This is a genomic window from Streptomyces sp. NPDC107654, from assembly GCF_055639035.1.
Window position 1 is genome coordinate 109619 of the sequence record NZ_JBVKBI010000018.1, and the last position, 46162, is coordinate 155780.

Annotated in this window: 35 protein-coding genes and 1 tRNA gene; 13 read left to right on the forward strand and 23 right to left on the reverse strand. The window is 72.2% G+C overall.

The features are described from left to right. The first annotated feature begins 132 nt into the window (after positions 1–132). Both ACZ7N4_RS27780 and ACZ7N4_RS27785 read left to right on the forward strand, forming a co-directional pair. Positions 133–813 carry a hypothetical protein gene (locus tag ACZ7N4_RS27780; RefSeq protein ID WP_471362854.1) on the forward strand — a complete coding sequence of 227 codons (681 nt, stop codon included), beginning with the start codon at positions 133–135 and terminating at the stop codon, positions 811–813. Further along, a complete protein-coding gene (locus tag ACZ7N4_RS27785; protein ID WP_471362857.1) occupies positions 810–2123 on the forward strand; it encodes a tyrosine-type recombinase/integrase in 1314 nt (437 codons plus the stop codon). Before ACZ7N4_RS27780 ends, ACZ7N4_RS27785 begins: the two co-directional genes overlap by 4 nt. Positions 2124–2204: 81 nt before the next feature. Here the strand turns inward: ACZ7N4_RS27785 and ACZ7N4_RS27790 are convergent. From ACZ7N4_RS27790 to bldG, 11 genes are all read right to left on the reverse strand, one after another. Further along, positions 2205–2281, reverse strand: a tRNA-Thr gene (locus tag ACZ7N4_RS27790). Between the two features lie 108 nt (positions 2282–2389). Beyond that, positions 2390–4045, reverse strand: coding sequence for an alpha/beta hydrolase (locus tag ACZ7N4_RS27795; RefSeq protein ID WP_471362859.1), 1656 nt, complete (start codon positions 4043–4045; stop codon positions 2390–2392). 166 nt (positions 4046–4211) lie between these two features. Then, the gene (locus ACZ7N4_RS27800) at positions 4212–5417 is read right to left on the reverse strand and encodes a DNA polymerase III subunit delta' (RefSeq protein ID WP_471362861.1); all 1206 of its coding nucleotides are present in this window, start codon (positions 5415–5417) and stop codon (positions 4212–4214) included. A gap of 350 nt (positions 5418–5767) precedes the next feature. Next, positions 5768–9088, reverse strand: a complete 3321-nt coding sequence (gene tmk, locus ACZ7N4_RS27805; protein ID WP_471362864.1) for a dTMP kinase — start codon at positions 9086–9088, stop codon at positions 5768–5770. A gap of 345 nt (positions 9089–9433) precedes the next feature. Next, a complete protein-coding gene (gene topA, locus ACZ7N4_RS27810; protein ID WP_471362867.1) occupies positions 9434–12271 on the reverse strand; it encodes a type I DNA topoisomerase in 2838 nt (945 codons plus the stop codon). 257 nt (positions 12272–12528) lie between these two features. After that, on the reverse strand, positions 12529–12726 hold the full coding sequence (locus tag ACZ7N4_RS27815) for a hypothetical protein (RefSeq protein WP_471362869.1): 198 nt from the start codon (positions 12724–12726) through the stop codon (positions 12529–12531). Between the two features lie 487 nt (positions 12727–13213). Continuing rightward, positions 13214–14734 carry a DUF7059 domain-containing protein gene (locus tag ACZ7N4_RS27820; RefSeq protein ID WP_471362872.1) on the reverse strand — a complete coding sequence of 507 codons (1521 nt, stop codon included), beginning with the start codon at positions 14732–14734 and terminating at the stop codon, positions 13214–13216. 61 nt (positions 14735–14795) lie between these two features. Continuing rightward, a complete protein-coding gene (locus ACZ7N4_RS27825; RefSeq protein WP_471362874.1) occupies positions 14796–15401 on the reverse strand; it encodes a small secreted protein in 606 nt (201 codons plus the stop codon). Between the two features lie 247 nt (positions 15402–15648). Continuing rightward, a complete protein-coding gene (locus tag ACZ7N4_RS27830) occupies positions 15649–18054 on the reverse strand; it encodes a sodium-translocating pyrophosphatase (protein ID WP_471362877.1) in 2406 nt (801 codons plus the stop codon). Positions 18055–18339: 285 nt separating this feature from the next. Beyond that, the gene (locus ACZ7N4_RS27835) at positions 18340–18768 is read right to left on the reverse strand and encodes an ATP-binding protein (RefSeq protein ID WP_471362879.1); all 429 of its coding nucleotides are present in this window, start codon (positions 18766–18768) and stop codon (positions 18340–18342) included. 181 nt (positions 18769–18949) lie between these two features. Continuing rightward, a complete protein-coding gene (bldG, locus tag ACZ7N4_RS27840) occupies positions 18950–19291 on the reverse strand; it encodes an anti-sigma factor antagonist BldG (protein WP_014674042.1) in 342 nt (113 codons plus the stop codon). A 79-nt stretch (positions 19292–19370) separates the two neighbouring features. Here bldG and ACZ7N4_RS27845 point away from each other — a divergent pair, with 79 nt between their 5' ends. Further along, positions 19371–21866: a DEAD/DEAH box helicase gene (locus ACZ7N4_RS27845; protein ID WP_471362882.1), complete on the forward strand. Its 2496-nt coding sequence runs from the start codon at positions 19371–19373 to the stop codon at positions 21864–21866. 141 nt (positions 21867–22007) lie between these two features. Here ACZ7N4_RS27845 and ACZ7N4_RS27850 read toward each other — a convergent pair whose 3' ends face one another. The 7 genes from ACZ7N4_RS27850 to ssd all read right to left on the reverse strand — a co-directional run bounded on the left by ACZ7N4_RS27850 (position 22008) and on the right by ssd (position 27426). Continuing rightward, entirely contained in the window at positions 22008–22481 is a 474-nt protein-coding gene (locus ACZ7N4_RS27850; protein ID WP_471362885.1) for an Rv3654c family TadE-like protein, read from the reverse strand. Then, complete coding sequence (locus ACZ7N4_RS27855; RefSeq protein ID WP_471362887.1) at positions 22456–22878, reverse strand: TadE family type IV pilus minor pilin; 423 nt, start codon at positions 22876–22878, stop codon at positions 22456–22458. The genes ACZ7N4_RS27850 and ACZ7N4_RS27855 overlap by 26 nt, the downstream gene beginning before the upstream one ends. Further along, on the reverse strand, positions 22865–23065 hold the full coding sequence (locus tag ACZ7N4_RS27860) for a DUF4244 domain-containing protein (protein ID WP_471362890.1): 201 nt from the start codon (positions 23063–23065) through the stop codon (positions 22865–22867). The genes ACZ7N4_RS27855 and ACZ7N4_RS27860 overlap by 14 nt, the downstream gene beginning before the upstream one ends. Positions 23066–23154: 89 nt before the next feature. Continuing rightward, positions 23155–23937 carry a type II secretion system F family protein gene (locus tag ACZ7N4_RS27865; RefSeq protein ID WP_471362892.1) on the reverse strand — a complete coding sequence of 261 codons (783 nt, stop codon included), beginning with the start codon at positions 23935–23937 and terminating at the stop codon, positions 23155–23157. Positions 23938–24070: 133 nt separating this feature from the next. Then, positions 24071–24916, reverse strand: coding sequence for a type II secretion system F family protein (locus ACZ7N4_RS27870; protein WP_471362940.1), 846 nt, complete (start codon positions 24914–24916; stop codon positions 24071–24073). A gap of 216 nt (positions 24917–25132) precedes the next feature. Continuing rightward, positions 25133–26323 (reverse strand): TadA family conjugal transfer-associated ATPase, encoded by a 1191-nt coding sequence (locus tag ACZ7N4_RS27875; RefSeq protein WP_471362895.1) that lies wholly within the window; start codon positions 26321–26323, stop codon positions 25133–25135. Next, complete coding sequence (gene ssd, locus ACZ7N4_RS27880) at positions 26320–27426, reverse strand: septum site-determining protein Ssd (protein WP_471362898.1); 1107 nt, start codon at positions 27424–27426, stop codon at positions 26320–26322. Before ssd ends, ACZ7N4_RS27875 begins: the two co-directional genes overlap by 4 nt. A 591-nt stretch (positions 27427–28017) precedes the next feature. On the opposite strand from ssd, the gene ACZ7N4_RS27885 reads away from it, so the two are divergent. Continuing rightward, complete coding sequence (locus tag ACZ7N4_RS27885; RefSeq protein ID WP_471362900.1) at positions 28018–28848, forward strand: HAD family hydrolase; 831 nt, start codon at positions 28018–28020, stop codon at positions 28846–28848. A gap of 355 nt (positions 28849–29203) precedes the next feature. On the opposite strand, the gene ACZ7N4_RS27890 is transcribed toward ACZ7N4_RS27885, so the two are convergent. After that, positions 29204–30028, reverse strand: coding sequence for a Fic family protein (locus tag ACZ7N4_RS27890; RefSeq protein ID WP_471362903.1), 825 nt, complete (start codon positions 30026–30028; stop codon positions 29204–29206). Between the two features lie 100 nt (positions 30029–30128). Here ACZ7N4_RS27890 and ACZ7N4_RS27895 point away from each other — a divergent pair, with 100 nt between their 5' ends. After that, positions 30129–31109, forward strand: a complete 981-nt coding sequence (locus tag ACZ7N4_RS27895) for an ATP-binding protein (protein ID WP_471362905.1) — start codon at positions 30129–30131, stop codon at positions 31107–31109. Between the two features lie 125 nt (positions 31110–31234). On the opposite strand, the gene ACZ7N4_RS27900 is transcribed toward ACZ7N4_RS27895, so the two are convergent. Then, positions 31235–32503, reverse strand: coding sequence for a polysaccharide deacetylase family protein (locus ACZ7N4_RS27900; RefSeq protein WP_471362908.1), 1269 nt, complete (start codon positions 32501–32503; stop codon positions 31235–31237). A 339-nt stretch (positions 32504–32842) separates the two neighbouring features. On the opposite strand from ACZ7N4_RS27900, the gene ACZ7N4_RS27905 reads away from it, so the two are divergent. The 6 genes from ACZ7N4_RS27905 to ACZ7N4_RS27930 all read left to right on the forward strand — a co-directional run bounded on the left by ACZ7N4_RS27905 (position 32843) and on the right by ACZ7N4_RS27930 (position 40933). Continuing rightward, positions 32843–35326, forward strand: a complete 2484-nt coding sequence (locus ACZ7N4_RS27905; protein ID WP_471362910.1) for a SulP family inorganic anion transporter — start codon at positions 32843–32845, stop codon at positions 35324–35326. Between the two features lie 92 nt (positions 35327–35418). Further along, the gene (acs, locus tag ACZ7N4_RS27910; RefSeq protein WP_471362912.1) at positions 35419–37374 is read left to right on the forward strand and encodes an acetate--CoA ligase; all 1956 of its coding nucleotides are present in this window, start codon (positions 35419–35421) and stop codon (positions 37372–37374) included. A 305-nt stretch (positions 37375–37679) separates the two neighbouring features. Continuing rightward, positions 37680–39128 (forward strand): Na+/H+ antiporter NhaA, encoded by a 1449-nt coding sequence (gene nhaA / locus ACZ7N4_RS27915; protein WP_471362915.1) that lies wholly within the window; start codon positions 37680–37682, stop codon positions 39126–39128. A gap of 78 nt (positions 39129–39206) precedes the next feature. After that, on the forward strand, positions 39207–39695 hold the full coding sequence (locus ACZ7N4_RS27920; RefSeq protein WP_471362917.1) for a phage holin family protein: 489 nt from the start codon (positions 39207–39209) through the stop codon (positions 39693–39695). Then, entirely contained in the window at positions 39692–40615 is a 924-nt protein-coding gene (locus ACZ7N4_RS27925; RefSeq protein ID WP_471362920.1) for an alpha/beta fold hydrolase, read from the forward strand. Before ACZ7N4_RS27920 ends, ACZ7N4_RS27925 begins: the two co-directional genes overlap by 4 nt. A 138-nt stretch (positions 40616–40753) precedes the next feature. Continuing rightward, positions 40754–40933 (forward strand): hypothetical protein, encoded by a 180-nt coding sequence (locus tag ACZ7N4_RS27930; protein ID WP_471362922.1) that lies wholly within the window; start codon positions 40754–40756, stop codon positions 40931–40933. Positions 40934–40949: 16 nt separating this feature from the next. Here the strand turns inward: ACZ7N4_RS27930 and ACZ7N4_RS27935 are convergent, their stop codons facing one another. The 3 genes from ACZ7N4_RS27935 to nth all read right to left on the reverse strand — a co-directional run bounded on the left by ACZ7N4_RS27935 (position 40950) and on the right by nth (position 44014). Then, the gene (locus ACZ7N4_RS27935) at positions 40950–42149 is read right to left on the reverse strand and encodes a MarP family serine protease (RefSeq protein WP_471362943.1); all 1200 of its coding nucleotides are present in this window, start codon (positions 42147–42149) and stop codon (positions 40950–40952) included. A gap of 13 nt (positions 42150–42162) precedes the next feature. Next, the gene (locus ACZ7N4_RS27940) at positions 42163–42858 is read right to left on the reverse strand and encodes an NUDIX hydrolase (RefSeq protein WP_471362925.1); all 696 of its coding nucleotides are present in this window, start codon (positions 42856–42858) and stop codon (positions 42163–42165) included. Positions 42859–42979: 121 nt separating this feature from the next. After that, on the reverse strand, positions 42980–44014 hold the full coding sequence (gene nth, locus ACZ7N4_RS27945; protein ID WP_471362945.1) for an endonuclease III: 1035 nt from the start codon (positions 44012–44014) through the stop codon (positions 42980–42982). Positions 44015–44418: 404 nt separating this feature from the next. On the opposite strand from nth, the gene ACZ7N4_RS27950 reads away from it, so the two are divergent. Both ACZ7N4_RS27950 and ACZ7N4_RS27955 read left to right on the forward strand, forming a co-directional pair. Further along, the gene (locus ACZ7N4_RS27950) at positions 44419–45093 is read left to right on the forward strand and encodes a Crp/Fnr family transcriptional regulator (protein ID WP_014674022.1); all 675 of its coding nucleotides are present in this window, start codon (positions 44419–44421) and stop codon (positions 45091–45093) included. Between the two features lie 165 nt (positions 45094–45258). Next, positions 45259–46125: a nucleotidyltransferase domain-containing protein gene (locus tag ACZ7N4_RS27955; protein WP_471362928.1), complete on the forward strand. Its 867-nt coding sequence runs from the start codon at positions 45259–45261 to the stop codon at positions 46123–46125. Positions 46126–46162 lie beyond the last annotated feature (37 nt).

Consider the following 46162-nt stretch of genomic DNA (forward strand, 5'->3'; position numbering starts at 1 on the left):
GGCGCGTACCTGTCGCCGCTTGCTCATTTCGAGCCTAAGGGGTCGCTGACGGTCGCGCAAGTACATGGAGACACTTACTCACGCGCGTGGCTCCACTTGCTCACGAAGTGGCGCGCTGCCATGCTCGGGGGCATGGGTCTCGCGATTGATCAGTGGAACGTGGACGTGCGTCCATGGGGCTGGCTACGCCTTCGGGAGCAGTCAGGGGGCGGCCCCTCGGTGTTCCTGCACTACCAACTGGCCGGCCCGGAGAGGCAAGAGCGCCCCGAGCTGCAGTCAGTCGTCATGCGCAGCGGCGACGAGGAAGCCCTGAGCGGCCGCATCTGGCGGCGCATCCCGCTGTCCCAGATCGAGGAAGCGTTGACCTCGTGGCTGGTGCAGATGCCGTTCAACGCCCCCAACGAGAACGTGGCCCTGAACGCCATGCAGGCCCGCGAGTCGTTCATGGAAGGCTCGGACCTCTCGGACATCCAAGCGCCGTCGCTGGACGTGCTGGACGACTACTTCGAGGCCACCGAGGACATCGCCACGATGTTCTTCAAGCCCATCCCGAGCGGCTCGCTCATCAGCGACGGGACCGAAGGACTGCCGTCCGGCAAGATTCCGCAGATCAAACCGCCGACAGGGCGGCTGACTGACGACTTCCTCGGCGACGTCGCAGACGCATACCGCTGGTTCACCGACGCCAAGAAGGCGCCAGCCCCGGCGATCTCAGAGATGTCCGGGGTGCCCGTTCGCACAGTGCACCGATGGATCTACGAAGCGCGGAAGCGGGGCATCCTGCCGCCCGCACGCGCGGGGAGGGCGGGATGAGCGGACGTCGCAGCAACGGAGAGAGCAGCGTCTACTTCTCCGAGTCCGACGGGAAGTGGCACGGCTGGGTCACGGTCGGGGTCAAGCCGAACGGAGCCCCGGACCGCCGGCACCGTATGGGCACAGATGAGGCCGTCGTGCGCGCCAAGGTGCGCCAGCTGGAGCGCGAGCGCGACGCGGGCAAGACGAAGAAGGCCGGCCGACCGCCGACCATCGAGCAATGGCTCACCACCTGGATGGACACGGCCTGCGCGCGCAAGGTGGCCGACGGGACGATGAGCCCGCGGACCCTGGACGACTACCGGTCTAAGTGCAGGCTGTACCTGTTCCCTGGCATCGGGAAGCACCGCGTCGACAAGCTCGCAGCCGAGCACCTGGACGCCCTGTACCTAAGCCTGATCAAGCAGGGACTGGCGTCCGGCACCGTGCTCAAGACGCACCGGATTCTCGCCCGAGCGCTGAAGGTGGCCATGCAGCGGGACATCGTGGCGCGGAACGTCGCCACCCTCGTCGAGCCCCCGCAGGCCGCCGAGGAGGAGATCGAGCCCTTCACCCAGGCGGAAGCGCGTGCGCTGCTCGCCGAGGCCGCCGAGCGCCGCAACGGCGCCCGCTGGTCGGTGGCGCTCGCCCTGGGGCTGAGGCAGGGCGAGGCGCTCGGGCTGCGCTGGAAGTACATCGACCTGGAAAACGGCGTCGCCAAGGTCTGGTGGCAGCTGCAGCGCCTCACCTGGCAGCACGGCTGCGACGACCCGCACGCCTGCGGCGCTGGCCACCACCGCAAGGCATGCCGGAAGAACTGCACCGCCCACAAGAACTACAAGCGCGGCTGCCCAAAGCCCTGCCCGAAGGGCTGCACCGACCATGCGAAGGCCTGCCCGCAGCGCACGGGCGGCGGCCTGGTGTTCCGGGAGCCCAAGGGGAAGAACAAGCGCTTGGCGCCCATCCCGCCGCCGCTCATCCCGCTGCTGAAGGCGCACCGCAAGGACCAGCTGCGCGAGCGCCTGGCGGCCGGCGAGCTGTGGGAGGAGCACGACCTGGTGTTCTGTCAGCCCAACGGCAAGCCGATCGACCCGCGCATGGACTGGGAGGAGTTCAAAGACATCCTCACCGCTGCAGGCCTGCGGGACGCGCGGGTGCACGACAACCGCCACACGGCTGGCACCCTGCTGATCGAGGCGGGCGTCTCGCCCCGCGTCGTGATGGAGATCCTCGGGCACAGCTCCATGCGGATGATGACCCGCTACACGCACGTCGCCTCGGTCCTCGCGAACGATGCGGCGAAGCGGATGGGGACCGCGCTATGGGGGTGAACAAGCGTTCTATCGCAACTAGCACTGCAACTAGGCCGAAAGCAGACCAGCGGCTTCCCGAAGGAAACCGCTGGTCAGAGGTGGAGCCGCTTTCGGGATTCGAACCCGAGACCTACGCATTACGAGTGCGTTGCTCTGGCCATCTGAGCTAAAGCGGCGCGCTGCCTGCACCATGGTGCGATCGGCAACGTCGGTAAGTCTACACAGTTTCCGGGGGTGCTCAGAACCGGCCCCGGAGCAGGGGGCTCCGGGGCCGGGGGGACGGGTTATGAGCAGCGCTTTCCGGGGGGTGGCGGGGTGCCGTGGAGGAGGTAGGTGTCGATCGCGGTGTCGATGCAGGCGCTGCCCCGGCCGTATGCCGTGTGGCCGTCGCCGTCGTAGGTCAGGAGGCGGCCGGAGGAGAGCTGGGCGGCCAGGGAGCGGGCCCAGCGGTACGGTGTCGCGGGGTCGCGGACCGTGCCGACCACCACGATCGGTGCCGCGCCCTTCGCCTCGATGCGGTGCGGTTCACCCGTCGCCCGCACCGGCCAGTACGCGCAGGTCAGCGTGGCCCAGGCCAGGCCAGGGCCGAAGACCGGGGACGCCTTCTCGAACTCGGGGAGGGCCTTTTGGACGTTCTCGGGGCCGGTGAAGGCCGGCGGCAGGTCCAGGCAGTTCACGGCGGCGTTGGCCATCATCAGATTGCTGTAGCGGCCGTCCCCGTCCCGTTCGTAGTAGCTGTCGGAGAGGGCCAGCAGACCGGCGCCGTCGTTCTCGTTCATCGCCGAGGCCAGCGCCTCGCGCAGCTGCTCCCACGATGCCTCGTCGTACATCGACGCGATCACCCCGGTCGTGGCCAGCGCCTCCCCCAGCTCGCGGCCGTCCGGGTCGCCCGCCGGGACGGGGTGGGCGTCCAGCTTGTGGAAGAACGCCTCCAGATGTGCGCCGACCTGCGCGGGCGTCGTCCCCCTCCCGCCGAGCGGGCAGTCGGAGTGCCGCACGCAGTCCTTCGCGAAGGCCCGGAACGCCGTCTCGAAGCCCGCCGTCTGGTCCAGGTTCAGCCTGCGTGCGTCCAGGGACGGATCCATCGCCCCGTCCAGCACCATCCGGCCGACCCGCCCGGGGAACAGTCCGGCGTACGTCGCCCCGAGGAACGTGCCGTACGACGCCCCGACGTAGTTCAGCTTCCGGTCGCCGAGCACCGCCCGCAGGAGGTCCATGTCGCGTGCCGCCTCGACGGTGGAGACGTGCCGCAACAGCCGCGCCGAGCGGGCCCCGCAGCTCTCCGCGAACTTCCGGTCGGCCGCGACCAGCGCGTCCCGCTCCTTCTGGTCGTCGGGGGTCTGGTCCGTCTCCGTGTACGCGTCCATCTGCCGTCCGCTGAGGCATTCGACGGGCTCGCTGCGGGCGACGCCCCTGGGGTCCATCGCCACCATGTCGTAGCGTGCGCGGACCTCCTGCGGGTAGCCGACGCCGGCGTACTGCTGGAGGTACTGGACCGCCGAACCGCCCGGGCCGCCCGGGTTGACCAGCAGTGAGCCGAGCGGCTCGCCCTTGCCGGTGGCCTTCTTGCGGGCCACGGCGAGCCGGATGTCCCCCGCGTCGGGCTTGTCGTAGTCCAGTGGGGCCTTCATCGTCGCGCACTGGAATCCGGGGGCACCGCAGTCCCGCCACCGCAGCCGCTGGGCGTAGTACGACGTCAGCACCGACGGCGTCGAACGCGGCAGCGCGGCGAGCGCCGCCTCCACGGTCCCGCCCGCCGATGCGGTCGATGCCCCGGGGGAACACGCCGACACCAGCAGGGCGGCGGCCGCGAGGAAGCCGGTCGTCAGGCGGATCGCCGGCCGGGGCAGGGCAGGGATGCCGGTGGCGGTGCCGGCGCCGGTTCGGGTGCGGGTGCTGCGGTGCCGACGGGGCGGGCGGGGGGTTGGCCTGGTCTGCATCGCACGAGCGTAACGCTGAGCGATGCGGCGAGTGCGGTGCGTGGTGTTTATGGCTCTTACGGAGGATGCGGGAGGGTGCGGTGCCTGCGTCGCCCGTACGAGGGAAGGGGCTGACGCGCGGCGGAAGGGGCGGGGCGGTGACGCGCGGCGATGGGGGCAGGCCGCCTCACCCCGCTCGCAGGGCCATCGTCATCGCCTCCACCGCCAGCAGCGGCGCCACATTCCGGTCCAGGGCCTCGCGGCACGCGGCGATCGACTCGATGCGGCGCAGCGTGGACTCCGGGGGGCTGGCACGGGCCAGCCTCTCCAGGGCGTCCTCGGCGTCGGCGTTCGCGATCGCGACGCGCGTGCCGAGTTGCAGGGCGAGGACGTCGCGGTAGAAGGCCGTGAGGTCGCCGAGAGCGATGTCCAGGCTGTCGCGCTGCGTACGGGTCCTCCGGCGCTTCTGCATGTCCTCCAGGTCTTTCATCACCCCCGCCGTGCCGCGTGGCATCCGGCCGCCCTGGGCCGCGCCGAGCGCCGCCTTCAGCTCCTCGGTCTCCTTGCCGTCCATCTCCTCGGCGAGCTGCTTGGCATCCTCGGCAGCCGCGTCGACCAGTTCCTGGGCGGCCCTGAGGCAGGCACCGACCTCGTCCAGCCGCAGCGGCAGCTTCAGCACGGCGGCACGGCGCTCGCGGGCCGCCGGGTCGGTGGCCAGGCGGCGCGCCCGGTCGACGTGGCCCTGGGTGGCGCGGGCGACCGAGGCGGCGACCTCTGGCTCGATGCCGTCACGCCGTACGAGCATGTCGGCGACCGCCTCGACGGACGGGGTGCGCAGGTTCAGGTGACGGCAGCGGGAGCGGATGGTCGGCAGGACGTCCTCGATGGAGGGGGCGCACAGCAGCCAGACCGTACGGGGAGCGGGCTCCTCCACCGCCTTGAGAACGGCGTTGGCCGACTTCTCGTTCAGCCGCTCGGCGTCCTCGACCAGGATGATCTGCCAGCGGCCGTTCGCCGGGGCGGTGAACGACTTACGCACCGTGTCCCGCATGTCCTTGACCAGGATCTCGGCGCCGACCGCGGCGACCGTCGTGACGTCCGCGTGGGTGCCGAGCAACGCGGTGTGGCAGGCGTCGCAGAAGCCGCAGCCGGGGGTGCCGCCGAGGGCACGGTCGGGGCTCACGCACTGCAGGGCGGCGGCGAAGGCCCGCGCCGCCTGGTTCCGGCCCGCGCCGGGCGGGCCCGTGAACAGCCACGCGTGCGTCATCTTCGACGCCTCGGGCGGCGGTTCGTCCGCGGCAGCGGCCGTCACGAGGGCGTCGGCGTCCCGCGCGGCGGCGTCGAGCACCGCGCTCACCTTCTCCTGCCCGACGAGGTCGTCCCACACGCTCACGGGTCACGCCGCCCTTCCGTCACACTCCGCCTCACGGAATCCATTGTGAGGGTGGGCACTGACAACGGGGGGCCGTCGTGGGGGGTGAGGGGGCCGGAGGTGACGAAGCCGACGCTGGGGGCGCGGGCACGCGCCCGGGCACCGCAGGCAACGGCGGGCCGCCGGTCGTCGCCGGTGCCCTGGAGCACCGGCTCGCCGGACTCCCGGAGCACCGGACTCCCGGAGCACCGGCGCGCGGCAAATCCCTACGCGCCGGCCCGCACCGGTGCCCGCAAGCACCGGTGCCCGTCTTCGTCAGCGCCCGGAACACCCGGCCGCTCCCGCCCCCTCCTCCGGAAGGCGCGCGCCGGTCAGCCTCGGCGGCCCCGGCCGCGGCCGTTGCGGCCCTGTTCCTCGCCGTCGGGCTGGTCGCCGTACTGCCCCTCGTCGTACGAGCCCAGCAGCTCGTCGGCCAGTGTGGGCAGGTCGTCCAGGGGGGTTTCCTCGGCCCAGTCGGAGCGCGGTCGGCTGCGCGGGGTGCCGTCGGCGTCGATCCGGGGCATCTCACGCGTGCGGGGCTCGGAACCGTCGGGGCCCGGGGCGGGCCGCTCGTCGCGGAAGAAGCCGGGCGGTACCCGGTCCACCGGGATGTCGCTCCGTACGGGCGGCAGGACGGCGGTCTCGTCGGCCGCGCCCGGGGCCACCGAGGGCAGCTCGGCCGTCTCGTCGGCGGACACCCGCGGCAGCACGGCCGTCTCGTCCACCGCGCCCGCCGGTACCGGCGGTACCTGCGGCAGTACGGCGGTCTCGTCGGCCGCCCCGGAAGGTGCCGGGGGCTGCGGCAGCTCGGCGGTTACCTCGGATTCGGCAGGACCGTCGCGCTCCTCGCGCACCGGCCGCAGCACCGTCGTGTCGTCGTCCGTGCCCCGCGTGTCCGTGCCGCGCGCGGCCGCCTCCGGCGACACCACCGGTGTGGGGGCCGTCGCCGCGTCGGGGACCACGCCCGGTGCCCCGGACAGCGGAGCGCTGGGCCTGCGGGCCGCGGCGTCGGCGGCCGCAGCGGCCGCGGCGGCCTGCCGACGGGCCTCCTCCGCGCGCAGCAGCGCCTCCTCGGCCTTGCGCTGCGCCTCCAGACGCCGGGCCTCCTCCTCGGCGCGCAACCGCGCCTGGCGGGCCTCCTCCTCGGCGCGCAGCCGGGCCTCCTCCTCGGCCTGCTTGCGGCGTCGCTCCTCCTCGGCCCTGCGGCGTGCCTCCTCCTCGGCGCGTGCCTTCTCCTCGGCGAGCAGCCGCTGCCGCTCCTCCTCCGCGCGCCGACGCGCTTCCTCGGCCCGCTGCCGGGCCTCCTCCGCCTGCCGTTCGGCCTCGCGCCGCTGCGCCTCCTCCAGCTCGCGGCGCTTGCGCTCCTCCTCCTCGGCGCGCAGCTTGGCGAGCTGCTCCTGCCGCTCGCGCTCCAGGCGCTCCTCCTCGGCCTTGCGGGCGGCCTCTTCCTCGGCCTTGCGGCGGGCCTCCTCCTCGGCCTTGCGGCGGGCTTCCTCCTGGGCCTTGATCTCGGCCTCGGAGAGCGGCAGCACGGTGTCCAGGCGGTGCCGGATCACGGTGGTGACGGCCTCGGGCTCCTGCCCGGCGTCCACGACCAGGTAGCGGCCCGGGTCGGAGGCGGCGAGCGTGAGGAAACCGGCCCGCACGCGCGCGTGGAACTCGGCCGGCTCCGACTCCAGCCGGTCCGGCGCCTCGGTGAACCGCTCGCGGGCGGTCTCCGGGGGGACGTCCAGCAGGACGGTGAGGTGGGGGACGAGCCCGTTGGTGGCCCAGCGGTTGATGCGGGCGATCTCGGTCGGGGACAGGTCGCGGCCGGCGCCCTGGTAGGCGACGGAGGAGTCGATGTACCGGTCGGAGATCACCACGGCGCCGCGCTCCAGGGCGGGGCGTACGACCGTGTCGACGTGCTCGGCGCGGTCGGCGGCGTACAGCAGCGCCTCCGCGCGGTGCGACAGACCCGCCGAGGAGACGTCCAGCAGGATCGAGCGGAGCCGCTTGCCCACCGGGGTGGCGCCGGGCTCGCGGGTGAGCACGACCTCGTGGCCCTTGCCGCGGATCCACTCGGCGAGGGCCTCGGCCTGCGTGGACTTGCCGGCGCCGTCGCCGCCCTCCAGGGCGATGAAGAAGCCGGTGGCCGCCGGGGCGGTGACCGGGTCGTCGCCGCCGAGCAGGGCGTCCTTGAGGTCCTGGCGCAGCGGTACGCCGGAACGGTCGTCGACCTTGGCGAGCACCAGCGCGGCCACCGGCAGCAGCAGCGCGCCGACCAGCATGAGGGTGAAGGCGGCACCGCCGTGCGCGAAGACGAACCGGCCGTTCTCCAGCCGGTGCGGGCCGATCAGCGCGGCGACCAGGGGCGCGATCAGGGCGCCGAGCGCTATGAAGACGCGGACCACCGCGTGCAGGTGCTCGGTGGTGCGCGCCCGGCGGTAGTCCTCGGTCTCCTGGTCGAGCAGGGTGTGCCCGGTGTTGGCGGCCACGCCCGCGGCGGCACCGGCCAGCGTGACGATCAGCAGGACCGTGGTGACGTCCGGGACCAGCCCGGCTGCCAGCAGCGCGATGCCGGTGACGGCGATCGCCAGGGCCAGGAGGCGGCGGCGGGAGAGCGAGGGCAGCAGCGCGGGGGCGGTACGGACGCCGACGGCGACACCGCCGGTCAGGCCCAGCACCAGCAGGCCGTAGAGCACCGGGCCGCCGCCGAGGTCCTTGGCGTGCAGCACGCACACCGAGACGGCCGCGGCGATCGCGCCGGCGACTCCGGCGCAGGCCGGGACGAGCAGCGGGATGGCGCCCGTACGACCCTTGTCGACGCCGGTTCCGGTACGCGGCCGGCGCAGGCCCTCCAGCGGGGACCGCGCGCGCGGGGTGCGCGTGTCGGGCAGCTCCAGGTAGGTCAGCACGGACAGCGAGGCGGCGAACAGGCCCGCCGCCACATACGACCCGAGGGCCGCCTGGTGCTGGTCGAACCAGGCCATGCCCGTGCCCAGCAGGTTGTTCAGCAGGGCGGCGACGACCAGTGCGGCGGCTGCCAGCGGCACCGCCAGGAAGGTCGTCCGCAGCGACAGGCGGCGCAGCGCGTCCAGGTGGTCCGGCAGCGGTCGTACCGTCGCGCCCTCCGGAGGCGGCCCCGGCAGCAGGGCGGGGGCGGCACTCTCCCGGCACACGGTCCACAGCCGCTCGGCGACGCCGGTGACGAAGGCGGTGACCAGCAGGACGGCGAGCGCGTTGTGCTGCGTCCAGTCGATCCACAGGGGCGCGACGATCAGCAGGGCGGCTCGCACGCCGTCGGCGCCGACCATGGTCCAGCGGCGGTCGAGGGGGCCCTCCTGGGCGGTGAGCGAGGTCAGCGGGCCGAGGAGGACGGCGCCGAAGAGCAACGCGGCGAGGACGCGGGCCGCGAAGACGGTCGCCACTGCGAACGCCACGCCCCGGTATCCACCGCCGAACGCCCCCTCCGCTATGGCCGCCTGGAGGACCAGGAGGACCAGCACGAGGAGGGACAGGGTGTCACCGACACCGCTCACCAGCTGCGCGCTCCACAGGCGCCTCAACTGCGGTCGGCGCAGCAGGGAACGGACGGCGCGCTCGCGGGAGTCCGCGACCAGGGCGTCGTCCGGTGCTGTGGTGTGGGCCGTTGGCTGCTCGGCTCGCGTCATGCGTTCAGCCTATCCGCAGCCACTGACACCACACCTCGCGTGTCCGGCCGTCCGCCCGCCCCGGCGCCGGGCGACGCCGCCGGCGCGTTCGTTCGGCGGCCCCGGGAAGACACCCACCGAGCTTGAGAGGAGACCGACGGGCTGGTGGCAGGCCGGCAGCCCGTCGGCGGCGCAACGGGTTCGGTGGGAGGACCGGCGGCTCAGCGGGAACGCCTCAGCGACTCGGTGACGAAGTCCGCGGCCCGGTGAGGAGTTGCATCGGGCCCGCCCTCGGTCCCCCGCGCCGGCCTCGCCGTCAGTCCCCGCGCCGGGGCCCCGTGTCAGGCCCCCGCGCGGGTTCCTCCGTCAGTCCTCCGCGCCGGAAGCCGCCGTCTTGGAAGCCGTCGCCTTCTTCGCGGTGGTCTTCTTCGCCGTCGTCTTCTTCGCGGCAGCGGTCGTCGTCTTCTTCGCTGCCGTCTTCTTGGCGGCCGTCTTCTTCGCCGGGGCGGTCTTCTTCGCCGCCGCCTTCTTCGCGGTCTTCTTGGCCGGAGCCTTCGCTCGCTTCTCGGCGAGCAGCTCGTAGCCACGCTCCGGAGTGATCGTTTCGACACTGTCGTCGGAGCGGAGGGTCGCGTTCGTCTCGCCGTCGGTGACGTACGGGCCGAAGCGGCCGTCCTTGACCACGACCGGCTTGCCGGAGACCGGGTCCTCGCCCAGCTCCTTCAGCGGCGGCTTGGCGGCGGCCCGGCCACGCTGCTTCGGCTGGGCGTAGATCGCCTGTGCCTCCTCCAGCGTGATCGTGAAGAGCTGGTCCTCGGACTGCAGCGAGCGCGAGTCCGTGCCCTTCTTCAGATAGGGGCCGTACCGGCCGTTCTGCGCGGTGATCTCCACGCCGTCGGCGTCGGTGCCGACCACCCGCGGCAGCGACATCAGCTTCAGCGCGTCGTCGAGCGTCACCGTGTCGAGTGACATCGACTTGAAGAGCGATGCCGTCCGCGGCTTGACCGCGTTCTTGCCGGTCTTCGGGGTGCCCTCGGGGAGGATCTCGGTGACGTACGGGCCGTAGCGGCCGTCCTTGGCGACGATCGTGTGGCCGGTGGCCGGGTCGGCGCCCAGCTCGAAGTCGCCGCTGGGCTTGGCCAGCAGCTCCTCGGCCAGCTCGACGGTCAGCTCGTCCGGCGCCAGATCGGCCGGGATGTCGGCGCGCTGGTGCTGCTCGGTGTCCTTCTCGCCGCGCTCGATGTACGGGCCGTAGCGGCCGACCCGCAGCACGATGTCGTTTCCGACCGGGAACGAGGACACCTCGCGCGCGTCGATCGCGCCCAGGTCGGTCACCAGCTCCTTGAGACCGCCGAGGTGGTCTCCGTCGCCGTTGCCCGCCTCGGCCGCGCTGCCGACGCCGTCGTGGCCCTCGCCGAAGTAGAACCGCTTCAGCCACGGCACGGCCTGGGCCTCGCCCGCGGCGATGCGGTCGAGGTCGTCCTCCATCTTGGCGGTGAAGTCGTAGTCGACGAGCCGCCCGAAGTGCTTCTCCAGGAGGTTGACCACGGCGAAGGACAGGAAGGACGGCACGAGGGCCGTGCCCTTCTTGAAGACGTAGCCGCGGTCCAGGATCGTGCCGATGATCGACGCGTACGTCGACGGGCGGCCGATCTCGCGCTCTTCCAGCTCCTTGACCAGGCTGGCCTCGGTGTAACGGGCCGGTGGCTTGGTGGCGTGGCCGTCGACCGTGATCTCCTCGGCGGACAGCGCGTCGCCCTCGGTGACCTGGGGCAGCCGGCGCTCACGGTCGTCCAGTTCGGCGTTCGGGTCGTCGGCACCCTCGACGTAGGCCTTGAGGAAGCCGTGGAAGGTGATCGTCTTGCCGGAGGCGCTGAACTCGACGTCGCGGCCGTCGGCGGCCGCACCGCCGATCTTCACCGTCACGCTGTTGCCGGTCGCGTCCTTCATCTGGGAGGCGACGGTCCGCTTCCAGATCAGTTCGTACAGCTTGAACTGGTCGCCGGTCAGGCCGGTCTCCGCGGGGGTGCGGAAACGATCGCCCGAGGGGCGGATCGCCTCGTGGGCCTCCTGCGCGTTCTTGACCTTGGCGGCGTAGGTGCGCGGCTGCGGCGGCAGGTAGTCGGCGCCGTACAGCTGCGTGACCTGGGCGCGGGCCGCGGAGACCGCGGTGTCGCTCAGGGTCGTGGAGTCCGTACGCATGTACGTGATGTAGCCGTTCTCGTACAGCTTCTGGGCGATCTGCATCGTCGCCTTCGCGCCGAAACCGAGCTTGCGGCTGGCCTCCTGCTGCAGCGTCGTCGTACGGAACGGGGCGTACGGCGAGCGGCGGTACGGCTTGGACTCGACGGACCGCACGGAGAAGCGGGTGTTCTCCAGGGCGGCGGCGAGAGCGCGGGCGGTCGCCTCGTCGAGGTGGAAGGTGTTCGCGCTCTTGAGTTGTCCGAGGGAGTCGAAGTCGCGGCCCTGCGCGACCCGCCTGCCGTCGACGGTCTGCAGGCGGGCGACCAGCGACGACGGGTCCGACGGGTCTCCCGCGCGGCCGGTCGCGAAGGTGCCCGTCAGGTCCCAGTACTCAGCAGAACGAAACGCCATGCGCTCGCGTTCCCGCTCCACCACGAGTCGTGTGGCGACGGACTGCACGCGGCCGGCCGACAGCCGGGGCATGACCTTCTTCCACAGCACCGGGGAGACCTCGTAGCCGTAGAGGCGGTCGAGGATGCGGCGGGTCTCCTGGGCGTCGACCAGCTTCTGGTTGAGCTGGCGCGGGTTGGCGACGGCCGCGCGGATCGCGTCCTTGGTGATCTCGTGGAACACCATGCGCTTGACCGGGATCTTCGGCTTGAGGACCTCCTGGAGGTGCCAGGCGATCGCCTCGCCCTCCCGGTCCTCATCGGTGGCGAGGAAGAGCTCGTCGGACTCCTTCAGGAGATCCTTGAGCTTCTTGACCTGGGCCTTCTTATCGGCGTTGACCACATAGATCGGCTGGAAGTCATGGTCGACGTCCACACCGAGGCGACGGACTTCACCGGTGTACTTCTCGGGCACCTCCGCGGCGCCGTTGGGAAGGTCGCGGATGTGCCCGACGCTCGCCTCGACGATGTAGCCGGGGCCGAGGTAGCCCTTGATCGTCTTCGCCTTGGCAGGCGACTCGACGATGACGAGTCGGCGACCGCCCTGTGCGGTCTCGCTGGTCGGGGACAACTTGGCTCTTCTCTCCGGTCGACGCTGGGGCCTCCCCAGGCCTTGGTCCCGGGGTCGCGGCGTACTGCTGGCTCGTGTGACGCTGCGGAGTGTGACGCTACATCCCGCCCCCGTGTCAAACGGGAAAAGCCCACAACGGCCACTCGAACGGTAACCCGACTACCGCCATTCCTGCCGCCCGGACTGCCCGGCCAACCCCGCGCCCCTGTCCGGAGCGTGACGCTCCCCTTACCGCGCGGACATGGCGCCCGCCGGTCTCAGAGCCGGGTCAGGCAGTACACGGCGAGGGCCAGTGCCAGGGTTCCGGCCGTGCTCGCGGAGACGGCCGATGCGACACGACTCACACCGAGGGCGACCGGTTCCCGGCGCCGCAGGCGGGTGCCCGTCCAGGCCAGCAGACCGGCCCCGAACAGGGCGAACACCACTCCCGCGAAGATCGCCGGACCACTCTCCATCGCTCGCCCACCCCTCTCCTGCCGCCGGCCGTGCCCAGCGCCGGGAGGGTGGCACGCGCGGGAGACGGGCAGGCGACTTCGGGGTGAACGGACGGCCGACATCGATTCGAACGTTCGGTCGAACGGGGGCGTGCGAGGCACGGCGCACATATTTTTCCGGCCGTTTTACGAAAGGGGCCCGGTGCCGGGCGCGGCCGGCACCGTCTCCGGTCCCGTGCCCCCGGCATACGACGACGCCCGACGCCCCCCTCAGAAGATGGGCGCAGCACGCCTACGACGGCACGGGCACCCTGGGTACGGCACGGGAGCAGCACTCCGGGTACGACATGAGGAGCGGCACCTCCTGGGTGCGCCTCCGGAGCAGCACCCCGGGTCCGACACGACAGCAGCGCCGGGCCCCTGGGGCTGCGCCGGACCCCGCAGGGCCGCCCCCGGTCCCCCGCAGGCGCACGCCGGTCCCCGCGGTGCTCCCGCCCGCGCGTCCCGCTCAGCGCACCGGCTCAAGGAAGCCCTGCTCCACCAGCAGCCGGATCTGCGCGGGCGTGCGGTCGCGGAGCAGCACCGGGTCCTCGCCGACGATCTGCGCGATGGCGTCCAGGATGCGGCCCGCGCTCAGCGTGCCGTCGCACACGCCGGCGAACCCGGCCCCGACCGTGTCCACCTTCGTCGCCCGGCGCATCCCTCGGTGCTGGCGCAGCACCACATGCTCCGGGTCCTCGGCGCCGGGCAGCCCGACCTGCTCCTGGACCACCTCTGCGGCGAGCTTGAAGTGGCTGTCCAGCAGCGCCGCGTCGTCGTGCGTCCGCAGGTAGTCGAGCCGGTCGAAGTGCGCCCGGATCTGCTCCCCGAGCGGCTGCTCCACCGGGTGCGGCCACTCCTCCACGGTGACCGCGGGTTCGGCGGACCCGGTCCTGCGCAGGGTGATCCAGCCGAAGCCGACCGCCTTGACCTTGCGCGCCTCGAACTCGTCGAGCCAGGCGTCGTACCGCGCCTGGTACTCCGCCGGGTCCCCGCGGTGGTCGCCGGCGTCCCTCAGCCACAGCTCGACGTACTGTGTGACGTCCTGCACCTCGCGCTGCACGATCCAGGCATCGCACCCGCGCGGCACCCATGACCTGAGTCTGTCCTGCCAGTCCTCCCCTGCCACGTGCTGCCAGTTCGCGAGGAACTGCGCGAACCCGCCCTCGTTCAGCCGTTCCCCCGCTTCCTGAACGAGCGAGCGGCACAGATCGTCCCCGCCCATGCCCCCGTCCCGGTACGTCAGCCGGGCGCGCGGGGAGATCACGAACGGCGGGTTGGAGACGATCAGGTCGAAGGTCTCGTCGTCCCGGACCGGTGCGAACAGCGAGCCCTCGCGCAGGTCGGCGGCGGGTGCGCCGGAGAGCGCCAGCGTGAGCGCCGTGATGTGCAGCGCGCGCGGGTTGAGGTCGGTCGCCGTCACGCGCGTGGCGTGCTGGGCGGCGTGCAGGGCCTGGATGCCGGAGCCGGTGCCGAGGTCGAGGGCGGAGGCGACGGGCGTACGGACGGTGATGCCGGCGAGGGTCGTCGAGGCGCCGCCGACGCCCAGCACGACACCCTCCGCCCGCTGCCCGATGCCACCGGCCCCGCCGACGGCGCAGCCGAGGTCGGAGACGATGAACCAGTCCTCGCCGCCGGGGCCGCCGTACGGCCGTACGTCCACGGTGGCGGCCACCTCGTCGCCGCCCACGCGCGCGAGCCAGCCTGCCTCCACGGCCTCCTCGACCGGCAGTACGGCCGCCACGCGCGCGTGCGGCACCGGCTGCTGGAGCAGGAACAGCCGTACGAGCGTCTCCAGCGGCGTGTCGCCGCGGGTCACCCGGAGCGCGGGCACGGTCTCGCTGCGGGCCAGCGCCGCGTAAGCGGCGGCGCCGAGCAGGTCGAGCAGCCCGTCGGCGGTGAAGGAGGCGGCGAGCAGCGCGTCCCTCAGACGCGCGGCGATGTCGGGCCGGTCGGAAGCGGGCAGGGGAGCGAGTCCGGAGTCAGTCACGCCCCCATTGTGGCCCGGGGCGGCTGCCCGGGGCCGACCGTGCGCGCGGTGTCCGCCGGCGTCAGCCCGCGGTCGCCGGTGCCGGCGCGGACGCGGAGGCGGCGACCTTGCAGCTGGGCTGCTTGGCCATGGCCTTCTTGACGTCCTCCTGCTCCAGCCGCTTCAGCGCCTGCGTACCGCTGTCGCTCTGCTTGCCGATCTCCTTCGACTGGGCGGCGACCTCCTTGAGGCCACGGGCGAACTTCCCCTGGTCCTTGGTGTCGAGCCCGTCGACCTTCTTCTTCAGGTCGGCGTACGACGTGGCCAGACCGGCGAGGTTCTTGGCCGCGTCCTTCTGCAGTTTGGCGCCGCCGTCGACGCCGGGGGGCGCGCCGGCGGTGTCGAGGGCGTCCGCGAGCGCCTTGTAGCCGTCGGCCATGTCCTGGAAGGCGCCGGCGTACGTCTTCTGCGCGTTCTTGGGCGGGAGGTTGCTGTCCGTGGCGATGGCCGCTATCTGGGCGTTGGCCGAGCGGATCTTCGCGTTGGGACCGGGCACGGCGTCGCACACCGTCTTGGCCCAGGACACCAGCTTGGGGTCGGGCCCCTTCTCACCGCTGCTGCCGCATCCCGACACCGCCATCACCAGTACCGCACCGCCGGACAGTGCGGCCGCGAGCTTCTTGTTCACCGGATTGGTCCCTTCCATGGCTCTCGGCCCCCGGAATCTACACGGCGAACGCACCCACTCCCCCTGCCATGGGAGTCGTAAGTCGGCTTTTGTGACTATTCGCACCACGGGAGAGAAGGCTCACGACCGGTCCGCGACACCGGTCCGCGGCACCGGTCCGCGCCGGGACGGGCACACACGCGGCGGGCGGGCGGCGCGTCAGCACGCGCCACCCGCCCGCCCGTTGGCCAGGCCTTCTCGATCTCGGCTACGAAACCACCGCGGCACCCGCTGACTTGGCGACCCGCTCGGCGCTCTCGTCGTCGCCGACGGCGATCCCGCGCCGCTTGGAGACGTACACGGCCACGACGATCACCAGGAGCGCGAGGACCGCGATCCCGATCCGCACGCCGAGGTTCTTGTCGTCGCCGTAGGAGAATCTGATCACCGCCGGTGCGATGAGCAGCGAGACCAGGTTCATGACCTTCAGCAGCGGGTTGATCGCGGGTCCGGCGGTGTCCTTGAAGGGGTCGCCGACCGTGTCGCCGATCACCGTGGCCGCGTGGGCCTCACTGCCCTTGCCGCCGTGGTGACCGTCCTCGACCAGCTTCTTGGCGTTGTCCCAGGCGCCGCCGGAGTTGGCGAGGAACACCGCCATCAGCGTGCCCGCGCCGATCGCCCCGGCGAGGTAGGAGCCGAGCGCGCCGACGCCGAGGGTGAACCCGATGAAGATCGGCGCCATGACGGCGAGCAGACCGGGCGTGGCCAGCTCCCGCAGGGCGTCCCGGGTGCAGATGTCGACGACCTTTCCGTATTCGGGCTTCTCGGTGTAGTCCATGATCCCGGGGTGCTCGCGGAACTGCCGCCGTACCTCGAACACCACCGAACCCGCCGACCGCGACACCGCGTTGATGGCCAGTCCGGAGAAGAGGAAGACGACCGCGGCGCCCGCGACCAGGCCGACGAGGTTGTTGGGCTGCGAGATGTCCATCGACAGGCTGAGCGGCGAGCCCGGCCCGGTCAGCTTCGCGCCGACGTCGTGCACGTTGGTGGTGATCGCGTCACGGTACGACCCGAACAGCGCCGACGCGGCGAGGACGGCGGTGGCGATGGCGATGCCCTTGGTGATGGCCTTGGTGGTGTTGCCGACCGCGTCCAGGTTGGTGAGCACCTGCGCGCCCGCGCCCTGGACGTCGCCGGACATCTCGGCGATGCCCTGGGCGTTGTCCGAGACCGGCCCGAAGGTGTCCATGGCGACGATCACCCCGACCGTGGTGAGCAGCCCGGTGCCGGCCAGAGCGACCGCGAACAACGCCAGCATGATCGACGTGCCGCCGAGCAGGAACGCCCCGTACACGCCGAGCCCGATCAGCAGGGCGGTGTACACGGCCGACTCCAGACCCACCGAGATCCCGGAGAGGACGACGGTGGCGGGGCCGGTGAGGGAGGTCTTGCCGATGTCCCGCACGGGGCGGCGGTTGGTCTCGGTGAAGTAGCCGGTCAGCTGCTGGATGACGGCGGCGAGCAGGATGCCGATGGCCACCGCGACCAGCGCGAGGAGGCGCGGGTCGCCGTCCTTGCCCTTGATCGCCGCGTCGGTGACGCCGTCGAGGTCGGCGTACTTCGACGGCAGGTAGACGAAGACCGCGATCGCGACCAGCGCCAGGGAGATCACCGCGGAGATGAAGAAGCCGCGGTTGATCGCGCTCATGCCACTGCGGTCGGCGCGGCGCGGGGCGACCGCGAAGATGCCGATCATCGCCGTGATCACGCCGATGGCGGGCACCAGCAGCGGGAAGGCCAGCCCGGAGTCGCCGAACGCGGCCTTGCCGAGGATCAGCGCGGCCACCAGGGTCACGGCGTACGACTCGAAGAGGTCGGCCGCCATGCCCGCGCAGTCGCCGACGTTGTCGCCCACGTTGTCGGCGATGGTCGCGGCATTGCGCGGGTCGTCCTCCGGAATGCCCTGTTCGACCTTGCCGACCAGGTCGGCGCCGACGTCGGCGGCCTTGGTGAAGATGCCGCCGCCCACGCGCATGAACATCGCGATCAGGGCGGCGCCGAGGCCGAAGCCCTCCAGCACCTTCGGTGCGTCCGCGGCGTACACGAGCACCACACAGGAGGCGCCCAGCAGGCCGAGCCCCACCGTGAACATGCCGACGACGCCGCCCGTGCGAAATGCGATCTTCATCGCGGTGTGCGAGACGGTGGTGAGATCCTTTTCCGGTTCGCCTTCCGCCGGAGTTGCTTCCCTGGCCGCCGCGGCGACCCGCACATTGCTGCGCACGGCGAGCCACATGCCGATATAGCCGGTGGCCGCCGAGAACGCCGCTCCGATCAGGAAGAACACCGAGCGGCCGGCTCGCTGATTCCAGTCGTCCGCGGGCAGCAGCATGAGCAGGAAGAAGACCACGACGGCGAATACGCCGAGTGTGCGCAGCTGTCGTGCGAGATACGCCTTGGCACCTTCCTGGACCGCCTCGGCGATCCGTTGCATGCTGTCGGTTCCCTCGCCGGCCGCCAGTACCTGACGCACCAGGATCCCCGCGACCACCAGAGCGGCCAGGGCGACGGCCGCGATGACGGCCACGATGATCCGATTGTCGTCGGTCAGTACCGCGGCTGCGAGGGATGAGGGGTGACCCAACTGCTCTGGGGTAGAAAGCCCCGCCATTCGTCCTCCTTGACGCTTGGGCTGAGCTCAAGATGTGGACGGATTGTAGGTACCCGTGAGTGATCTAAACAGGGGACGGTAAACGGAATTGGCCTGCATGCACGGACAGCGAACCCGAAAGAAGTAATGCCTCAAAACCGTTGACGACCAGATGGGTGCTTGATCAAATTATCGGGGTATTGATCGTGAATTCCTTCACGAATGGGGAAGAGGCTGGAAACAGGGCGCCGGAAACGCGACAGGGGCCCTGCGCAGGCGGGGCCCCTGTCGGGTCGTACTACGGGGTCAGGCGAGTGCGGTGGCCGGCGGCGCGGTCGGCCAGGTCATGCGGATCAGACCGCCGTCCTGCCCGGTGGTGACCTCCACGTCGTCGACGAGGCCGCTGATGACCGCGAGGCCCATCTCGTCCTCCTCGACATCCGCGTCGCCGTCCCGCGCGCCGGGCGTGTCGCCCGGCGTGGCGTGCGGGGCCTCGTCGCCGACCTCGATGGAGAACTGTTTCTCCTCTTCGATCAACGCCACCTTCACCGGTGCCGTGACGCCGCTGATCTGGTGCAGTCCGACGGCACGGGAGCAGGCCTCGCCCACGGCGAGCCGCACCTCGTCCAGGACGGCCTCGTCCACTCCGGCCCTGCGCGCCACCGCTGCCGCCACCAGTCGGGCGGTACGAACGTGCTCGGGCAGCGCGCTGAATCGGAGTTCGACGGTGGCCATGCATCCCCCTCGCGACTACGGGCGTGCGGTCGGGGGCGGGGTCGCCGAGCGCCCGCACCCCCTGGTGTACATCTGTACCCCGGACCGGCGCGTCGGCACCGGCCCAGGACGGGACCGGCCGACGTCCGGCCCCGGCAGGGGCCCGACGCCGGCGACCGGTCCGGGATCGGTCGGTGGCCGATCAGTCGGTGGCCGCCACCGCTTCCTCGACCGTGGTGTGGATCGGGAACACCTTGGTGAGGCCGGTGATGCGGAAGATCTTGAGAATGCGCTCCTGGTTGCAGACCAGGCGCAGCGAGCCCTCATGGGCACGCACCCTCTTCAGGCCGCCGACCAGGACGCCGAGCCCGGTGGAGTCGAGGAAGTCCACGCCCTCCATGTCGACGACGAGGTGGAAATTCCCGTCGTTCACCAGCTCGACCAGCTGCTCGCGCAACTTGGGCGCGGTATATACGTCGATTTCGCCACCGACCTCGACGACCGTACGATCGCCGACGGTACGGGTCGACAGGGACAGGTCCACGGATCCTCCAGCACCTTGCTATCGAGCGGTCGCCCTAGGGCACTCGGCTTGCGGCCCCCGGGACGCTTCGCCAGCCGCGATGGCATTCAATCACTTACGGGCGGGCGTGCACGACGCCTTAACTCCATTGTCCGTCACGCCAGTGACACACTCGGTGCCAATGGCCAAGAATCACCGATCCGATCGATCCCAGGCCCACGCGGCGTCCCGCCCGTCTCCGGGCACGGTCCTGGACCGGCTCGCCTCCGGGCCGAGCCGGGCTGCGCGCATCACTCATACGGAGCACTTGCCCCCGCGGGCGGGCCGCCATGCCGTCTGGCCTCACCGGATTCGGTCCGAGGTGATCGCGGCCGTGCAGGCCTGCGGCATCGAGCACCCCTGGGCGCACCAGGCGCTGGCCGCGGAGCACGCCCTGGACGGTGACTCGGTGGTCGTCGCCACCGGCACCGCCTCCGGCAAGTCCCTCGCCTATCTGATGCCCGTCCTGTCCACCCTCCTGGACGGTGCCGAGGCCCCGAACGGCCGCGGCGCCACCGCCCTCTACCTGGCCCCCACCAAGGCGCTCGCGGCGGACCAGTGCCGATCGGTGAAGGAACTTTCACAAACTCTCGGCACCTCGGTACGCCCAGCCGTGTACGACGGCGACACCCCGTTCGAGGAACGCGAGTGGATCCGCCAGTACGCCAACTACGTCCTCACCAACCCCGACATGCTGCACCGCGGGATACTCCCCTCCCACCCGCGCTGGTCCTCCTTCCTGAAGTCCCTCCGCTACGTCGTCATCGACGAGTGCCACACCTACCGGGGCGTCTTCGGCTCCCACGTCGCCCAGGTGCTGCGCCGGCTGCGCCGCCTGTGCGCCCGCTACGGCTCCTCTCCCGTGTTCCTGCTGGCCTCGGCGACCGCCGCCGAACCCGCGGTCGCCGCCCGCCGGCTGACCGGCCTGCCGGTCGTGGAGGTCGCCGACGACGCCTCCCCGCGCGGCGAGCTGGTCTTCGCCCTCTGGGAACCCCCGCTCACCGAACTGCAGGGCGAGAAGGGTGCACCCGTACGGCGTACCGCCACCGCCGAGACCGCCGACCTGCTGACCGACCTGGCCGTGCAGGGCGTGCGCTCGGTCGCCTTCATCCGCTCCCGGCGCGGCGCCGAACTCGTCTCGGTGATCGCCCAGGAGAGACTCGCCGAGGTCGACCGCTCCCTGGCCCGGCGTGTCGCGGCCTACCGCGGCGGCTACCTCCCCGAGGAGCGCCGCGCCCTGGAACGCGCCCTGCACTCCGGTGAACTCCTCGGCCTCGCCGCCACGACGGCCCTGGAGCTGGGCGTGGACGTCTCGGGCCTGGACGCGGTGGTCATCGCCGGCTACCCGGGCACGCGCGCCTCCCTGTGGCAGCAGGCGGGCCGCGCGGGCCGCTCCGGCCAGGGCGCCCTCGCGGTCCTCGTCGCCCGCGACGACCCGCTGGACACCTTCCTCGTCCATCATCCCGAGGCCCTGTTCGACCGACCGGTGGAATCGACCGTCCTGGACCCCGACAACCCCTACGTCCTCGCCCCGCACCTGTGCGCGGCCGCCGCGGAGCTGCCGCTGACCGAGGAGGACCTGGAGCTCTTCGGTCCCACCTGCGCGGACGTGCTGCCGCAGCTGGAGGCCGCGAAGCTGCTCCGCCGCCGTACTAGGGCCTGGCACTGGACCCGCCGGGAGCGGGCCGCCGACCTCACCGACATCCGCGGCGCCGGCGGCCGTCCGGTGCAGGTCGTCGAGTCCGGCACGGGCCGCCTTCTCGGCACCGTCGACGCGGGCTCCGCGCACTCCACGGTCCACGAGGGCGCCGTCCACCTGCACCAGGGCCGCACCTACCTGGTGCGCGCCCTCGACCTGGAGGACTCCGTCGCCCTGGTCCAACAGGCCGATCCGCCCTACTCGACGGTCGCCCGCGACACCACGGCGATCTCCATCCTGGACACCGACACCGAGGTCCCCTGGGGCGCCGGCCGCCTCTGCTACGGCTCCGTCGAGGTCACCAACCAGGTGGTCTCCTACCTCCGCAGACGCCTGATCACCGGCGAAGTGCTGGGCGAGACGAAGCTCGACCTCCCTCCTCGTACGCTGCGCACCCGCGCGGTGTGGTGGACGGTCACCGAGGACCAGCTGGACGAGGCCCGGATCACCCCGGAGATCCTCGGCGGCTCCCTGCACGCCGCCGAGCACGCCTCCATCGGCATGCTGCCCCTCTTCGCGACCTGCGACCGCTGGGACATCGGCGGCGTGTCGGTCCCGTTGCACCCCGACACCCTCCTGCCCACGGTCTTCGTCTACGACGGCCACCCCGGCGGCGCGGGCTTCGCCGAGCGCGCCTTCCACACCGCCCGCGCCTGGCTCACCGCCACCCGCGAGGCCATCGCCTCCTGCGAGTGCGACTCCGGCTGCCCGTCCTGCATCCAGTCCCCCAAGTGCGGCAACGGCAACGATCCCCTGCACAAGCGGGGTGCGGTACGGCTCCTCACGGCACTGCTGCGGGGGGCGCCGGAGGAGAAGCCGGGCGGGGATGCGGAGGGGGAGCCGGCGGGGGGCGGGTAAGGCCGGCGGCGAGCAGGGGATTCGCAAGGGCCGGGCGAGGGGCTGGGTGGCGGTACCGCCCGGTCGGCACCGCCGGTCGCACCGCCCAGTCGGCACCGCCGGTCGCACCGCCGGGTGGGCACCGCCGGGGTGGGAGTCTGCTCACGGCCCTGGCTGCTCGCCGCCTCCCGGGGCGGGGACCGCGGGCGCCGCGGGTACGGCGGCCGACGGTACGAACCTGGTCCCGTCCGGCGCGCCAGGCGGTACCGGCCCCGCCGGGCCCGCTCTCGCCCTGATCTCCGCCGCGAACAGCCCCCGCCCCGCGGCCGCCGTCACGTCCGAGGTGTCTCCCTCGATCGCGCACCGCACCAACCGCACCCCCTGGGCCGCCGCCAGCCGCCCGGCCCGGGCGCAGGCCGCCGTGCCGCCCTCGGCCCAGTGGTCCGCCGCCGCGAGCGCGGCCAGGTCGGCACCGCCGGCCGCCCGGTGCCGTACGACGACGGCCTGCCCGAGAGCGAGCACGGCGCCGAACACCACGCACAGCACGGCGATCAGCCCCAGACTCCAGACGGTGGCGGATCCCCGGTCGAGGTCCTTCCGCTCCGGTCCCTCAGGAACCCAGTCCCCCACCCTCACGCACCCCTCCCGGCCCTTCCGCACCGTCCCCGGCCCCCACTTCCGCCACCGACTCCTCGGCCGACGCCACAGCCTCCTCCCGTAGTTCGAACGGCACCCCGTTCAGCAGCGGCGGCCTGGCCACCACCGTCACCCGGACCCGGTCGCCCTCGCGTGCGACGGTCACCCGCGCTCCCCGCGGTGCCGCTTCCCGGGTCACCGTGACCACCACCTCGGCCGGATCCTGACGGGCGGCGGCCCGGGCGCCCGCGCGGGCCGCGTCCACGCACCTGATCTGTGCCGCCGCCACGAGCAGCATCCAGACCAGCGCCATGGTGAACGCCACCAGCACGGACAGGACCATGGCCGCCTCCGCGGTAACGAACCCGCGGTCTCCGCCTCGCTCACATCCGCGCACCGAGGGCCCGCTTCACGATCGCCTGCAACTCCGCCTGCACCTGGCCGCTGTGCACGACCTTGTAGAGCATCAGCGCGAACGCGACGGCCGCGATGATCCCCATGGCGTACTCGGACGTCACCATTCCGGTGTCCTGCCGACCCGCCCCGCGCAACCGGACCGCCGCTTTCCTGATCTTGCTGAACATTTCAACCCCCGTGAGGTTCTCGTCTGTCGTCGATTTCTTCGGCACTCGCCCTACATCCCTCTGCACGCCCGTGTCCGCTCCCGCCCGCCTCACCTCCCCTCCATCAGCCCGCCCGCCAGTCCGATCACGACGGGGAGCACCCCGACCGCGATGAACGCGGGCAGGAAGCAGAGGCCGACCGGCGCGGAGATCAGAACCGCCGCCCGGCGCGCCCGTACCGTCGCCGTACGCGCCCACTCCGCGCGCGCGTCCGACGCGAGACGGCTGACCGGGCCGGCAGCGGGCAGCCCGGACTCGTCGGCCCGCTCCAACAGCCGCGCCAGCAGCCCCGCACCCGGGAGCGCGGCCAGGTTCCGCCAGGCGTGCGCCGGTTCACCACCGAGCCGGACCTCCGCCGCGCCCCGCGCCAGCGCCTGCCCCACGGGGCCGCCGAGCGCCTCCCCGACCGCCTGGGCGGCGACCACCGGGCCGGCACCCGCGGTGATGCAGGCGGCCAGCAGGTCGGCGGCGAGCGGGAGTTGGCGCGTGGCCTCGACGGTTCCGATCGCCTCTTCCCGGCCGGCCGACGAGGCCTGCCGGGCCCGCCACCGTGCGATCCCGACGCCGACGCCCAGCCCCAGCACGACCCCGGCGACTCCGCCGACCAGCACCCACACGCCGCACCCCGCGGCGACCGGAGGCAGCCTCCGCCGCACCACGCCCGGGACCACCAGGGGCTTCGCAGTCGTGGGTACGTCGAGTCCCAACAGCTCCGCCATCCGGCGCCGCGCCCGCCGTCGCCGCCGCGCCAGCTCCAGTCGCCGGGCACCCCACCCGAGGGTCAGCACCACGGCCGCCGTCATCCCCAGCCTGTGGATGACTTCCTCACTCATGTCGCGCGCCCCTTTCCCCGCCTTTCGGACCCGTGCACCGCTCTGCTCATCCCGCCCACCTCGCTCGCACCGCCTTCGCACCCACCTGCTCGCACCGCCTCCACGCTCACCTCGCCTCCGCACCCACCTCGCCTCACACCGCCTCCGCCCGCCGCACGATCCGCACCGCCCACCACATCCCTGCCGTCTCGAACACCGCCCCGGCCGTCAGGCAGCCGAGGCCGGCTCCGGTGTGCAGCAGGACCCGCAGCGGGTCCGCGCCCAGGGCCGTGCCGAGGAGCAGCCCGAGGGTGGGCAGCGCGGCGAGCAGGACCGCGGTGGCGCGGGCGCCCGACAACTGGGCGCGCAGGTCGGCCCGCTGATCGCGCTCGGCACGCAGGGCCCCGTCCAGCCGGTCCAGGCCGGCGGCGAGTCCGGCGCCCTGGTCCACGGCCACCCGCCAGCAGGCGGCCAGTCCGAGCAGGCCCTCGGCGCCCGGCTGCCGCGCCGCCGCGGCGAGCGCACCGGGCACGTCTCCGCCGAACCTGGCCGCCGCCACCACGGCGGCCTGCGCGTCACCGAGTCCGCCGGAGTCCCGCGCGGCCCGCAGCAGCGCCTCCCCGGGCTGCCGCCCCGACCGCACCTCCCCGGCGAGCGCCCCGCACAGGGCGATCACCGTGTCCATCCGCCGTTCCCGGACCAGCCGGGCCTGCCGCGCCAGCCGTACCCGGCGGAGCACCGGCACCCCGGCCGCCCCCGCGACGGCCGGGATCACCGAGGCGCCCAGCAGGGCGACCACCAGTCCGGCGAGGAGCGCCCACCACTCGACTCCCCACCGGCCGCACCGCAGCCGCAGTTCCGCGACGGCCTGCTCCCAGGCGGGTGGCCCGGTCGCCACCACCCCACCGCCGGCCATCAACAGCCGCGCCCGCCGCACCCCGTAGTGCCGTCCGCCCTGCGTCCAGACCAGCGCACCGAGACAGACCAACGCAGCCGCCATGGACGTCTCACCGATCACTTCGGTCACCTCTTCCCTCACTCCCAACGTCGCCTCGGAACCTCACGCCCGACCCCACCGCCGACTGCACCCCGGCCCTCCCCGCGCACTCCCCTCCGGCCCACACAGCGGACCCACCGCAGCCCTCACCACCCACCCCCCTCCGGCCCACACCGCGCGCTCGCCTGCGAACGAACCGACCACCGCCCCCGCCGCCCCTCACCCGCTCCCGGCCCCCGCCGGCTCGCCCAGCAGGTGCCGCAACCGCTCCCACCCCCGCTCCCGCACGAACGCCCGCTCGCCCCAGCGCAGCGCCGGTACCGTCCGCACCAGCCCGGTGGCGTCCCGCTCCAGCACATGGATCTCGGCGATCCGGCGCCGCCCGGACCGGTCCCGTACCAGGTGCACCACCACCGAGAGGGCGGCCGCCAACTGGCTGTGGAGCGCGGCCCGGTCAAGCCCGGCGGCCGTCGCCAGCGCCTCCAGCCGGGCGGGGACATCCCCGGCGGCGTTGGCGTGGACCGTGCAGCAGCCGCCCTCGTGGCCGGTGTTGAGGGCCGCGAGCAGGTGGACGACCTCCGGCCCGCGCACCTCGCCGACGACCAGCCGGTCCGGCCGCATCCGCAGCGCCTGCCGCACGAGGTCCTCCAGGGTGACCAGGCCGGCGCCCTCCTGGTTGGCCGGTCGGGTCTCCAGCCGGACGACGTGCGGATGGTCAGGCCTCAGCTCGGCCGAGTCCTCGGCGAGCACGATCCGCTCCCCCGGCCCGACGAGCCCCAGCAGGGCGCTCAGCAAGGTCGTCTTGCCGCATCCGGTGCCGCCGCTGACGAGGAAGGACAGCCGGGCCGCGAGCAGCGCCCGCAGGATCCGGTCACCGCCCGGCGGAACCGTGCCCGCCGCGACGAGCTCCTCCAGCGTGAAGGCCCGGGGCCGTACCACCCGCAGGGCCAGGCAGGTGCAGCCGACGGCCACCGGGGGCAGCACCGCGTGCAGCCGGGTGCCGTCGGGCAGCCGGGCGTCCGCCCAGGGCCGGGCGTCGTCCAGCCTGCGTCCGGCGACGGCGGCCAGCCGCTGCGCGAGACGTCGTACGGCCGCCGCGTCGGGGAAGGTCACCGGGGTCAGCTCCAGGCCGCCGCCACGGTCCACCCACACCCGGCCCGGCGCGGAGACCAGGACGTCGGTCACATCCGGGTCGGCGAGCAGCGGCTCCAGCGGGCCGGTGCCGACCAGCTCGGACCGCAGGTGTGCGGCCGCGCCGAGGATCTCCGCGTCGCCGAGCACCCGGCCCTGTTCCCGCAGCGCCTGGGCCACGCGGGCGGGGGTGGGTTCGGCACCGCTCTCGGCGAGCCGGCGACGGACGCCGTCGAGCAGGGCCGCACCGTCGGCCCGGTCGAGTCCGGGCAGGGTCATCGGATGCCTCCCGCCTCGACCAGTGCGCGCTCCCAGAAGGTCCCGCAGAAGCGGGCGAGCGGACCGCGCCCGGTCGCTCCCGGGGGTTTCGCGCCGCCCCGTGGGCGCAGCAGCGCCGGTTCGACGGGCACCTCCCCGGCCAGCGGCAGATCGAGCAGCCGGGCCACCTCGTGGCCGTCCAGGCCGGGTGCGTACGGTCCGCGGACCGCGACCCGCAGATCGCGTACGACCATGCCGACGGCGGAGGCGACGCGGCCGGCGGCGGTGAGCGCCCGCAGTTCGGCCGGGACGACGAGCAGGGCGAGGTCGAGCTGGGCGAGGGCTTCGGCGACCCCGTCGTCGAGCCGGCGGGGCAGGTCGACCACGACCGTGCCGCCGCGCCGCCGGGCGGCGGCCAGCACCGCGCGGACCGCGGGTGCCGGAACGGCCACGCAGTCGCCGCGGTCCCAGCTGAGCAGGCGCAGGGAGTGCAGCTCGGGCAGCGACTCCTCCAGGGCACCGCCGCCGACCCGGCCCCGGGAGGCGGCGAAGGCGGGCCAGCGCAGCCCTTCGGCGCTCTCGCCGCCGAGGAGTACGTCGAGTCCGCCACCGAGCGGATCGGCGTCCACAAGGAGGGTGCGCAGTCCCTCGCGTGCGGAGGTGACGGCGAGCGCGCACGCGAGCGTCGACGCGCCGGCGCCGCCCCGGCCGCCGATCACCCCGACGGTGAGGGCAGGGCGGCCGACGCCCTCGGCGACGTCGGCGATCCGGTCGACCAGCCACGCCTCGCCGTCGGGGAGCATCAGGACGTGGTCGGCACCGATCTCGACGGCTCGTTTCCACACCCCCGAGTCGTCCTGGTCGCGGCCCACCAGCACCACACCGGGGCGGCGGGCGGCCCCGCGCACCCGGCGGGCGGCGTCGTCACCGATGAGGACGAGCGGGGCGGTCGCCCAGCCGTCGCCGGATTCCGGTACACCGTGGTGGACCTCCGGAGTGGCGCCCGCCGCGGCGCACAGGCGCAGCAAATCGTCCAGGAGTACGGCGTCCTCGGTGACGATGAGCGGTCGTCCGGGCCGCTCCGCCGAGCCGGGCGGCGGGTCGTGGGTGACGGTTCCGGTCATGGATGTTCCCCCTTCGCTGCGTGGGCCGCGCAGCCCTCGTGGCCACGCGATTCCCCCAGGTGTGAGAACCGGCAAGCGGCCTCCAAATGAACGGCCGACAGGACCGGCCATACGCACTCCGGCAAACGGAACCGGCCATGAACTCAGCGGCGGCGGGAGTGCGCTGGAATCACGGTGCAGCGATCCGCGAAATCATGTGGATCTTGGTGGAAAACTGTGGACGACCCAGGCCCTGTGAATATCTCCGTCACCCTTAGCGGTGACCCCTGTACCAATCCGCGTGCGACTTCCACAGAGCAGCCTGTCGGTTACGCTGCGTAGCGGATTACGGGCATGCCGAAGGCGCGGCCACGGCGGCGCACTGCCGGCCGTACGACCGCGGAAAGAAAGAGGAGAAGCGGGAAAACGTACCCGGACATGCGACGACCCCCGCCGGGGGGGAGAGCGGGGGTCGTCCCCACGGCCGACTCGGGGGGGGAGGAGTCGGACCGGGTTAGCACGGTCGCGAACGATCCGTGACTTCCATGGTGTACCCGAGAGCCCTCTCAGGCAAACCCACGCGCCCCACCTTACGCCGAATGGTGGGCGCCTATGCTCAGGGGCGTGGAAAACCACTCCTTGCCCCGTGCAGCGGCCTTCTTTGACCTGGACAAGACGGTCATTGCGAAGTCGAGCACCCTCACCTTCAGCAAGTCCTTCTACCAAGGCGGGCTGATCAACCGCAGGGCCGCTCTGCGCACCGCGTACACCCAGTTCGTCTTCCTGGTCGGCGGCATGGACCACGACCAGATGGAGCGGATGCGCGAGTACCTCTCCGCGCTGTGCCGCGGCTGGAACGTCCAGCAGGTGCGGGAGATCGTCGCCCAGACCCTGCACGAGCTGATCGACCCGATCATCTACGACGAGGCCGCCTCCCTCATCGAGGAGCACCACGCGGCCGGCCGGGACGTGGTCATCGTGTCCACCTCGGGCGCGGAGGTGGTCGAGCCGATCGGCGAGCTGCTGGGCGCGGACCGGGTGGTCGCCACCCGCATGGTCGTCGGCGAGGACGGCTGCTTCACCGGGGAGGTGGAGTACTACGCCTACGGCCCGACCAAGGCCGAGGCCGTCAGGGAGCTGGCCGCGTCCGAGGGCTACGACCTCGACCGCTGCTACGCCTACAGCGACTCGGCGACCGACCTGCCGATGCTCCAGTCGGTCGGGCACCCGCACGCGGTGAACCCGGACCGCGCCCTGCGCCGCGAGGCACTCGCGCGCGGGTGGCCGGTTCTGGCCTTCCGTCGCCCCGTCCCGCTCAAGAAGCGGCTCCCCGCGTTCTCCGTCCCGCCGCGCCCGGCCCTGGTCGCGGCGGCGGCCGTGGGAGCGGCGGCGGCGACCGCCGGCCTCGTCTGGTACGCCAGCCGACGCCGGGGCACCGCCTGAGCGGGGCCGATTTCACGTCGTTTGAACCTAAAAGTAAAGAAGTGTGGGCTGGGGTTCCACTTCCTCCCGGCCCGCGGTACAAAGAAGTCAGGCCCGCGAGACCAAAGGACATCCGCGAGGATCCCCTACCACTACGCACTTGGCCCCACGGACCCCGCATGAACACCGGGCACCCACGCGACGTCGACCCGTCGATTACGGGCCAGCCGCACCAGGTGACGGGCAAAGCACCCCGGCCTGATGGGCGTATATCGAGGACGCTTGGTAACTCGGTGAGCATGCCAGCGGCGGTACGAGCATTCGTACCGCCGCAACCCTTTTCCCGGAGCTCTCGCCTCCCCCTCCGGACGCCTCCTCAGGCCGCGCCGCGCTGCAGGGCCTCGCACACCGCGGTCGACTCCCGTACGCCGAGCTCCACCGCCCGGCCGCAGTGGGCGATCCAGGCCGCCATGCCCTCGGGCGTGCCGGAGACGTACCCGTCCAGGGCCGCCAGGTAGGCGGCGCGGCCCAGTTCGGCGTGGCCGGCCTCGGCCGGGCAGATCGCCTTCGGGTCCAGTCCGCTGCCGATCAGCACGATCCGCTCGGCCGCGCGCGCGACGAGGCCGTTGTGGGACGTGAAAGGCCGCAGCGCAAGGAGTTCACCGTGGACCACGGCGGCCGTCACCAGCGCGGGCGCGGACGTACCGGCGATGATCAGGTCCGCCAGCCCCTCCAGCCGGCCCGAGACCTCCTCGGCCTGCGGCAACGGCAGTTCGATCAACGGCTCGTCCACCGGCTCGCCGGCCTGGCGCGGCCTGCCGACCTGGTCGTCACCGGTCGCGGCGGCCACCAGGTGCAGCCGGGCCAGCACCCGCAGCGGCGACTGGCGCCAGATGGACAGCAGCTGCCCCGCCTCGGCGCCGAGCCGCAGGGCCGCGCCCACGACGCGGGCCTCGGGGTCGGCACCGAAGTCGGTGCGCCGACGCACTTCCTCCAGGGCCCAGTCCGCGCCGGACAGCGCCGCCGAGCCGCGGGCGCCGCGCAGGGCGGCCTCCGAGGTGATCGCGTTGCTGCGGCGTCGCATGATCCGGTGCCCGTACACCCGGTCCACGGCCTTGCGCACGGACTCAACGGACTCGGCCACGCCGGGCAGCGCACCCAGCGCCGAGAGAGGGTCGGCGGTCGCGCCTGTCGTACTCATGAGTACGACACTACGCACTCACCGGCCGACCCCACGAAGGAGTGGTCTTCTTCACGTTCCACTGACACGCACAGCCATGAGACGACTACGCTTCGTGAACATGAAAATTGCTTTCGTCGGGAAGGGCGGCAGCGGCAAGACCACGCTCTCGTCCCTCTTCATCCGCCATCTCGCAGCTGCCGGTGCCCCGGTGGTCGCCATCGACGCGGACATCAACCAGCACCTCGGCCCCGCGCTCGGCCTCGGCGAGGAGGAGTCGGCGGCGCTGCCCGCGATGGGCGAACAGCTGCCGCTGATCAAGGAGTACCTGCGCGGCAGCAACCCGCGCATCGCCTCGGCCGCGACGATGATCAAGACCACGCCACCCGGCGAGGGTTCGCGGCTTGTGGGCGTGCGCGAGCCAAACCCGGTGTACGACGCCTGCGCGCGTCCGGTGGAACTCGACGGCGGCGCCGTCCGTTTGATGGTCACGGGCCCCTTCACGGACGCCGACCTGGGGGTCGCCTGCTACCACTCCAAGACGGGAGCGGTGGAGCTGTTCCTGAACCACCTCGTCGACGGCCCCGACGAGTACGTGGTGGTCGACATGACCGCCGGTTCGGACTCCTTCGCCTCCGGCATGTTCACCCGCTTCGACATGACGTTCCTCGTCGCCGAGCCGACCCGGAAGGGGGTCTCCGTCTATCGCCAGTACAAGGAGTACGCCCGCGACTTCGGCGTGGCCCTGCAGGTCGTCGGCAACAAGATCCAGGAGCCGGACGACATCGACTTCCTGCGCGCGGAGGTCGGCGAGGACCTGCTCGTGACGGTCGGGCGCTCGGACTGGGTACGCGCCATGGAGAAGGGCCGCCCGCCCCGGTTCGACCTCCTGGAAGAGGCCAACGCCCGCGCCCTGGGCACGCTTCGGGCCACCGTCGACGCCACCTACGAGCGGCGCGACTGGGAGCGGTACACCCGCCAGATGGTGCACTTCCACCTGAAGAACGCCGAGTCGTGGGGCAACGAGCGCACCGGGGTCGACCTGGCGGCGCAGGTCGACCCCCATTTCGTGCTCGGCGAGAGTGTGGCGACACCGGTCTGACGCCGGCCTGATCCCGGTCTGATCCCGGTCTGGCGCCGACCCGACTCCCGTCCGACGTCGGCCTGGCGCCGGCCTGACTCGGGCCTGACGCCGGCCTGACTCTCCGGTCGATACCGGCCCGGGAGTTACGGCTTGTCCGCCGGCGGCGCCCCGGGCACGCCCTTGGGCGCCGGAGCCGGGCGGCCGGACAGGAAGGACGCCCAACCCTGCCGGGGCGCCTCGCCGACCTCCAGAGTACGCAGCTTCGCCAGGGTCTTCGGGTCCTGGGCATCCAGCCAGTCGGCCAGCTGACGGAAGGAGACACAGCGCACCTCCGGCTTGGTGCACACCTCCTTCACCACCTCTTCGACGGCGCGCATGTAGGTGCCGCCGTTCCAGGACTCGAAGTGATTGCCGATGATCAGAGGCGCGCGGTTGCCGTCGTAGGCGCGGTAGAAGCCCTTGAGGAGGCCGTCGCGCATCTGGTCGCCCCAGTAGTCGAACTTGTCGGGGTCGCCCTGGGTTTCGGTGCCGGACTGGTTGACCATGAAGTTGTAGTCCATGGTCAACTGCTCATAGGTGTGGCCCGGGAACGGCACGAGCTGCATCGACAGGTCCCACAGGCCCTCCTTCTTCTTGGGCCACACCTGGTCGTTGACTCCGCTGGAGTCGTAGCGGAAGCCGAGCCGACGGGCGGCCTTCACGAAGTTCTTCCGTCCCTCCAGGCAGGGGGTGCGGGCGCCGATCAGCTCCTTGTCGTAGTCGAAGGGCAGCGGGGCCGCCTGCTTCATCCCGGTGTTCGTCTTCCAGGACTTCACGAACTCCTTCGCCTGGGCCACCTCGCTCTCCCACTCGTCCACCGACCAGGTGCCGACCCCACCGTCGGGTCCGCAGAAGTGGCCGTTGAAGTGGGTGCCGATCTCGTTGCCCTCCAGCCAGGCCAGCCGGACCTGCTTCAGGGTGTCGGTGATGCCCTGCTCGTCGTTGAAGCCGATGTCGGAACTGCCCGGGTCGTGCTGGGGCGGCTTGTACAGGTCGCGTTTCTCCTTCGGCAGCATGTACACGCCGCTGAGGAAGTACGTCATCGTCGCGTTGTTCTCCTTGGCGACCTTGCGGTAGTGCGAGAACAGTCTCTGGCTGTCCTCACCCGCGCCGTCCCACGAGAACACGACGAACTGCGGGGGCTTCTGTCCGGGGCTCAGGCGCTCGGGCCTGGGCAGATGCGGCTGGGAGCCGGTGTACGCGGTGGATCCGTCGCCGATCAACCGCAGCACACTGCCTGGCGCCGGCGCCCCCTGGTCCGGGCCGGGCGCCCCTTCCTTCGTGCCGCTGGAGTCGGTCGCGCAACCGGCGAGCGACGCCGCACAGGCCGCGGCGACCATGGCGCCGACGGCGATCCTCTGGGTGGCGGCCATGTTCCGCCCACCTTCTTCCTTCTCTCAGGCACACGCTGACGAGGGCCGTTCTGTGGTGATGTGCCGGGCTTGTACCGGCAGCGCGGCCAAGGTCCCATGGAGCCGAGAAGGAATTAGTACGACAAGCCGATGAAATGCTCGCTTCACCCCAGTGAGCGATCCGGTGACCCGTTTGCCCCGGAAAACTATGCTCTAGCTTTACTTGGCATTACGGTTCTTTTACCGAGCGTAGTTCCATCCCGCCGCTGCATGCCGTGACCCACGGCCGCGACCGAGCCCGCCCATCGCCGCGAGCCCCCACCCAGTCCGCGACCGCGCCGCCCCGGAGGAGACGGGAACATGTCAGCCTGCGCACCCCCGCACATCCAGCACCCCCACCCGCCGCACACCCCCGCACCCGCTCGCCGCCGCTTCTCCGTGGCCGGCGCCGACGTCTCCGCGGCCGTCGCGGTCTTCCTGATCGCCCTGCCGCTCTCCCTCGGCATCGCCCTGGCCACCGGAGCCCCGCTCCAGGCCGGACTCGTCGCCGCCGCGGTCGGCGGGATCGTGGCCGGCCGGCTGGGCGGCTGCCCGCTCCAGGTCAGCGGGCCGGCCGCCGGACTCACCGTGGTCACCGCCGACCTGATCCACCGTTACGGATGGCGGGCGACCTGCGGCATCACCGTCCTCGCCGGTCTCGCCCAGCTAGGCCTCGGTTGCCTGCGGGTGGCGCGCGGGGCACTCGCGGTCAGCCCGGCCGTGGTGCACGGCATGCTCGCCGGCATCGGCATCACCATCGCCGTCGCCCAGCTGCACATCGTGTTCGGCGGCAGCCCCGACAGCTCCGTCCTCGCCAATGTGCGGGCTCTGCCCGCCCAGTTGGCACACCTGCACCCAGCCGCCGTGGCGATGAGCGTGCTCACCCTGACCCTGCTGCTGGCCTGGCCGCGCCTGCCCGGCCGCCCCGGACGGCTGCTGCGCAGGGTGCCGGCCGCCCTGGTCGCCGTCACCGGAGCCGCCGCGACCGCCGGCCTGGCGGGCCTCGCCCTGCCCCGGGTCGAACTGCCCTCCTGGCACAGCCACGCCCTGGCCGGACTGCCCGAGGGCCCGGTACTCGGCGTCGTGGCCGCCGTGCTCACCACGACCCTGGTGTGCAGCGTGCAGTCACTGCTCGGCGCGGTGGCCGTGGACAAGCTGATCGCCACCCGCCCCGGCCCGCAGCCCCACGCCAACCCGCAGTCCCGGCCCAACCCGCAGTCCCGGCCCAACCCGCAGTCCCGGCCCAACCCGCGGTCCGGTCCCGGCCCACAGTCCCGTCTCGGCCGCTCCGACCTGGACCGCGAGCTGCTCGGCCAGGGGGCCGCCAACATCGTCTCCGGAGCCCTCGGCGGACTGCCGATCGCGGGGGTGGCCGTGCGCAGTACCGCGAATGTGAAATCGGGTGCGCTCAGCCGGAACTCCACGATGTTGCACGGCGTTCTCGTAGTAGTCGCCGCGCTGCTGATGGTCCCGGTCCTGGAGGAGATCCCGCTCGCCTCCCTCGCCGCCCTGGTGATGGCCGTCGGCATCCAGATGGTGTCCCTGCACCACATCCGCACGGTGACGCGCCACCGCGAAGTGCCGGTCTACGCCGCGACCACACTCGGCGTGGCGCTCCTCGGCGTCCTGCAGGGCGTGCTCCTCGGGGTCGCCGTGGCGGTCGCGCTCGCCCTGCGCCGCCTCGCCCGCACCCGTATCACCCACGAAGAGAAGGAAGGAGTCCATCACGTACGTGTCCGAGGTCAGCTGACCTTCCTCGCGGTGCCCCGGCTCAGCAGAGCCCTGCATCTCGTACCCCAAGGCGCCCGCGTCGTCGTGGAGCTGGACGGTTCGTTCATGGACCACGCCGCGTACGAGTCACTGCAGGACTGGCGCAGTGCCCACACCGCACGGGGAGGCACGGCCGAACTGACGGGCCGGCGCGGCGGAATCCGGGCGGCCGAGCGGGCCCCGGCCACCGGGTGCAGGTGCCGCCCCTGGACCCCCTGGCGCAACCACCAGTCCTGCTTCACCGCGGCCCCCGCCGCTCCGACGGGCCAGGAGGCCGGCCACGAACTGGCCCGTGGCATCAGCTCGTTCCAGCGGAACACCGCGCCGCTGGTCCGGGAGGAGCTGGCGCGGCTCGCCCGGGAGGGCCAGCGCCCGTCCCAGCTCTTCCTCACCTGTGCCGACTCCCGGCTCGTCACGTCGATGATCACCGCCAGTGGTCCGGGCGATCTGTTCGTCGTCCGCAATGTCGGCAACCTGGTGCCACCGCCCGACGGGGAGCACGGCGACGACTCGGTGGCCGCCGCCATCGAGTACGCGGTGGAGGTGCTCGGGGTCCGCTCCATCACCGTCTGCGGACACTCGGGCTGCGGGGCGATGCAGGCACTGCTGGCCGGCGGAACCGGGCAGGAGGTCACCCCGCTGCGGCGGTGGCTGCGGCACGGGCTGCCGAGTCTGGCCCGGATGTCCGGCGACGGCCGGCACCGGGCCCGGCTGGCCGGGCGGGACGCCGCGGACGCGGTGGAGCTGCTCTGCCTGACCAACGTGGTCCAGCAGCTGGAGCACCTGCGAGCGCACCCACCGGTCGCCCGGGCACTGGAACGGAGCCGGCTGGAGCTGCACGGCATGTATTTCCACGTGGGCGAGGCACAGGCGTACCTGCTCGCACGTACAGAAGGGGGAACGGTGTTCGAGGATGTCGCGGAGCGCGTAGGCGGAGGTGCGGGCTGTGGCGTCGGCGACGGTGCCGAGGGAAGCGTCGAGGGAGGTGAGGGGGCATACGGGCGGGTGCGGGCGACGAGTCCGAGACAGGTCTAAACCAATTTTTCGGTCGACCCTTGTCATTCGCCCCCCGCGTCTGATGAGCTGTGGCCTGGGACACAACGGACACCCTTGGAAAGGGAGATGTCGTGAGCAACGAGAGCCTGGCCAACCTGCTCAAGGAAGAACGCAGGTTCGCGCCGCCCGCCGACCTGGCAGCGCACGCCAACGTCACCGCGGAGGCGTATGAACAGGCCAAGGCTGACAGGCTCGGCTTCTGGGCCGAGCAGGCCCGCCGGCTGACCTGGGCCAAGGAACCGACCGAGACGCTGGACTGGTCGAACCCGCCGTTCGCGAAGTGGTTCAAGGACGGTGAGCTGAACGTCGCGTACAACTGCGTGGACCGGCATGTGGAGGCCGGGCACGGGGACCGCGTCGCCATCCACTTCGAGGGGGAGCCCGGCGACAGCCGCGCGATCACCTACGCGGAGCTGAAGGACGAGGTCTCCAAGGCCGCCAACGCCCTGCTGGAGCTGGGTGTGCGCAAGGGCGACCGGGTCGCCATCTACATGCCGATGATCCCGGAGACCGCGATCGCGATGCTGGCCTCGGCCCGGATCGGCGCGGCCCACTCGGTCGTCTTCGGCGGCTTCTCGGCCGACGCGCTCGCGACCCGGATCCAGGACGCGGACGCCAAGGTCGTCATCACCTCCGACGGCGGCTACCGGCGCGGCAAGCCGTCCGCGCTCAAGCCGGCCGTGGACGAGGCGGTCGGCAAGGTCGACAACGTCGAGCACGTCCTGGTGGTGCGCCGTACCGGCCAGGAGGTCGCCTGGACCGAGGGCCGCGACCTGTGGTGGCACGAACTGGTGGGCCGCCAGTCCGCCGAGCACACCCCGGAGGCGTTCGAGGCGGAGCACCCGCTGTTCATCCTCTACACCTCCGGTACGACGGGGAAGCCGAAGGGCATCCTGCACACCTCCGGCGGCTACCTCACCCAGACGGCCTACACCCACTGGGCGGTCTTCGACCTCAAGCCGGAGACGGACGTGTTCTGGTGCACGGCCGACGTCGGCTGGGTCACCGGGCACTCGTACATCGTGTACGGTCCGCTGGCCAACGGCGCGACGCAGGTCATGTACGAGGGCACGCCGGACACCCCACACCAGGGCCGGTTCTGGGAGATCGTGCAGAAGTACAAGGTCACGATCCTCTACACCGCGCCGACCGCGATCCGGACGTTCATGAAGTGGGGCGACGACATCCCCGCCAAGTTCGACCTGTCCTCCCTGCGTGTCCTCGGCTCGGTGGGCGAGCCCATCAACCCCGAGGCGTGGATCTGGTACCGCAAGCACATCGGCGCCGACCGGACGCCGGTCGTGGACACCTGGTGGCAGACCGAGACCGGCGCCATGATGATCTCGCCGCTGCCCGGCGTCACCGAGGCCAAGCCGGGCTCCGCCCAGCGTCCGCTGCCCGGCATCAGCGCCACCGTCGTCGACGACGAGGCGAACGAGGTGCCGAACGGCGGTGGCGGCTACCTGGTCCTGACCGAGCCGTGGCCGTCGATGCTGCGCACCATCTGGGGTGACGACCAGCGGTTCCTCGACACCTACTGGTCCCGCTTCGAGGGCAAGTACTTCGCCGGGGACGGGGCGAAGAAGGACGACGACGGGGACGTCTGGCTGCTGGGCCGGGTGGACGACGTGATGCTCGTGTCCGGGCACAACATCTCCACCACCGAGGTGGAGTCGGCGCTGGTCTCGCACCCGTCGGTCGCGGAGGCCGCCGTGGTGGGCGCCGCGGACGAGACCACCGGCCAGGCCATCGTCGCCTTCGTGATCCTGCGCGGCACCGCCTCGGAGAACGAGGCGCTCCTCGGCGAGCTGCGCGACCACGTCGGTGCCACGCTCGGCCCGATCGCCAAGCCCAAGCGGATCCTGCCGGTGGCCGAGCTGCCGAAAACCCGCTCCGGCAAGATCATGCGCCGGCTGCTGCAGGACGTCGCCGAGAACCGCCAGCTGGGTGACGTCACCACGCTGACCGACTCCACGGTCATGGACCTGATCCAGGCCAAGCTGCCCGCGGCGCCCAGCGAGGACTGAGCGGATGCTCAGCGAGGACTGAGCGACACGGGACTGAGCGTCCCCCCGAGGGGCACCCGGACGGCGAACGTGCCGGGTGCCCCTCGGGCGTCTACGGTGAAGATCACCAGACTCGCGTCACCAGGGCCGCGTCACCAGACCGCGTCATCAGACCCGCGTCACCAGGGCCGCGTCACCGGAACGGCGCCACCGGGCCCCGCGCCAGCATTTTAGGTAAAGTAAACAAAGTGCCGTACGACGCGGCACGCACGGTGCGCCGGGAAGTCTGGTCGGCAAGTGAATTCCGCCTGCCCCGGAGGTCTCCCGTGACCGCGCCCCGCACCGTCTCCCGCACCGTCGCCCGCAAGGTCCTCGGCCGTCTGTCCCTGCCCGAGCGGACCTTCGTCGCGGACGCCCTGCGCACCGAGACCGTCGGCGGCGTCCTGCTGCTCCTCGCCGCCCTGGCCTCGCTGGCCTGGGCGAACATACCCGGCCTGCGGCACGGCTACGAGACCGTCACCGACTTCCACCTCGGCCCCGGCGCCCTGGGGCTGAACCTCTCCGTCGCCCACTGGGCCGCCGACGGGCTGCTCGCCGTGTTCTTCTTCGTCGCCGGGATCGAGCTGAAGCGCGAGCTGGTGGCGGGCGACCTGCGCGACCCCAGGGCGGCGGTGCTGCCCATGGCGGCGGCGCTGTGCGGGATGGCCGTACCGGCGCTGGTGTACACGCTCACCAGCGTCACCGGGGGCGGCTCCACCCAGGGCTGGGCGGTGCCCACCGCCACCGACATCGCCTTCGCCCTCGCCGTCCTGGCGGTCATCGGCACCTCGCTGCCCAGCGCCCTGCGCGCCTTCCTGCTGACCCTCGCGGTCGTCGACGACCTCTTCGCGATCCTGATCATCGCGGTCTTCTTCACCGACCGGCTGAACCTCGCCGCGCTCGGCGGGGCCGCCGCCGGCCTCGCCCTCTTCTGGCTGCTGCTGCGCGGAGGCGTACGCGGCTGGTACGTGTACGTGCCGCTCGCGGTCGTCGTCTGGGCGCTGATGTACAACAGCGGCGTGCACGCCACCATCGCCGGTGTGGCGATGGGCCTGATGCTGCGCTGCACCACCCGGGAGGGTGAGGAGAGCTCACCCGGCGAGCGCATCGAGCATCTGGTGCGCCCCCTGTCGGCCGGACTCGCCGTGCCGCTGTTCGCGCTGTTCAGCGCCGGTGTGTCGATATCCGGCGGGGCGCTCGGGGACGTGTTCACCCGGCCGGAGACGCTCGGCGTGGTGCTCGGCCTGGTCGTGGGCAAGACGCTCGGCATCTTCGGCGGCACCTGGCTGACCGTCCGCTTCACCCGGGCGCAGCTCAGCGAGGACCTGGCGTGGGCCGACGTCTTCGCGGTGGCGTCGCTCGCCGGGATCGGCTTCACGGTGGCGCTGCTCATAGGCGAGCTGGCCTTCGACGGCGACACGGTGCTGACCGACGAGGTGAAGGCGGCCGTCCTCATCGGCTCGCTGATCGCGGCGGTGTGCGCCACAGTGCTGCTGAAGCTGCGCAACGCCAAGTACCGCAGGCTGTGCGCGGAGGAGGAGCGTGACGAGGACCTCGACGGCATTCCGGACATCTACGAGCAGGACGACCCGGCGTACCACCTCCGGATGGCCGAGATCCACGAGCGCAAGGCCGCCGAACACCGGCGGCTGGCCGCCGAGCGGGCGGCCGAGGGGCGCCACGGGCTTGCCGAAGTACCGGGCGGGGCAGGCGAGGAGGACGGTCGTCCGGCATGATCTGACGAGACGGTACAAATCAAGACGGTACGCAAGACGGTACGTAGGACCCACGAGAGACCTCTGAGGGAGAACGCGATGAGCGCACCCGACGGCAGCCCGGTCGGCGCCGAACGCAGCATCGGCCAGCTGTTCGCCTCGGCGACGACCGAATTGTCGGCGCTGGTGCACGACGAGATCGCGCTGGCCAAGGCCCAGCTGAAGCAGGACGTGAAGCGCGGCGCGATGAGCGGCGGCGCCTTCTCCGTGGCGGGCGCGGTGCTGGTGTTCTCCCTGCCGATGCTCAACTTCGCGCTGGCGTACGGCATCCGGACCTGGAGCGGCTGGAACCTGGCCGTCTGCTTCCTGCTGTCCTTCGCGGCCAACGTCCTGGTCGCCGGCCTCCTCGCCCTGATCGGCGTGACGTTCGCGAAGAAGGCCAAGAAGGGCCAGGGCCCGCAGAAGGTGGCCGCCTCGATGAAGCAGACCGCGGGCGTCCTGCAGAACGCCAAGCCCCACCCGCGCCGGGAGCTGCCCCAGGAACAGGGTCCCGCCGCCATCGAGGCTGTGGCACGCTCATCGTCATGACGGACCCCGCAGCCCCCTCGGCCGTACGGATCGAAGGTCCCTGGAGTCACAGGGACGTCGCCGCCAACGGCGCGCGCTTCCACATCGCCGAACTCGGCGACGGCCCCCTGGTGCTGCTCCTGCACGGCTTCCCGCAGTTCTGGTGGACATGGCGGCACCAGCTGACCGCGCTCGCCGACGCGGGCTACCGGGCGGTGGCGATGGACCTGCGGGGCGTCGGCGGCAGCGACCGTACGCCCCGCGGGTACGACCCCGCCAACCTCGCGCTGGACGTCACCGGCGTCATCCGCTCGCTCGGCGAGCCGGACGCGGCGCTGGTCGGCCACGACCTCGGCGGCTATCTGGCGTGGACGGCGGCGGCCATGCGGCCCAAGCTCGTACGGCGCCTCGCGGTGGTGTCGATGCCCCATCCGCGGCGCTGGCGCGCGGCGATGCTGCGGGACGCCCGGCAGACGGCCGCCAACTCCTACATCTGGGGGTTCCAGCGGCCCTGGATCCCCGAGCGCCAACTGACCGCCGACGACGGCGCGCTGGCGGGCCGGCTGATCCGGGACTGGTCCGGCCCTCGGCCGCCGGAGGACGCGGCCGTGGAGACCTACCAGCGGGCCATGTGCATCCCCTCGACCGCGCACTGCGCGATCGAGCCGTACCGCTGGCTGGTGCGTTCGCTGGCCCGCCCGGACGGGGTGCAGTTCTACCGCCGGATGAAGCGGCCGGTGCGGGTGCCGACGCTGCATCTGCACGGCTCGCTCGACCCGGTGGCCCGCACGCGCAGCGCGGCCGGTTCGGGCGAGTACGTCGAAGCGCCGTACCGCTGGCGGCTGTTCGACGGTCTCGGCCACTTCCCGCACGAGGAGGACCCGCAGGCGTTCTCCACCGAGCTGATCAACTGGCTCAGGGATCCCGAGCCCGACCGGTGACGGTACGGTGTCGGAACTGTGCGTGGAGTATCCGGTTCCTGAACAGTTGTCCCCTGAACGGCCACATGCCTGCCGCATAGGCCAATTGGGGGGCGCGCGGGCGGTTATGGACCTTGGGGCGGGGGCACACGTCGGGGTATGGGCTGGACGCACGACTACAGTGACGCACCCCGCACCCGCCGCTCGGCCACGGGCCTGAGCACGGCTCAGCGCGGCACCCCGCAACTCGCGGAAGCGGACCTCCGGGTGGGAATCCCGCGCATCCTGCGCCGCCGGGCCCGCTGGGTCTCGGTGCGCCTGCGTCACCCGCGGGGCTGAACGCCCCCGCACGGTCCTACAGGGCGCAGCTGTCCGTACCCACCTGCTCGTTCGCCGTACGGCCCCGCTCGATGTCGGACCGGATCTCGTCCACCGTCAGGGCGTAGCCGGTGTCCGCGTCGTCGAGGGACTTGGCGAAGACCACGCCGTACACCTTGCCGTCCGGTGTGAGCAGGGGGCCGCCGGAGTTGCCCGGACGGACGGTGGCGTACAGGGAGTAGACGTCCCGGCGGACCGTGCCGCGGTGGTAGATGTCCGCGCCGTCGGCCTCGATGCGCCCCCGCACGCGCGCGGCGCGCACGTCGTACGCGCCGTTCTCCGGGAAGCCCGCGACGATCGCGTCGTCGCCGCCGGTCGCGTCCTGGGTGGTGAACCGCAGCGCGCCCGCCCTCAGGTCCGGTACGTCGAGTACCGCGATGTCGCGCTTCCAGTCGTACAGCACGACCTGCGCGTCGTACTTCCGGCCCTCTCCGCCGATCTGCACCCGGGGCGCGTCGACCCCGCCGACGACGTGCGCGTTGGTCATCACGCGGCGGTCGGCGAAGACGAAGCCGGTGCCCTCCAGGACCTTGCCGCAGCTCTGGGCGGTGCCGGTGACCTTCACGATGGAGCGCTGGGCGCGGGAGGCGACCGGGCTGTGCGCGAGGGCCGGGTCGGGCGGCCGGACGTCGGGGATGGGCTCGTTGGCGAAGGGGCTGAACACCTGCGGGAAGCCGTTCTGCGCGAGGACCGCGGAGAAATCGGCGAACCAGGTGTCGGCCTCGGCGGGCAGCGCCCTGCGAACCCCGTGGAGCACCTGGGAGCCGCGGACCTCGTTGCGCAGCGTCGGCAGGGTCGAACCGGCGAGGGCGGAGCCGATCAGCCAGGCGACCAGCAGCATCGCCACGACGTTGACCAGCGCGCCGCCGGTGGCGTCCAGGGTGCGGGCGTGGGACCAGGTGATGTACCGCCGGAGCTTGTTGCCGAGGTGCGTGGTCAGGGCCTGGCCGATGGAGGCGCAGACGATGACGACGACCACGGCGACGACGGCGGCGGTGGTGCCGACGTCCGCCTTGTCGGTCGCGGCGTCCCAGATCACGGGAAGCGTGTACACGGCGACGAGGCCGCCGCCCAGGAACCCGATCACCGACAGGATGCCGACGACGAAGCCCTGGCGGTAGCCGACGACCGCGAACCACACGGCCGCGACCAGCAACAGGATGTCCACCACGTTCACAAGCGACACCCTGTCATGCGTGCCAGTCGAGCGGGACCTCGCGCCCCCGGTCCCAGGGCCGCTCCCAGCCCGCGAAGTGCAGCAGGCGGTCGATCACTCCGGCGGTGAACCCCCAGACCAGGGCCGATTCGACCAGGAACGCGGGGCCGGTGTGGCCGCGGGGGTGGACGGCGGTGGCGCGGTGGGCGGGGTCCGTGAGATCCGCCACGGGGACGGTGAAGACCCGTGCGGTCTCGTTCGGATCGACCACGCCGACCGGGCTGGGCTCGCGCCACCAGCCGAGCACGGGCGTGACGACGAAACCGCTGACCGGGATGTACAGCCGCGGCAGCACGCCGAAGAGCTGCACACCGGACGGGTCGAGCCCGGTCTCCTCCTGTGCCTCGCGCAGCGCGGCCCGCAGAGGGCCGTCGCCCTGCGGATCACCGTCCTCCGGGTCCAGCGCGCCACCCGGGAAGGACGGCTGCCCGGCGTGGGAACGCAGCGAGCCCGCGCGCTCCATGAGCAGCAGCTCGGGGCCGCGCTCCCCCTCGCCGAACAGGATCAGCACGGCCGACTGCCGGCCCGAGCCGTTCTCCGGTGGCAGGAAGCGGCTGAGCTGGAGCGGCTCGACCGTCTCGGCGGCCCGCACGACGGGCTCCAGCCAGTCCGGCAGGCCTTCCTTGCTGAGCGTCACCGGACCGCCCTGTGTCTCGCTTGCCCTCGTCATCGCCACCCCCGTCGCTCTGCCCTCTCCAACGCCCGGGGCCCCCGAGATCGTTCCGACTCCCCCGCCCAAGGCCGCTGAGATCGTTCCGTCTCCCGCGTCCGAGGCCCCCGAGTTCGTTCCGTCACGCGGCCCCCAGCGGCGGCGCCGGGGTGCCGCCCGCGTCGAGGTACGCCTGCGGGGGCTTGAGCCGCTGCCCCGGGAAGCCGCCCTTCTCGTACTTCAGCAGCTTCTTCGCCTTCTCCGGGTCGGTCTCGCCCTCGCCGTAGGCCGGACAGAGCGGTGCGATGGGGCAGGCGCCGCAGGCGGGCTTGCGGGCGTGGCAGATACGGCGGCCGTGCCAGATGACGTGGTGGGACAGGTCGGTCCAGTCGCTCTTCGGGAAGAGCGCGCCGACGGCGGCCTCGATCTTGTCGGGGTCGGTCTCGTCGGTCCATTGCCAGCGCCTCACCAGCCGCTGGAAGTGGGTGTCCACGGTGATCCCGGGCCGGCCGAAGGCGTTGCCCAGGACGACGAAGGCGGTCTTGCGGCCCACGCCGGGCAGCGTGACCAGCTCCTCCAGCCTGCCGGGCACCTCGCCGCCGAAGTTCTCGACGAGCGCCTTGGAGAGCCCTATGACCGACCTGGTCTTGGCCCGGAAGAAGCCGCAGGGACGCAGGATCTCCTCGACCTCCTCGGGGTTGGCGGCGGCGAGATCCTCGGGCGTGGGGTACCTGGCGAAGAGGCCGGGGGTGGTCTGGTTGACGCGCAGGTCGGTGGTCTGTGCCGACAGGACGGTGGCGACCAGCAGCTGGAAGGGGTTCTCGAAGTCCAGTTCGGGGTGGGCGTACGGGTACACCTCGGCCAGCTCGCGGTTGATCCGGCGGGCGCGTCGGACCAGGGCGGTGGAGGACTCGCCGGACGGCGGCGTGACGGCGATCTTCCTGACCGTGGCGGCCTTCTTGGCGGGCTTCTCGACGTCTGCGTCCGTCTTCACGGCGACGGGGGGCTTCTTCGCCACGGCGGGAGTCTTCGTCACGCCGGCGGGGGCCTTCTTGGCGGCGGGGGTTTTCTTCGCTCCGGCGGCAGACTTCTTCGCGGCGGCCGGGGCCTTCGCGGCGGACGGCGTTTTCCTGGCTGCGGCCGGGGTCTTCTTGGCGGCGGCCGGAGTCTTCTTCATCCCGGCCGGACTCTTCTTCGCCCCGGTCGAAGCCTCCTTCATCCCGGTCGAAGCCTCCTCCCCGGTGGCGGGAGTCGTTTCAGCTGATTTGCCTGTTTTATTACTTCCCCCGGGGCTCTGTTCGCCCACGGCGGAATCCCGACGTACAACCACCCGCCCAGCCCCCTTGGCCTGTGCTCTCACCGGCGTTTTGGACACCCGGCCAGCCTAAAGCCCGGCACCGTCATCCGCCCCGGGCCCGTCCCAGCGGCCCCCGATTGGACCCCTGACGCTTACCCCGGGACACCTGTGCGGCATCCTTGTGACAGATCACACTGTTCGGACCGTCCGGCAAAATGGGGAACACGGACCCCTGGCACACGGGGGAGCAAGATCCCCTGAGCAGGTCGACAAGGAGAGAACTCGTGGACGACGTTCTGCGGCGCAACCCGCTCTTCGCGGCTCTCGACGACGAGCAGGCCGCGGAGCTTCGCGCCTCCATGAGTGAGGTGACCCTCGCACGCGGCGACTCGCTGTTCCACGAGGGCGACCCCGGGGACCGGCTGTACGTCGTCACCGAGGGCAAGGTCAAGCTGCACCGCACTTCCCCCGACGGCCGCGAGAACATGCTCGCCGTCGTCGGCCCCGGCGAGCTGATCGGCGAGCTGTCGCTGTTCGACCCGGGCCCCCGCACGGCCACCGCGACCGCGCTGACCGAGGTCAAGCTGCTCGGTCTCGGCCACGGCGACCTCCAGCCGTGGCTGAACGCCCGCCCGGAGGTGGCCGGCGCACTGCTGCGCGCCGTCGCCCGCCGTCTGCGCAAGACCAACGACGCCATGTCCGACCTGGTCTTCTCCGACGTCCCCGGCCGTGTGGCGCGCGCCCTGCTGGACCTGTCCCGCCGTTTCGGCGTGCAGTCCGAGGAGGGCATCCACGTCGTCCACGACCTCACCCAGGAGGAGCTGGCCCAGCTGGTCGGCGCCTCCCGCGAGACCGTGAACAAGGCGCTGGCGGACTTCGCCCAGCGCGGCTGGCTCCGCCTGGAGGCGCGGGCCGTGATCCTGCTGGACGTGGAGCGGCTCGCCAAGCGCTCCCGCTGACCCGAGGGGCTCGCCGGGCACTCCCGCCGGCCCCGGCCCCGGCGTACGACCCGGGGGCCCGCTTCCCGGAAGCAGGCCCCCGCTGTCGTGACCGCGGCCGGCCGGCACCCGCCCGCGCCGGAAAACCGCCTGCCCCGGGACCCGGGCGGAGGGCACTGTGGTCCCATGCCCGCCACCGCCCCCACCCCCGGCACCAGCCCCCTGGCCGACGCCGGCCCCCCGCCCGGGACCACGCCCCGCCCAGGCCTCGACGCACAGGGGTACCTCCTCCGCGAAGGCTCCCTCGCGCGCGTGCAGCCCGCCTTCCACGCGGTCGTGGCCGCCGCCCGCGACCGGCTGCCGGCCGTCCTCGGCGCGCGTCTGCACAGCGCCTACCTCTACGGGTCGATCCCGCGCGGCACCGCGCGCGTGGGCCGCAGCGACCTGGACCTGCTGGTCGCCCTGCGCGAGGAACCGGACGACGCCGACCGGGCCGCCGTACGCGCCCTCGGCGAAGGGCTCGACGCGGAGTTCGGGCAGATCGACGGTGTCGGCACGCTGCTGTACAGCCGGGCGCGGCTGCTGAGCGACCTGGAGCGGTACGACCTGGCCTGGTTCGTCGCCTGCCTGTGCACCCCGCTGCTCGGCGACGACCTCGCCGCGCACCTGCCCCGCTACCGTCCCGACTCCCTGCTGGCCCGCGAGACCAACGGCGACCTCGGGCGCCGGCTGCCACGCTGGCGGGAACGGATCGACGCCGCCGCGGACACCGAGGAGGCCCGCCGGCCCCTCGTACGGTTCATGTCCCGGCACCTCGTACGCACCGGTTTCACGCTCGTCATGCCCCGCTGGCAGGGCTGGACCAGCGACCTGCGGGAGATGGCCGGGGCGTTCGCCGGTTACCACCCCCGGCGTGCCGCACAGCTGCGTGCGGCGGCGGAGTACGGCTACGAGCCCGTCGGCGACCCGGACGTCCTGCGGTCCTACGTGGACGACCTAGGTGTGTTGTCCCGGAACGTTGGTGACACGCGTGCTGGGTGCTTGAACAGGTGAGGGCCTTCTGGGTTCGGTGTGGATTGCGACATCTACC

Excerpts from the sequence above, each read along its gene's own strand:
- ACZ7N4_RS27875 (WP_471362895.1), bottom strand. The coding sequence starts at position 26,323 with ATGACCCTGCCCGGACTCGACCGGGCCGACGGTGCGGCCCTGCTCGAC.
- nth (WP_471362945.1), bottom strand. The coding sequence starts at position 44,014 with ATGAAGAAGACTCCGGCCGCCGCCAAGAAGACCCCGGCCGCAGCCAGG.
- ACZ7N4_RS27830 (WP_471362877.1), bottom strand. The coding sequence starts at position 18,054 with ATGGCGGGGCTTTCTACCCCAGAGCAGTTGGGTCACCCCTCATCCCTC.
- ACZ7N4_RS27835 (WP_471362879.1), bottom strand. The coding sequence starts at position 18,768 with ATGGCCACCGTCGAACTCCGATTCAGCGCGCTGCCCGAGCACGTTCGT.
- tmk (WP_471362864.1), bottom strand. The coding sequence starts at position 9,088 with ATGACGCGAGCCGAGCAGCCAACGGCCCACACCACAGCACCGGACGAC.
- ACZ7N4_RS27900 (WP_471362908.1), bottom strand. The coding sequence starts at position 32,503 with ATGGCCGCCACCCAGAGGATCGCCGTCGGCGCCATGGTCGCCGCGGCC.
- ACZ7N4_RS27925 (WP_471362920.1), top strand. The coding sequence starts at position 39,692 with ATGACGGACCCCGCAGCCCCCTCGGCCGTACGGATCGAAGGTCCCTGG.
- ACZ7N4_RS27940 (WP_471362925.1), bottom strand. The coding sequence starts at position 42,858 with ATGACGAGGGCAAGCGAGACACAGGGCGGTCCGGTGACGCTCAGCAAG.
- ACZ7N4_RS27905 (WP_471362910.1), top strand. The coding sequence starts at position 32,843 with ATGTCAGCCTGCGCACCCCCGCACATCCAGCACCCCCACCCGCCGCAC.
- ACZ7N4_RS27795 (WP_471362859.1), bottom strand. The coding sequence starts at position 4,045 with ATGCAGACCAGGCCAACCCCCCGCCCGCCCCGTCGGCACCGCAGCACC.
- ACZ7N4_RS27890 (WP_471362903.1), bottom strand. The coding sequence starts at position 30,028 with ATGAGTACGACAGGCGCGACCGCCGACCCTCTCTCGGCGCTGGGTGCG.
- ACZ7N4_RS27860 (WP_471362890.1), bottom strand. The coding sequence starts at position 23,065 with ATGTTCAGCAAGATCAGGAAAGCGGCGGTCCGGTTGCGCGGGGCGGGT.
- ACZ7N4_RS27955 (WP_471362928.1), top strand. The coding sequence starts at position 45,259 with ATGCCCGCCACCGCCCCCACCCCCGGCACCAGCCCCCTGGCCGACGCC.
- ACZ7N4_RS27845 (WP_471362882.1), top strand. The coding sequence starts at position 19,371 with ATGGCATTCAATCACTTACGGGCGGGCGTGCACGACGCCTTAACTCCA.
- ACZ7N4_RS27885 (WP_471362900.1), top strand. The coding sequence starts at position 28,018 with ATGCTCAGGGGCGTGGAAAACCACTCCTTGCCCCGTGCAGCGGCCTTC.
- ACZ7N4_RS27870 (WP_471362940.1), bottom strand. The coding sequence starts at position 24,916 with ATGGCGGCTGCGTTGGTCTGTCTCGGTGCGCTGGTCTGGACGCAGGGC.
- ACZ7N4_RS27815 (WP_471362869.1), bottom strand. The coding sequence starts at position 12,726 with ATGGAGAGTGGTCCGGCGATCTTCGCGGGAGTGGTGTTCGCCCTGTTC.
- ssd (WP_471362898.1), bottom strand. The coding sequence starts at position 27,426 with ATGACCGGAACCGTCACCCACGACCCGCCGCCCGGCTCGGCGGAGCGG.
- ACZ7N4_RS27920 (WP_471362917.1), top strand. The coding sequence starts at position 39,207 with ATGAGCGCACCCGACGGCAGCCCGGTCGGCGCCGAACGCAGCATCGGC.
- ACZ7N4_RS27780 (WP_471362854.1), top strand. The coding sequence starts at position 133 with ATGGGTCTCGCGATTGATCAGTGGAACGTGGACGTGCGTCCATGGGGC.
- ACZ7N4_RS27930 (WP_471362922.1), top strand. The coding sequence starts at position 40,754 with ATGGGCTGGACGCACGACTACAGTGACGCACCCCGCACCCGCCGCTCG.
- ACZ7N4_RS27865 (WP_471362892.1), bottom strand. The coding sequence starts at position 23,937 with ATGAGTGAGGAAGTCATCCACAGGCTGGGGATGACGGCGGCCGTGGTG.
- ACZ7N4_RS27785 (WP_471362857.1), top strand. The coding sequence starts at position 810 with ATGAGCGGACGTCGCAGCAACGGAGAGAGCAGCGTCTACTTCTCCGAG.
- ACZ7N4_RS27895 (WP_471362905.1), top strand. The coding sequence starts at position 30,129 with ATGAAAATTGCTTTCGTCGGGAAGGGCGGCAGCGGCAAGACCACGCTC.